The 57,671-nt window shown below is 46.4% G+C and carries 41 protein-coding genes and 1 pseudogene (1 of these 42 running past the window's edge); 24 read left to right on the top strand and 18 right to left on the bottom strand.

Features of this window, described 5'->3' with window-relative positions; all coding sequences use genetic code 11:
• Positions 1 to 3,504, bottom strand: the 5' portion of a protein-coding gene (locus tag ABIO93_RS01575; RefSeq protein WP_348063701.1) for a TonB-dependent receptor. The gene continues 15 nt to the left of window position 1, outside the view; the window shows 3,504 of its 3,519 coding nt (coding positions 1-3,504); it begins with the start codon at positions 3,502 to 3,504; the stop codon falls past the left edge of the window.
• Between the two features lie 181 nt (positions 3,505 to 3,685).
• Entirely contained in the window at positions 3,686 to 4,729 is a 1,044-nt protein-coding gene (locus ABIO93_RS01570) for a FecR domain-containing protein (RefSeq protein ID WP_348063699.1), read from the bottom strand.
• A gap of 247 nt (positions 4,730 to 4,976) precedes the next feature.
• On the opposite strand from ABIO93_RS01570, the gene ABIO93_RS01565 reads away from it, so the two are divergent.
• Positions 4,977 to 6,050, top strand: a complete 1,074-nt coding sequence (locus ABIO93_RS01565; RefSeq protein ID WP_348063697.1) for a two-component regulator propeller domain-containing protein — start codon at positions 4,977 to 4,979, stop codon at positions 6,048 to 6,050.
• Between the two features lie 21 nt (positions 6,051 to 6,071).
• Here ABIO93_RS01565 and ABIO93_RS01560 read toward each other — a convergent pair whose 3' ends face one another.
• Entirely contained in the window at positions 6,072 to 6,680 is a 609-nt protein-coding gene (locus ABIO93_RS01560) for a sigma-70 family RNA polymerase sigma factor (RefSeq protein ID WP_348063695.1), read from the bottom strand.
• Positions 6,681 to 6,903: 223 nt separating this feature from the next.
• Here ABIO93_RS01560 and ABIO93_RS01555 point away from each other — a divergent pair, with 223 nt between their 5' ends.
• From ABIO93_RS01555 to ubiG, 4 genes are all read left to right on the top strand, one after another.
• On the top strand, positions 6,904 to 11,046 hold the full coding sequence (locus ABIO93_RS01555; RefSeq protein ID WP_348063693.1) for a two-component regulator propeller domain-containing protein: 4,143 nt from the start codon (positions 6,904 to 6,906) through the stop codon (positions 11,044 to 11,046).
• A gap of 145 nt (positions 11,047 to 11,191) precedes the next feature.
• Entirely contained in the window at positions 11,192 to 12,229 is a 1,038-nt protein-coding gene (locus tag ABIO93_RS01550; RefSeq protein ID WP_348063691.1) for a methyltransferase, read from the top strand.
• 38 nt (positions 12,230 to 12,267) lie between these two features.
• Entirely contained in the window at positions 12,268 to 14,850 is a 2,583-nt protein-coding gene (locus ABIO93_RS01545) for a BspA family leucine-rich repeat surface protein (protein ID WP_348063689.1), read from the top strand.
• A gap of 97 nt (positions 14,851 to 14,947) precedes the next feature.
• Positions 14,948 to 15,748: a bifunctional 2-polyprenyl-6-hydroxyphenol methylase/3-demethylubiquinol 3-O-methyltransferase UbiG gene (ubiG, locus tag ABIO93_RS01540; RefSeq protein ID WP_348063687.1), complete on the top strand. Its 801-nt coding sequence runs from the start codon at positions 14,948 to 14,950 to the stop codon at positions 15,746 to 15,748.
• Positions 15,749 to 15,929: 181 nt separating this feature from the next.
• Here ubiG and ABIO93_RS01535 read toward each other — a convergent pair whose 3' ends face one another.
• The 6 genes from ABIO93_RS01535 to ABIO93_RS01510 all read right to left on the bottom strand — a co-directional run bounded on the left by ABIO93_RS01535 (position 15,930) and on the right by ABIO93_RS01510 (position 26,467).
• Complete coding sequence (locus tag ABIO93_RS01535) at positions 15,930 to 20,279, bottom strand: T9SS type A sorting domain-containing protein (protein WP_348063685.1); 4,350 nt, start codon at positions 20,277 to 20,279, stop codon at positions 15,930 to 15,932.
• 132 nt (positions 20,280 to 20,411) lie between these two features.
• Entirely contained in the window at positions 20,412 to 21,779 is a 1,368-nt protein-coding gene (locus tag ABIO93_RS01530; protein ID WP_348063683.1) for an alginate export family protein, read from the bottom strand.
• A 6-nt stretch (positions 21,780 to 21,785) separates the two neighbouring features.
• On the bottom strand, positions 21,786 to 22,814 hold the full coding sequence (locus tag ABIO93_RS01525; protein WP_348063681.1) for an MBL fold metallo-hydrolase: 1,029 nt from the start codon (positions 22,812 to 22,814) through the stop codon (positions 21,786 to 21,788).
• 14 nt (positions 22,815 to 22,828) lie between these two features.
• A complete protein-coding gene (locus tag ABIO93_RS01520; RefSeq protein WP_348063679.1) occupies positions 22,829 to 24,592 on the bottom strand; it encodes an amidohydrolase in 1,764 nt (587 codons plus the stop codon).
• An 18-nt stretch (positions 24,593 to 24,610) separates the two neighbouring features.
• The gene (locus tag ABIO93_RS01515) at positions 24,611 to 25,627 is read right to left on the bottom strand and encodes an alpha/beta hydrolase (protein ID WP_348063677.1); all 1,017 of its coding nucleotides are present in this window, start codon (positions 25,625 to 25,627) and stop codon (positions 24,611 to 24,613) included.
• 54 nt (positions 25,628 to 25,681) lie between these two features.
• A complete protein-coding gene (locus tag ABIO93_RS01510) occupies positions 25,682 to 26,467 on the bottom strand; it encodes an alpha/beta hydrolase (protein ID WP_348063675.1) in 786 nt (261 codons plus the stop codon).
• Positions 26,468 to 26,787: 320 nt separating this feature from the next.
• Between ABIO93_RS01510 and ABIO93_RS01505 the strand changes: the two genes are divergently transcribed.
• The 3 genes from ABIO93_RS01505 (at position 26,788) to katG (ending at position 33,425) form a co-directional block, all read left to right on the top strand.
• Positions 26,788 to 29,043 (top strand): histidine kinase dimerization/phosphoacceptor domain -containing protein, encoded by a 2,256-nt coding sequence (locus ABIO93_RS01505; protein ID WP_348063673.1) that lies wholly within the window; start codon positions 26,788 to 26,790, stop codon positions 29,041 to 29,043.
• An 8-nt stretch (positions 29,044 to 29,051) separates the two neighbouring features.
• A complete protein-coding gene (locus ABIO93_RS01500) occupies positions 29,052 to 31,004 on the top strand; it encodes a sigma 54-interacting response regulator (protein WP_348063672.1) in 1,953 nt (650 codons plus the stop codon).
• A 147-nt stretch (positions 31,005 to 31,151) separates the two neighbouring features.
• Positions 31,152 to 33,425, top strand: a complete 2,274-nt coding sequence (katG, locus tag ABIO93_RS01495; RefSeq protein WP_348063671.1) for a catalase/peroxidase HPI — start codon at positions 31,152 to 31,154, stop codon at positions 33,423 to 33,425.
• A 77-nt stretch (positions 33,426 to 33,502) separates the two neighbouring features.
• Here the strand turns inward: katG and ABIO93_RS01490 are convergent, their stop codons facing one another.
• A complete protein-coding gene (locus tag ABIO93_RS01490; RefSeq protein WP_348063670.1) occupies positions 33,503 to 34,936 on the bottom strand; it encodes an RNA polymerase sigma factor in 1,434 nt (477 codons plus the stop codon).
• Positions 34,937 to 35,093: 157 nt separating this feature from the next.
• Here ABIO93_RS01490 and ABIO93_RS01485 point away from each other — a divergent pair, with 157 nt between their 5' ends.
• Positions 35,094 to 35,690 (top strand): short chain dehydrogenase, encoded by a 597-nt coding sequence (locus ABIO93_RS01485; protein WP_348063669.1) that lies wholly within the window; start codon positions 35,094 to 35,096, stop codon positions 35,688 to 35,690.
• A 151-nt stretch (positions 35,691 to 35,841) separates the two neighbouring features.
• Here ABIO93_RS01485 and ABIO93_RS01480 read toward each other — a convergent pair whose 3' ends face one another.
• Positions 35,842 to 36,648 carry a hypothetical protein gene (locus ABIO93_RS01480; protein WP_348063668.1) on the bottom strand — a complete coding sequence of 269 codons (807 nt, stop codon included), beginning with the start codon at positions 36,646 to 36,648 and terminating at the stop codon, positions 35,842 to 35,844.
• A 531-nt stretch (positions 36,649 to 37,179) separates the two neighbouring features.
• On the opposite strand from ABIO93_RS01480, the gene ABIO93_RS01475 reads away from it, so the two are divergent.
• On the top strand, positions 37,180 to 37,923 hold the full coding sequence (locus ABIO93_RS01475) for a PIG-L deacetylase family protein (protein WP_348063667.1): 744 nt from the start codon (positions 37,180 to 37,182) through the stop codon (positions 37,921 to 37,923).
• Between the two features lie 14 nt (positions 37,924 to 37,937).
• On the opposite strand, the gene ABIO93_RS01470 is transcribed toward ABIO93_RS01475, so the two are convergent.
• Positions 37,938 to 39,341 carry a TlpA disulfide reductase family protein gene (locus ABIO93_RS01470; RefSeq protein ID WP_348063666.1) on the bottom strand — a complete coding sequence of 468 codons (1,404 nt, stop codon included), beginning with the start codon at positions 39,339 to 39,341 and terminating at the stop codon, positions 37,938 to 37,940.
• A 107-nt stretch (positions 39,342 to 39,448) separates the two neighbouring features.
• Here ABIO93_RS01470 and ABIO93_RS01465 point away from each other — a divergent pair, with 107 nt between their 5' ends.
• A complete protein-coding gene (locus ABIO93_RS01465) occupies positions 39,449 to 39,790 on the top strand; it encodes a hypothetical protein (RefSeq protein ID WP_348063665.1) in 342 nt (113 codons plus the stop codon).
• Between the two features lie 10 nt (positions 39,791 to 39,800).
• Positions 39,801 to 40,007, top strand: a complete 207-nt coding sequence (locus ABIO93_RS01460; RefSeq protein WP_348063664.1) for a helix-turn-helix transcriptional regulator — start codon at positions 39,801 to 39,803, stop codon at positions 40,005 to 40,007.
• A 29-nt stretch (positions 40,008 to 40,036) separates the two neighbouring features.
• On the opposite strand, the gene ABIO93_RS01455 is transcribed toward ABIO93_RS01460, so the two are convergent.
• Positions 40,037 to 42,109 carry a HAMP domain-containing sensor histidine kinase gene (locus ABIO93_RS01455; protein ID WP_348063663.1) on the bottom strand — a complete coding sequence of 691 codons (2,073 nt, stop codon included), beginning with the start codon at positions 42,107 to 42,109 and terminating at the stop codon, positions 40,037 to 40,039.
• Between the two features lie 212 nt (positions 42,110 to 42,321).
• On the opposite strand from ABIO93_RS01455, the gene ABIO93_RS01450 reads away from it, so the two are divergent.
• From ABIO93_RS01450 to ABIO93_RS01430, 5 genes and pseudogenes are all read left to right on the top strand, one after another.
• Positions 42,322 to 42,645 (top strand): metalloregulator ArsR/SmtB family transcription factor, encoded by a 324-nt coding sequence (locus ABIO93_RS01450; protein WP_348063662.1) that lies wholly within the window; start codon positions 42,322 to 42,324, stop codon positions 42,643 to 42,645.
• A 1-nt stretch (position 42,646) separates the two neighbouring features.
• On the top strand, positions 42,647 to 43,129 hold the full coding sequence (locus tag ABIO93_RS01445) for an SRPBCC domain-containing protein (protein WP_348063661.1): 483 nt from the start codon (positions 42,647 to 42,649) through the stop codon (positions 43,127 to 43,129).
• Between the two features lie 78 nt (positions 43,130 to 43,207).
• Positions 43,208 to 43,570: pseudogene (locus tag ABIO93_RS01440) on the top strand (DoxX family protein); the annotation flags it as partial.
• Between the two features lie 102 nt (positions 43,571 to 43,672).
• Positions 43,673 to 44,257 carry a DUF1801 domain-containing protein gene (locus ABIO93_RS01435; protein ID WP_348063660.1) on the top strand — a complete coding sequence of 195 codons (585 nt, stop codon included), beginning with the start codon at positions 43,673 to 43,675 and terminating at the stop codon, positions 44,255 to 44,257.
• Positions 44,258 to 44,394: 137 nt separating this feature from the next.
• Positions 44,395 to 44,958 (top strand): DUF4256 domain-containing protein, encoded by a 564-nt coding sequence (locus ABIO93_RS01430; protein ID WP_348063659.1) that lies wholly within the window; start codon positions 44,395 to 44,397, stop codon positions 44,956 to 44,958.
• A gap of 62 nt (positions 44,959 to 45,020) precedes the next feature.
• Here the strand turns inward: ABIO93_RS01430 and ABIO93_RS01425 are convergent, their stop codons facing one another.
• Positions 45,021 to 45,800 (bottom strand): phytanoyl-CoA dioxygenase, encoded by a 780-nt coding sequence (locus ABIO93_RS01425; RefSeq protein WP_348063658.1) that lies wholly within the window; start codon positions 45,798 to 45,800, stop codon positions 45,021 to 45,023.
• Positions 45,801 to 46,107: 307 nt separating this feature from the next.
• Between ABIO93_RS01425 and ABIO93_RS01420 the strand changes: the two genes are divergently transcribed.
• Positions 46,108 to 46,776 (top strand): DNA alkylation repair protein, encoded by a 669-nt coding sequence (locus ABIO93_RS01420; protein WP_348063657.1) that lies wholly within the window; start codon positions 46,108 to 46,110, stop codon positions 46,774 to 46,776.
• A gap of 38 nt (positions 46,777 to 46,814) precedes the next feature.
• Here the strand turns inward: ABIO93_RS01420 and ABIO93_RS01415 are convergent, their stop codons facing one another.
• Positions 46,815 to 47,246 (bottom strand): cupin domain-containing protein, encoded by a 432-nt coding sequence (locus ABIO93_RS01415; RefSeq protein ID WP_348063656.1) that lies wholly within the window; start codon positions 47,244 to 47,246, stop codon positions 46,815 to 46,817.
• 62 nt (positions 47,247 to 47,308) lie between these two features.
• Between ABIO93_RS01415 and ABIO93_RS01410 the strand changes: the two genes are divergently transcribed.
• Positions 47,309 to 47,473, top strand: a complete 165-nt coding sequence (locus ABIO93_RS01410; protein WP_348063655.1) for a hypothetical protein — start codon at positions 47,309 to 47,311, stop codon at positions 47,471 to 47,473.
• 127 nt (positions 47,474 to 47,600) lie between these two features.
• A complete protein-coding gene (locus ABIO93_RS01405) occupies positions 47,601 to 48,860 on the top strand; it encodes a T9SS type A sorting domain-containing protein (RefSeq protein ID WP_348063654.1) in 1,260 nt (419 codons plus the stop codon).
• A gap of 49 nt (positions 48,861 to 48,909) precedes the next feature.
• On the opposite strand, the gene ABIO93_RS01400 is transcribed toward ABIO93_RS01405, so the two are convergent.
• Together ABIO93_RS01400 and ABIO93_RS01395 are read right to left on the bottom strand one after the other, a co-directional pair.
• On the bottom strand, positions 48,910 to 49,110 hold the full coding sequence (locus ABIO93_RS01400) for a hypothetical protein (protein ID WP_348063653.1): 201 nt from the start codon (positions 49,108 to 49,110) through the stop codon (positions 48,910 to 48,912).
• A gap of 104 nt (positions 49,111 to 49,214) precedes the next feature.
• Positions 49,215 to 50,633 (bottom strand): sulfatase, encoded by a 1,419-nt coding sequence (locus tag ABIO93_RS01395; protein ID WP_348063652.1) that lies wholly within the window; start codon positions 50,631 to 50,633, stop codon positions 49,215 to 49,217.
• Positions 50,634 to 50,891: 258 nt separating this feature from the next.
• Here ABIO93_RS01395 and ABIO93_RS01390 point away from each other — a divergent pair, with 258 nt between their 5' ends.
• Genes ABIO93_RS01390 through ABIO93_RS01375 form a run of 4 tightly spaced genes read left to right on the top strand, consistent with a single transcriptional unit; the run spans position 50,892 to position 57,111 of the window.
• On the top strand, positions 50,892 to 51,308 hold the full coding sequence (locus ABIO93_RS01390) for a hypothetical protein (RefSeq protein WP_348063651.1): 417 nt from the start codon (positions 50,892 to 50,894) through the stop codon (positions 51,306 to 51,308).
• 56 nt (positions 51,309 to 51,364) lie between these two features.
• Positions 51,365 to 52,447 carry an efflux RND transporter periplasmic adaptor subunit gene (locus ABIO93_RS01385; protein WP_348063650.1) on the top strand — a complete coding sequence of 361 codons (1,083 nt, stop codon included), beginning with the start codon at positions 51,365 to 51,367 and terminating at the stop codon, positions 52,445 to 52,447.
• Between the two features lie 25 nt (positions 52,448 to 52,472).
• Positions 52,473 to 55,682 carry an efflux RND transporter permease subunit gene (locus tag ABIO93_RS01380; protein ID WP_348063649.1) on the top strand — a complete coding sequence of 1,070 codons (3,210 nt, stop codon included), beginning with the start codon at positions 52,473 to 52,475 and terminating at the stop codon, positions 55,680 to 55,682.
• Positions 55,672 to 57,111, top strand: coding sequence for a TolC family protein (locus tag ABIO93_RS01375; RefSeq protein WP_348063747.1), 1,440 nt, complete (start codon positions 55,672 to 55,674; stop codon positions 57,109 to 57,111). Before ABIO93_RS01380 ends, ABIO93_RS01375 begins: the two co-directional genes overlap by 11 nt.
• 143 nt (positions 57,112 to 57,254) lie before the next feature.
• Here the strand turns inward: ABIO93_RS01375 and ABIO93_RS01370 are convergent, their stop codons facing one another.
• Positions 57,255 to 57,611, bottom strand: a complete 357-nt coding sequence (locus ABIO93_RS01370) for a GxxExxY protein (protein WP_348063648.1) — start codon at positions 57,609 to 57,611, stop codon at positions 57,255 to 57,257.
• Between the last annotated feature and the right edge of the window lie 60 nt (positions 57,612 to 57,671).

Below are 57,671 nucleotides of genomic sequence, written 5' to 3'. Positions count from 1 at the left end.
GATCCCGAACATGAATGATTTCGCCGTTGGATAGTTGCTCAGATCAATCCCAAGCCCGCCAGCCCCACCTGCATTAAATGAGCTAACTTCCGGGTCATATCCTGTGTATTTGGTCATGGTAAACAGGTTGACAGCGGTCACATAAGTCGCCAGTCTGCTAACGCCTATCTTGCTGATCCATTTTACAGGGATCGTGTAGGACAGCGTTACGTTTTTCATACGCAGATAGGAGCCATCTTCAATCCACCTGCTCGACCGCTGATCTACGCCAATCCCGGCTGTCTGATTCGCGCCGAGATCCAGTGCGTTCCTGTCGCGTGAACTCAGAAATACAGGAACACTGGTATTTTGATGATCATTGGTCCACCGATTTTTCAGGTTGGAACTCAGGCCATTGGATGCATTTTCGGTTTTGATCCGTACGGCGTTGAAAATATCATTGCCGTAGCTACCCTGTATCAAAAACGTAAGGTCGAAATCCCCATAACTGATGCTGTTATTCCAGCCGTAGATGAATTTGGGGGAAGCATTACCGATTACCTCCTGGCCGTCACCGGCGCGGGTAATTTTACCGTCCGCATTTACATCCTTCCATTTGGCTTCTCCGGGCGCCTGTCCCATCGCTTTCGCCGCTTCTTTGTCGGCTTCACTCCATGTACCCAGGTTTACATAGCCGCGCATCTGGTCCACCGACTGGCCTACTTGCAGGTATTTCAAGGAAAAGCCGCTGCCCCAGATCTGGTAGCCTCCGCCTGTACCCGTACGAATGGCCAGGGGCGTATCATCCAGCAGCGCAAGCACTTTGCTCCTGTTGAAGGAAATGTTAAACGAAGTATTCCACCTCAGCTTGCCGGTTAACGGTTTGCCGCCAACGGATATTTCCAGGCCCTTGTTTTGTATCGAGCCCACGTTGGAAAGAATCGTGGTAAACCCGGTATATGCTTCTACTTGTTTGTTAAGTAACAAGTCCGTTGTCAACTTTTTGTAAATGTCCACGGTGGCAAACAATCGCTCATTAAACAACCCGAGATCAAGTCCAATGTTGGTTTGTTCGGTTGTTTCCCATTTCAAATTTGGATTTGCGGCCCGCCCCAGCGCAAAGCCGACATCGGTAGAACTGTTACCATTATACGGATAGTTAAATCCTGAGGCGACCGTTGCCAGTGTCTGGTAAGGCTGAATGGCCTGATTTCCCGTCTTTCCCCAGCTCGCACGCAGTTTAAGATTAGAGATCATCCTGACATTGTCCAGAAACTGCTCCTGCGAAACTCTCCATGCAGCAGCAGCCGAAGGAAAGTAGCCCCATTTGTTATTGGCTCCAAAAACCGACGAGCCATCTGCGCGATAACTGGCCGTGATCATGTATTTTTCATCAAATACATAATTTACCCGGCCAAGATACGAGTTCAAAACCTGCCTGGACTGCGCATTGTATCGCTGATTGATCTGCGACGCGCCACCGAGATCGTTGATGCCGGTGTTGTCACTAAAAAATCCCTGCGCCGATATGAAAGAAGATTTGGACTGTATCAGCTGCTGCTCTGCAACGCCGGTCACCGTCAAAGCATGTTTTTTGTTAAAAATATTACTGTACGTGAGAATGTTGGAATTCTGATAGTACTGGTATTTACTTTCAGCCAGATCTCCCAGACCGCTTACTCCACGGCCCGGTTGCGTTTTCGTACTGTAATAATGCTGCTCGTCGTTAGCATTGATACTGGCAGCTCCTGTAATCCGCAAAGAAAGTCCTTTCAGCAACTTAAAATCGAGGAACGTGCTGATCTCGTTTGTGATATTGTTCTTTTCAGCCTTTGTTTCCAGGGCTGTCGCTACGGGATTCCATACGTCATTGTCTGCGTAAATTTTGGACCCATCAGGCCCGCCCTTCAAGGCCTTGTTGTTATAGTTTCCCGATGCGTCACGAACTGGCGTGATGGGGTCAAATCTGGCAACGGTATTGATGACCTGACCTAAAATATCACCGAACCGGGTTCCTTCGCCCACAGGAGGTACATTTCCTTTGTCCTTGATCACGTGCAGGTTTATTCCTGCATTCATCCAGCTGGTCACTTTAAGATCCAGATTACTCCTCAGATTGTAGCGGTTATATTTTGTATTCACCACAATACCCTGCTGATTCATGTATCCTCCCGAGACGAAATAGCGGATCGTTTCACTGCCTCCACTGACCGACAACTGGTGATTTTGCAGCAAGCCATTGCGGTATATTTCGTTTTGCCAGTCCGTACCACCTTGTGCATCCAGCGTTGCGATCTGCTCGGTGGTGAAAGGGATAATGGGTTGAATGGGTGCACTGATCGTGCCGTTTTGCGTGGCAGCCCAGTCGTTGGATTTACAGGCATAGTCACCTGCATTCATCAGATCAAGCTTATGATTGAGCCTTTGGACACCAATGCTGAAACCGTAGTTAAAAACCGCCTTGCCCGATGCTCCTCTTTTTGTGGTGATCAGTATTACACCATTTGCGCCCCGTGCCCCGTAAATAGCCGTCGCCGAAGCATCCTTCAACACTTCAAGCGACTCAATGTCGTTGGGATTGATCGTACTGATGTTAACTCCCTGAATACCATCCACCACGACCAGCGCATTATTGCCCCCGGTGATCGAGTTACCTCCCCGCACCCGTATTGTTGCATTGCCGCCAGGCGCCCCGTCTGTATTTTGCACCATTACACCAGCCGCGCGCCCCTGTAATGCCTGATCTACGCGCTGAGTGGGCAGGCGGGTTAGTTCGGCGCCTTTTACAGAACTTACGGCCCCCGTCAGGTCTGATTTTTTCTGCGTGCCGTAACCCACTACCATCACTTCTTCCAACGCTTTGGTATCAGTAGCAAGCGAGATGCTGATTTTATTTCTATTGCCAACGACCACTTCCTGCGATAAATACCCCACAAAGGAAAACACCAAAACGTCGGTTTCAGAGGAAACGCTGATGTTATACGTTCCATTAACGCCGGTCGCCGTACCGCGCTGCGTACCTTTAATCAGTACGCTAACCCCTGGCAAGCCTTCGCCTTTTTCATCCGTGACCGAGCCGGTAATGTTAATTTCCGTACGAGTACTCTCAACGGGTGGTTCAATGGAATTAACCGGATCTTCCAAACTGGCCGGCGGCTCAGAAACTGCCCGGTGCAATAGAATGGAACCATCCACAAGCCGGTAGCCAATGTTCATCGGTTTCAGGGTTGTTTCGAGCACAACCGATAATTTTTGATTGATCTGATGCACCGAAAGTTTCCTGTTTGCTCCGATCGCCTTCGAGCTGTAAACGAACTCTACACCAGTTGCTTTTTCGAGCGTATTCACAAATTTGCTTACATCTGTCTGGTCCAGATGAATGGTCACGATCCTTTCCAGCAGGTTTTGGGCATGGGTATCCCGGGCCTGTATGGCGCTCATCAAAAAGATTGCCAGGATAAATTGACAGACGGAATGTTTCATAACAACCCAAAGCCAGGTTTGATAATGTAGACGGTCTTTCATACTTTTGAATGTTGTTAAGTTTTGTTTAGGATTTAGCAAAAAACAGCCCTTGAACACCCTGAAACAGGTGATCTGCGAGATACAGGAAGGGCGGAAAATCGGTACCGGGCCAACGGTACCGATTTCATTTCCGGAAGTCAGATAAAGATCAGCTCATATATTTTAAGGGTTTAGAAATGGGTTACTGGCAGCCTTTCCCCGTGATCAGGATCTTGGTCCCACGTACTTCATAAGTCCCGTTGATCGTACCACAAAGCAATTCCAATTTCGTATACAAGGCCTGACTCGTGAGATTTCCCGTAAAAGGGCAATGGCTCAGAGACTCCTGTTCAAGCTCAATTTCCGTCCCATAAATAATTTCCAGCTGCCGAATGACGTCTTCAATGGGGGTCTCGTTAAATATCAGAGATACCGGTACTTTCTCATCCGCCGAAACTTTGATCGGCTGCGGATCTTCGGCGATACTGGTAACAAACTGCTCATTATCAGGAAAATAAGTAGCTTTCTGATTGGGCGTTAAGATCACACCTGTGCTTGGGCTCACATTCGTAAGTACGCTCGCTGCCTGACGATAGACGGTTACTTTACCACTCTGAACCGTCACCTGAATGGGTTGGCCAGGGTCGGCTGCACGAATCTGAAAGGTCGTACCCAGCACCTTTGTGATGATATCACCGGAATAAACCAGAAAAGGCCGCGAAGGGTCCCGATGGACATTGAAACTGGCTTCGCCCAATAATCTTACATCCCTGTTTTTTTGATTAAATGCTTTATGAACCGCCAACTGCGCTTTCGGTTCCAATGTCACCACACTCCCATCGGAAAGCTTCACTTCCATGGGCTTGGAGGTTTCGTTGCGGTACGCTGTCCAGTCCGTCCGCTCCACCTGGGCGATCAGTGACTGTTGCCCTGACAGGCCCATCCGATTCCAGTTCAGCCCTACTGCGACCGCTATCATCGCCGCTATTCCGCAAGACACGAGCGCGACCTTCCGCCACAAAGGCGTTACCTGATAGGCCAAATCCCCATCCGTTTCTGGTGCCAGAGGCTGAACCTTACGCCACAGTTTCTGTTCCATAGCAAGCCACTGCTCCTCCGAAAGAGGAATTTCCACCGGCTCCCCCAGCAACTCATACCATTGTTCCACCAGCTGATTTTCTTCCGGTGTACTTTGACTGGCCTGGTAGCGGGTTAACAATTCAATGAGGGCAGATCGGTTCATCATGTGGCAGTGCAAGGCGTTCATCTATATAGTAGAAAAAAGCAGGCAATGCCGTAAAATAAATTTTCATTTATTTGATTAATCAAATAAATGCCCACAAATGGGACAAATATTCTTGAAATAATTAAATTAAATATCCCTCGATGGCTTAAAAAACTTTAACATTTCGTTAACCTTTTTTCACGAACCTTTAACAACAGCCGAATACAAAAATTAGTAGGTTTGTTGGAATACTTCAAACAAAAAGAAAATGGCGAAACGCGTATTCGGATGTGCAGTGTTGATGTTTGCTTTTTGCGCTTTGTGTCAGGGACAAAGTATAACTAACATTCCAACGGATGAAATCAGGTTCGACACCAAACAGGTAACCGCTCCCACCGTACCCAAAACGATCACACGTACGATTAAGCAGGACAGCAAGGGTAACATTTGGATTGCTGCATTTGATGGTATTTTCCGGTATGATGGAAAGTCCTTTGCCAATATCACTAGCAAGGTGAGTTCGGCCCCCTTCTTTTCCGTTTTAGAGGATAAAAAAGGGAATTTCTGGTTCTCTACCATCGGATCAGGTGTTTATTATTACGAACCCCCACGCTCAGTTGTTAATGGGGCAGTTGCGGAATCCTTTCGGAATTTCACAACGAAGGATGGGCTTTCCAATAATGAGGTTACTGGTATTTATGAAGATAAAGCGGGCGATATCTGGTTCGCCACTGAGGATGGGGTGAGCCGTTACGATCCCGGACAGGCAGATGGGAAGTCATTTCGGAATTTTAAGTTGAATGAAGGATTTCGAAATAATGATAACCGTATCAATTCGATCATTGAAGACAAAACTGGTCAGTTCTGGGTTGGCACAAAAGGTAATACCTTTAAATATGATGGACAAACATTTACCGTCTTAACCCATCATGGCGAGCCTTTTATGAATGTTCGTACGATCATGGAAGATAAAAAAGGCAATATCTGGCTAGGTGGCACTGATGGCCTCTGGCGCTATGACGGCAGCACATTTATGAATTTCACGACCAATTTCGTCGGACATATCATCGAAGATAAAAAAGGTAATATCTGGACTAGTTCAGAAACTGCCAATGATGCAGGCTGGGCCCAGGGATGGGCGCTCTCCCGTTACGATGGAAAGTCGCTTTCCAGTCCAAAGCCGACAGTAACTGAAATAAGGTGTGATTATGAATATATTAAAAAAATGATTTTCGGGGTGATGGAAGCCAGTGACGGAATGATCTGGTTTGGAGCTTTGGACGGGGTATACCGTTATAATGGAACTACCATGATTGACTATAAGGGCAAAGAGGTTAAGTAAATAGGAAGCCTGATTCAAAAACTAAGAGACTAGAACGGTGTAAACAACCGCATAGGAAAGGTAATCTTTCAACTCAAACCTCAGCAGGCGTAATGATTGCGTAATGTGGTATTCAACTGCACGGTCGGTAAGTCCCAGATGTTGGGCTATCTCCGAAGTAGAGCGTTGTTCGAAACGGCTCATCTGAAACACAAGCCGCGTTTTTTCTGGTAGCAGACTGAGCGCATTCTGCAGCGCAGCAGACAACTCTTCCAGGCCTACCTCCGTATCTGCACGAAGATCAGCAGCTTGCTCAGAAGCCTCGCCGAGCTCGGTTTGCGTGTTAAGCAATTTGGCTCGTATAAAACCGACCACACTATATCTCAGGGCAGTTTTAAGATACGCCTCAGGGTTTTCAATCAGGGTCTTTTGACGGTTTTCCCAAAGCTTCATGAACAATTCCTGCACCATCTCCTCTGCGACCACCTGACTATTCGTCTTCCAGGTAGCAATGGAAAAGAGCTGGCGCCAGTACCGCTGATAAATCGCTTCATAAGCCTTTTCGTCACCAGTAAAGAGCAGTCTGCCCAACATTTCGTCGGGTAGCGTCGAGTACAGCTCGTTCTTCATCTGGGATACTCCTGGTGTCATAAAACAATGTGACTGTCAAGCAAATTGATTGCTCATGTTACAAATTAATCAGCGAAAGCGCAAGTATTTGAAGATTCGTTTTCATGAGCGTACACTTCTACCATGCCTGGTTGGAGGACGATCAACCCTTTGCGCCATACCTTCTTCCCGCATAGGGTAAATCAGATCCAATTCGTACTTCTGAGTATTTGTAAGGAATTACTCTTTTTTTAACACACTAATCGTGAAACCAGAAGGTCTGGCCTTTGTCATTGCGCTTCTTTTTTGGTATGGGATTACAGCCCAAGCCCAGCCCTATACGGCCTCGGTGAAACATTATGGTCCGGAGCAAGGTTTGTCGCACAGGGAGGTGAATGCTATTTTTCAGGACCGGCAGGGTTTTCTTTGGTTCGGTACCAAGTTCGGCCTCAATCGCTTCGATGGCAAAACATTCACAGTCTTCACCAACGAAAGCCATGGACTTGGCTTTGACGACATTGAGTCTATTACCCAGGATGCCGAAGGAAATCTTTGGCTCAGGGGGCCCAATGGATCAAGGGGTAACGATGGGCAGTCGCCGCTCAACATTTTTAATCCACTTTCGGGTAAGGCGGTTTCTTTCGACAAAAAGTTCGCAAAAAAGCTTCCTTCTCCGGGCCTCAATGCATTGTCTGGTTTGCTGAGCAGCCCTGACGGCACTATATTTCTGACCAACTATCAGCCTGCTTCACTCATCTCCTGGCGGGCTTCGGGCCTTCAAGTGGTATCCTTACCGAAGTTTAAAACACTGGGCCTCTCGCGGCCTACGGATCGCAACACGGTCTGGGCGGTTGCAGACGAAAGTCAGATCGTTGAGTTAAATACCGACGGAAAGGTTTTGCATCAGTTTTCGCATCCAGGGACGGTTATGAGCTGGTGCTTTGGTCAGCGAAACGCCGGTATCGAATTTTTCTATTTTGTTTATGACGCTTCCCGTCGCGAACATCACCTGTACAGCGTGGACACATCGGGGCACCGGCAAGAGCACTCGCCGGCCCTACTCAGGGAGAAATCACTGGTTCAGTATCTAGCGCCTGTATGCTACCCTCTTGATCGCACCGGTTTGCGGTGGGACGGCTTCAACCTGCGCGATTCTACCAACCGTATCCTTTTGTCCGTTGCCGACAAGACCTCGGGTGAAACCATCGAAAACCGTAGTTTTTACCGTGACCCGCAGGGTCAGTTCTGGCTAGGGACCAGTTTTGGCGTATATCAGGTTCAATTGACCCGTAACCACTTTCGTCGGCTGGCTTACCGGAAAAAAAACCAGCAAGCGCAGACCCCTGTTCGGGGCATTACTGTCCGCAGCGATATAGTTTATGCTAACCTGGAAAAATCAGGGCTGTATGAGATTCCCTGGCAGGGAGGAGAGCCAAGGAAATTGATTTCAAAAGGCGCTTTCGCTTACGGACTTGCTCAGGACTCAACAGGAGAGCTATACACAGGCAATGCAGGCGGAGGCGAGTACCTGGCCCGGTATAATCCTTCTTCGGCCACGCATTCAGAGATACCATTACCCATCGATACCGAGATTTGGACACTCCATCCCGTTGGCGCGGGTCAGTGGTTGGCTGGTAGCCAAAAGGGATTGCTCTGGGTAGACCAAAAAAAAGGGTCGACAAAGCCTTTTACCGATTATCACCAATTTACTGAATTATCCCAAGCGCATTGCCTCTATATTGCCCCTGATCGTCAGGGGCTCTTCTGGATCTGTGCTAATACGGGCATATATGCTTTCAGCCGTGATCGGGGCGTCATAGCCCGCTACTGGAGCGGTGGAAAGGGGCAGTTTCGCTTGCCGGCCGACAGCTACCAGCATTTCTATCAGGACAAGGCAGGTATTTTCTGGCTGGCAACGGCCCATTCCGGCCTGATCCGGTGGGATCGCCAGCACAATACGTACCGCCAGTTCCGACGCTCGGAGGGGTTATCGAACGATAACATTTACGCCATCTATCCCGATCGGCGGGGAAATCTGTGGATGAGCAGTGACTACGGAGTAATGCAGTTTGATCCCGTAAAAAGTACCGCACGCACGTATTTCGTGCAGGACGGTATTACCCACAATGAGTTTAACCGTATCTCGCATCACCAAGATCGGGCTGGCCGGATTTATTTCGGAGGTTTGAATGGGATCACCGCCTTTGATCCGCGAAGTTTCGAAAACGAGCAGCCAAGCCCGCCCCAGCCAATCCGACTGGTATCGGCAAGGCGGTTCGACCCATCACTCAACCAGCTCGTGGATCAGACGAGGGTGGTGTCGGACGGTAATGAAATCATCATCCGGCCCGGTGAACAGCCCCCGGTGCTGGATTTTGCGCTTCTGAACTTTACCGACGCGGAAAAGAACGTATACGCTTATCAGTTTAAAGGCTTGGATAATGAATGGAGGCACCAGTCTGAGTCGACATTGAGGCTCGGAAACCTGCCTTATGGTAATTACGACTTACTGATCAAGGGCCAGGCCTCCAATGGACAATGGTCGGCCAATACGCTGACTGTCCGGGTCACAGTGCTACGGCCATTTTACCTGCAAACCTGGTTCGCGGTACTGTCCGTTCTACTGTTGATCGGGAGTATATGGTTATGGACAAGGTTGCGTACCTGGAACCACCGGCAGGAACAGCAGCGGATGCAAACAGAAATACGCCGCGCCACCACCTTATTGGAGCAAGATAAGGAACTGATCGGACAGCAGGCGCATCAGCTACTTCAACTCAATGAAACCAGGTCACGGTTTTTTGCTAATATTTCGCACGAATTCCGTAGCCCGCTTACAGTTATTCTTGGAATGGCTTCAGAACTTCAGCGGCAAAACCCGGAGGATAACGTTCCAAGGCGCATGGCGACAATGATCGAGCGCAGCGGCAGCCAGTTATTGCGGCTGATCAATCAGATCCTGGACTTGTCAAAGATTGAAGCAGGTGAAACGCAATGGCAACCGACGCGGTCCGATCTGGTCCGCTTCACCCGATACATAGCCGAAACTTTTTCCAGTCTGGCAACCCAAAAACAGATCCAGCTGCTGTATCCCGATTCGGAGGAGCCGCTGGTGGCTGACTTCGACCGGCACAAACTTCAAGACATCCTGACCAACCTGGTCTCTAATGCGCTCAAATTCACACCAGCAGGTGGCCAGGTATGGATTGAACTAACCACGCGCGAGACCTGGCCCCCGCTTGAAGATGAAGGGTACCATGAAGAGGTTATCCCGACAAAAAACCTGCACAATCCCTGGATTATGATCACGGTGAGGGATACAGGAACGGGCATCGAAACACAACTGCTGCCGCTGATCTTCAACCGTTTCTTTCAGGTTGGTACGCAGTCGGTTGCCGATACAGGCGGTACCGGGATAGGCTTGTCATTGGTAAGGGAATTAACACTGCTCATGAACGGCGCCCTGGCGGTCCGGAGCTGGCCCGGCCAGGGATCGGCGTTCGTCGTCGGTTTTGAAAGAACGTGTCAGGCTCCTCCGCCTACGACAGAAATGGCCATTCAGCCTTTCCTGGTGCTAGACCCGTTGGCATCAGAGCAGGTGACGGGAGGGGAACCGACCGCGGATGTCACACCCGGGAAACCCGTGTTGTTGCTGGTGGAAGACAACGAAGATGTGGCGGCCTATATCACCACCTGCGTGCAGGCAGATTATCAGATCATCCGGGCAAACAACGGTCAGGTTGGGATCGATCTCGCCCGGGAACACGTACCAGACCTCGTTCTGAGCGATGTGATGATGCCCTTAAAAGACGGTTTTCAGCTTTGTGATGAAGTAAAAAATGACCAGCGGACCAGTCACATCCCCGTGGTGTTGCTCACCGCCAGATCTGCAGGGAGTGATCGCATTCACGGACTTCAGCGCGGGGCCGACGCCTACCTGACCAAGCCGTTCCAGCGCGATGAGCTGCTGGTGGTGCTGGACAATCTACTACAATCCCGCCGCCGGTTGCAGGCACATTACAGCAGGCAAGTCACCCAATCTACGGATGCAGGTATTCCCCCGGTAGAAGAAAACGAGTCCCTCGAGAATCTGTTTCTTCAGCAATTACGATCCGCACTGCGGGCGCAGTGGGGAAACAATCCCATTCCGATGGAAACCATTTATCACGAAATGGGCATGAGCCGCTCATCGCTTCACCGGAAGTTGATCGCACTTACTGGTATGTCCGTCACACGGTATGACAGGTCACTTCGCCTGACCCAGTCCCGCCACCTCCTGGCTACCACCCAGATGCCCATTTCCGAGGTGGCTTATGCCGTTGGATTTGAAGATCCGAAGTATTTTACCCGCCTGTTTTCCGAAGAATATGCCAGTTCTCCGACCGAATTCCGGCGATTGAGCATATAGTCCACCTTTTTGGGCGCGTAGTCCACCTCTGCCTCCTCCCCCTTCAATAGATTTGCTGCATGGTTTTCAAGTCGCCGAGAAGCAATGCTACTCCTCGCTGGTGAACTGTCATTTCGCAACGTCTACCTCTTAATTTCAAAACATCATGACCGAATCTACGCAACCTTCTCCGGCCAGCATCATGCAAATTGGCACCGGCTTCTGGGCTTCCAAAGTACTATTATCCGCCGTCGATTTCGACCTGTTTACCATCCTGGCAGAAAAGAAGCAGCTGACTGCCGCCCAGTTGAAAAAAATGCTGAACCTCAATTGCAGCGACCGGAACGTATTTGATTTTTTAGATACGCTCGTCGGATTTGGCTTTCTAAACCGGGATGGTATCCTGGAAACTGCCACTTATTCAAATACGCCAGACACCGACCTGTTTCTGGACCTCAAAAAACCAACCTATGTCGGCGGGATGCTCAAAATGCTGAATAATCGTCTGTACGGCTTCTGGGGAACATTGGAAGAAGGGCTGAGAACTGGTAAGCCACAAAACGAGGCAAAGAATGGCGGAAATCTGTTTGGTGAGGTCTACAAATCACCCGAGCAGCTCGAAGGTTTTATCAATGCCATGAGCGGCATTCAGGTAGGGGCTTTTATGGCTTTTGCCCAAAAGTTCGATTTCTCAAAATACAAAACTTTGACCGATGCGGGTGGTTCAAGCGGCCTGCTTTCCATCGTGGTTGCCAATCATCAGCCACACCTATCCTGTGTGAGTGTGGACCTTCCCGCAGTGACCGCCATTGCTGAAAAAACGATTGCGAAAGCAGGTTTAGCTGAACGGGTCAAGGCGGAATCAGGCGATTTCTTCAACGATGATTTCCCAAAAGCGGACATAGTCGTAATGGGCAACATTCTTCATGATTGGGACGAGGAGCAAAAAATCGGTTTGATGAAAAAAGCTTATGCTGCTTTACCTGAGGGCGGCTCGTTTGTGGCTATTGAAGCCGTCATTGACGATAACAGAAAAGACAATGTATTTGGGCTGCTGATGAGCCTGAACATGCTCATTGAAACCGGCACCGGTTTCGACTACACCTTTGCTGACTTCAACCGTTGGGCCGCCCAGGTTGGGTTCAGTTCCACGTCGCTGTTGTCTTTAGCAGGGCCAACGAGTGCAGCCATTGCCATCAAGTAATGCCGCATTGATTTCAACAAACTCAACACGTTCATCCTATGAAAAAGCTATGCTCCTTTTTGTTGGCAGTATTCATAAGCTCAAACACTTTTGCCCAGACCGACTTCATTACCCGCTGGAACCTTGCCACACCGGGAAACTCAGCCACAAGTCTCCTTTTTACGGTAACTACAACCGGAACAGTGGATTATTCATGGCAGGAGGTATCACCGGGTACCGCTACAGGCTCGGGGACGTTTACCGGAAATACAGCCACTATTACCGATTTGCCAGCAGGATCGATTATTGACCTTAGTATTGATCCTGCGAATTTCAAAAGAGTAATCATAAATTTCGGTGTTGACAAAAATCGGCTGATAGATGTCAAACAGTGGGGAATTACTTCGTGGACGTCCATGGCATACGCCTTCAATGGTTGCTCCAACTTGCAGATCAGTGCCACCGACATGCCCGATCTGACCGGGGTAACCAGCATGGAATCTATGCTTGCCCAATGTACTGTCCTGAACGGACCGACTAATATTGGCAACTGGGACACTGGCAACGTAACAAATATGCGTAGCGTATTTGCCATTTCCCGTGCTTTCAACCAGCCCGTCGGTACATGGAACACCGCTAATGTCACCGATATAAGTCAAATTTTCGACGGTGCCTGGGCTTTTAACCAGCCCATTGGCGCCTGGAATACGGACAACATAACGAATATGCGATTCGCGCTTTCAAGTGCCATTGCCTTTAACCAATCAATCGAAAATTGGAATACGGCCAAAGTAACCGATATGAGCGCCATGCTTCAGGTCACCACCTCTTTTAATCAGCCTATCGGCACATGGAACACGGCCAACGTCACCAACATGAGTTACATGTTCAAAGGCAGTAACTTCAATCAACCCATCGGAAATTGGAATGTTGCAAAAGTGACCAGTATGGAGAACATGTTTGATGACGCCAGCGTCTTCAATCAGCCTATCGGTAACTGGAACACTGCAAGCGTGACCAATATGAAGAACATGTTTTCCAATGCTTCCGCTTTTAACCAGCCTATAGGCAGCTGGAACACGGCCAACGTCGCCAATATGTCTAGCATGTTTTTTAACAATCCCGTTTTTAATCAGCCCCTCAACAGCTGGAACACGGCCAACGTGACCAATATGTCCAGCATGTTTTCTTTTACCAAATTTAACCAGCCTATTGGCAACTGGAACACGGCTAAAGTGATTGACATGCACTACATGTTTTCCAGTGCCACTGTGTTTAACCAGCCTGTCGGTACCTGGAACACTGCCAACGTCACCGATATGAACTTCATGTTTTCCAATGCTTCCGTTTTTAACCAGTCTCTCGATAACTGGAACCCCGCAAGCGTGACCAATATGAAGAACATGTTTTACAATGCTTCCGCTTTTAACCAGCCTATAGGCACCTGGAACACGGCCAACGTCACCAATATGTCTAGCATGTTTGAGGGTGCCACTGTGTTTAATCAGCCAGTAGGCAGCTGGAACACGGCCAGCGTCACTGATATGAGCTACATGTTTTCCAATGCTTCCGCTTTCAACCAACCTATCGGCAACTGGAATACCATCAGCGTGACCAATATGACACACATGTTTTACAATGCTTCCGCTTTTAATCAGTCAATAGGGAACTGGAATACTGCCAATGTCACCGATATGACGTTCATGTTTGAGGCTGCCACCGCCTTTAACCAGCCAATCGGTAGCTGGAACATTGCCAGCGTGACCAATATGATATTCATGTTTGAGGGGGCCACCGCCTTTAACCAGCCGATCGGGACCTGGAATACAGCGAACGTCAACTATATGAGCTACATGTTTTTGGGGGCATCCGCTTTTAACCAATCTCTCGGTACCTGGAATTTGAGCGCATTGCAAGATTTATCGGATATGCTAAGTTATAGCGGTGTCGACTGCGTTAACTATAGCTCCACATTGATCGGTTGGAACAGCAATCCCTTGACACCAGATTATCTCTACCTGACTTCCGATGGCCTGTTGTTTGGCACCAATGCAGCGGCTGCCCGTACGAACCTGGAGACAACCAAAGGCTGGGTCATCACTGGTGATGCGGCCTCTGGATCGAATTGCGCTTTACCTGTGACACTGATCAGTTTTGTAGGCAAACAACAGGGAGACCTCGTGTTGCTGGATTGGAAGACAACGGATGAAAAAAACAACTCAGGCTTTGAAATTGAAAAAAGCGCTGACGCAAAAACGTTTAAGAAAATCGGCTTTGTAGACGGTAATGGAGATTCAAAGGAATTGAGGAAATATCATTTTACAGACTTAAATCCATTCCCAACCAATTACTACCGGCTTAAACAAATCGATTTCGACGGCACGTCTGAATATTCCCGAATTATCGGTGTAAGAATGGACAATCAGAAAGTGGTGACGGTATACCCTAATCCAACAACGGGAACCATTCATATAGCAGGCGGCGGACCTGATGTAAAAATCCGGGATACCTCGGGAAAGCTGGTAATGAACAGGGCATTATCCAATGGAAAAGTAGACATATCTGATTTGCCAGTAGGTCTTTACGTGATGTCGGTCATTTCTGGTCATCAGGAAAAATCAATTTCAATTGTAAAACAGTGAACACACTTTACACCCACTTTTTCCGATAAATGGGATCAGGTAACTTTGGGAAAGCTCGATGTTGTAAACCTCTTTTAAACCAATAAACCTAAATAAAATGGAAAAGATAGCACCTGAAATTTACAGTGAAATAGACAATGATCTTTACAATGCGGAGGGTGACCTGTGGTGGAACCCCGAGACTGTTTTGCACATCTTAAAAACGTCCGTAAACCCCTGGCGGGTGGGAGTTGCCAAAGACGCTTTAAAGAAGCTAAACTTTGACCCAAAAGGAAAAACAGCTCTTGAAGTGGGCAGCGGGGGCGGAATCCTGACCGAAGAAATTTGCAGGATGGGGTTCACCACGACCGGCATTGATCCAGCGGTAGAGTCGATCCGCACTGCGTCAAATCATGCAAAAGTCATGGGGCTCGACATTACCTATGATAAAGGCACCGGCGAACAGCTTCCTTATCCCGATGCATCGTTTGACTGCGTGTTTTGCTGTGATGTTCTGGAACACGTTTCCGATTTGCCTAAGGTAATTTCTGAAATTTCAAGAGTACTTAAACCCGATGGGGTTTTCCTGTATGACACACTCAACCGGACATTTATCAGCAAGGTTGTCGCCATCAAAATATGGCAGGAATGGAAGCGATGGGCATTTATGCCGCCAAATCTGCACGTATGGAAAATGTTTATCAAGCCGGACGAAATCAAAGGACTTTTGGCAAAAAATGGTTTTGAATGGAAAGAACACAGGGGCTCCGAACCCAACGTATCTATCCCCAAAATGCTGGGTTACCTCAGAAAGAGGACCAAAGGCGAATGGACTTTTGTGGAACTAGGACAAAATTTCCGGTTGGTCGAGAGCGACGATATGAACATACTATACGCTGGCTACGCGATAAAAAAATGATGTTCAGAGACCAATTTTTGGACTTTCCTCCCTGATATTGATCTCATTCACTGCTGTTGTAAAATAGACTTGCAAAATATGACCTTGCTGGCGCAGATTGCCGGTAATATTTCAAAGATTAAATTCAAAGATCCGCGCCGAACGACCGGCGCGGATCTTTCTCTTTGGGAAATTCACAAACCTAATTCTTGACGATTTTCCAGGAATTCTGTTGTTTGCCCTGGTCTATTTTCAAAACGTATAGGCCTGTCGGTAAGGTGCGGATATCAATTTCCAACGAATTGGTTGGCACTGGTGTAATGGTACCTTTGCGCATGAGCTTGCCATTGGTGCCGAAAACACCCCAGCTGACAGTGTCTGTCCATTGTTGTTTGTTTTTAAGTACCAATGTCTTTGAAACCGGATTGGGATAAGCAACAATGCCCTGGCCAGAAAGTGGATCCACACCTAACACCAGGCTTACGGTGACCGTGCGAGTTCCATCAACCGCCCCATAACCACAAACATTACGGACCGAATCGAGTGAAAACGCAGTGGTTTGCTGTAAGTTGAGTAGGCGTTCGATCATCGGCTCACTGGTACTTCCACGAAGCGTATCGGTTCCGTACCGCAAATAATAATAAACAGGCCGGGTGCCATTGAGTGCAAGGCTAAGCTTTATTTCCTCGCCCTGAAAGACAATAGCTTTACTAAGGGTAAATTCTGCTTTCGCTGTTTGCCTTGTCATGATTGGCTCCGAGGGAGAGAGCGTAAAGTCAACATCCGGGTTCACGGCTTTTATCCGTATCCGATACTGATCTCCTTCTCCGAGTGTCGTCGGCAGTCGCACAATCAGAGGATTTGCAGCCCCATTACCCAGGCTTAGTGCATTCGTAAAACTTCCCTGGGCATCCGAAATCTCGGCTCCGTATGTACGCTGCTTGTCAGGGCCAATGATCGAATAATTAACCAGGATAGAATCCCCGTTACAAAGTGCTGTTTTCAATGGGGCTGTACTTAGCCAGGATAAACTCCCGATCGAAATGAAGGGTTCTTTGGCTGTCACGGCCTTGCTGCCTGTTACCTTTCCCACGCCGCATACATTACGAACGGTGCTCAACGCATAAAGTCCGGAGCTGTCTGCCTTCATTTGGATAACCGTATCAGCAGTAGCTGAGCTGCCATTAGTACCATCCGACAAAACATATTGCCAGGGGGCCATGCCTGTAAACGACACCGGAAATGTGACTGCCTCGCCCTTCCAGACCGTTACCTGCTCGGTAGCAGGAATAGTGGCACCGGGCAGTTCATTGATCTCAATGTCGGGGCCATTGAAGTCGTCCATAAATGCATTTTTGGTGGCTAGCTTGATCATGTACTTGCCTTTTTTCAAATCAGCCGGAAGTTTTGCGAAAATAGGCGACGTGGTTCCCTCCCCCACCGGAATGTCACCCGAGCCCGTCACAAGCCGCGCTTCGTACACGATTGGAAAGCCCGATTCATTCCCTGCTGCTGTGAACTGCACAGGCAGGCTGTCTCCTGCGCAGGCTTGCGTGCCTGCTGTCACCGTTTTCAAAAGAAACCTTGTACCCGCCGGTGGCGGGGCAATTCCGGAAGGTATGCTGATGAGCTGACCGTCGAATGTGAATGGATCATTGGCTGCAACAATCGGGTACACCATTCCGCCAAGTGGCTGGATATAGTAGCTAACCAGGATATAATTGACCCCGTAAACAAACCCTTTGTTGCTCAATGTATACGTAACCTCTTCCCTCCCATTCGCGACGTCTTTGGTGGCGGTCGCAGTAATTTCTACCGCCTTACCGTTGATGAGTATGAACTGCAATATGGTGGAGTAAGATTTGCGGCTCGCCAGGTTTTTGTCCCTCAGCAGCGTGAGCTTGAAACTGGCATAGGTCTGCGTTGAGCCATTGAGTATGAAACTTCGCCTGAACCATAACTTTTCCACAGGAAGGAGGACTTTTTCAATCAACGCATTCGGAAGTCTGTATGTCTCGTCAGTATGCCCCAGGCCAATGATCGCCTGAGCAGGCATTTCAAAAGGAGGGGCTGTAAATGACCAGGGCGCCACACATTGTTTGTCAAGTTGGATCCCTCTGCTCAGGGCGCCCGGAGTAAGGGGAAACAGCCACTGAGAACGGAAGTAAATCACCGTATCTCCCGTGGGTATCGGTTTCGGATTGGTCACATTGACGATGAATGTATCGGCAAGGTAACCATTCTGATCCCTGACATAGAAAGTACTCGTGCTCCCCGGTCCAATGCTAAGGTCCCGGATGCCGGAAGCCAACACCGTACTGGGCTGTTGCGCCGAATACCAGTTGTAGGCGCCTATCCAGGACGCCGTCAGCTTGGCCACATCCCCGCCATTCACGATCGACACGGTTTTTTTCTTGCTTACATCCTTCATCACCACAAAGGAGTCGGCCACCGTGTAAAGCGGCGATACATCCGATTCTTTGATGAATTTGACGTCCAGCCGGTTTTCCTGAAAAACCAGTTCTACCGAGCCGCCTTTTATGTGGTAAAAATCAGTCGTGTTGTCCCCAGTCAGGTTATCGAGTGGCGGAACTGAAGTACTCGGATGCTTCACATTGGTAGCGCCTGGCGGGAAACCCGCATCATTTTCACTGGTATTGTTGACGTTATACCAACCGCGTCCTGCTGATCCGGAAAGTACATAAGCGTAGGCTGTTTCACTATTGGTTTTGACGTAGGGTTTGCTTGCCGGGTAGCGTCCCAGGTTGCCAACGCTGGAAAAGTCGGTCGTGCGCGGCTGTGTACCCTTTTTGCGGATCATGCCTGCGCGCTCGTATGCGTGTGAATGCGATACGATCAGCGCATCGACATGGTATTCCGGTTTTTCAAGAATCGGCAGCAATTTTTCCTGAACCCGCTTCATATCGTACTCGGTAGGGAAATGCCCAATCGTGGAAAATGGTGGCAAATGGAAAGTTACCACGGTCCATTTTTTTTTGTTATTGGTCAAATCCTTTATCATCCACTTGACCTGCGGCAGGTCGTCAATGGGAGAATTGGTAGAATCATCCAGAGCAATCGAATTTTTGCTGTAAAGATCATAGTAGCCTGTGGATTGAAACTTCCTTTCCCAGTTTTCATTGACATTCGTCGATTCAAGCACTGGAGGGTTCAGTACCACAAAGTGCACATTGCCCTGATCGAAAGAATAGTAGCCTTTTTTGTTATTAGTAGGTTCGCCGCCAATCTGACCGTTTTCGGGAAAAGCAAAGGCCGAAAAACTCGCCGAAGTTTGTTTGTGATAAGCTTTTCTGATCATGAGCGTCGTTCCTGCTTTGTTGACGTAGTTCACATCGGGCCCATAGTCGTGGTTACCGATCACCGTCCAGGAAGGAATGTATGAGAGTAATTGCTTGTCTTTAGGATTGTTGTAAAACTTGAATAAGGTCGTATCCAATGCCATCTGCAGGCCCTCATAAGGGGACGTATTTGAATTGTCACCCAGGAAAATGATCCCGTCGACCTTCGGATTGTTTTTAGCGTTGAGGTAGGCCAGGTAAGCATCCCGGACTTTATAGGGACGCGGATTCTTGTACGTACCCGCCCCGGAATCGCCCAGCAGCCAGAAACGCACCGCACGCGTCGTATCAACCTTTGGATCGTGTAATGTTCGGAAATAGTTGACCGCAGGATTGTATTGCAATTGCCGATATTCAGATCCAGTATAATAACCCACACTGTAATAGTATCGGGTGTCGGGCGTGAGATTCAAAAGTGATACATCATGTAGCGTATCGTTCAATGCTGACGTCACTTCCTTGTAAATTTCAAGGTCCGGATTGGTGCTATACCGGACTACGGCGTTAGTGGCAATATTGGTATACCAAAACACCGTCATACGGTTATGGGACGGGAGTTGAAGATACGGATACCGAAACAGGGATGCCGACTGGCCTTCCAGTTGTACATCGAAGTAAACGTCCGAACTTGTCTCCCCAGTTTGATGCAGCTCCACCGCAATGACATTGTTCCCATTCTGGATTTTACTGGCAGAAAGCACTGTATCAATCGTCAGCAAGGGATTACCCACCGGATTACCCGCATACCCACTATGAGTTGGCGTCATATTCTTCCGCGCTACTTCCACTCCTCCGATGTAAATCACCATGCCGTCGTCCAAAGTCGCTCGAAGCCGTATCCCAGCATAGGAAACCGCATTACTGACCTGGAAAGTTTTCCGGAAGTAATACACCGGATGGTTGTTACCTGTGCTACTGTTGATTTTCTGAAGGGTTGTGTTGTAACTGTAACCGGAATTGCTGCCAAATCCAAAGGGCGCATTGCCGGATGACCAGCTGGCATCGGAAAATCCGGGTTGCGCCCATCCCGTATTACTTTGAACTACTCCATTTTGCAGATACTTCCAATCCGACTGATATGCCACGATCGTCTGTGCTTTTACGTGGATTGTTACGAACAATAGCAGCCAAACCAGGAGCCTGACCGAGGCAATATACGTCGGCGCTCCCTGATGAACGGGTTCTGTTTCCATAACAAACTGAATTTGAGGATTATCATCTCCTAATTTACAGATTTATTTATAGAAAAACTATAACAAAACCTAGTTATTATTTGAAGAAAACTTCGGTACCAGCGGTCTCTTTTTTATGCAAATACGCAGTCATCAGAATTTCAATTCGGCCGTCAAACACAGAAACAGCAGGTTTTTTCCAGGCCCGGCCTGTTTAAGGAAATCTCCGGTTTTGAAATAGGTCAGCTCGCATCCAAACCGCAGAAACGGATTAGTCACATAATCGGCAGCCATGGAATATTGCTGGCCAATAAATTGATCCGAAATCCCTTCTCCTGAATAAATCAATGCCGCATTGGGACCGTAAACGCCATCATTGCTGCTGTACCGCCAGAAAACGTCATAGTCAACATCCAGAGAGAATTTTTCGGTAAATGAAAAATTCACCGAAGGGTGCACGTCTACCAGGTTCGCTGGCCCGATCAATGCCGCAAGACCAAAATAACCACCTCTGGGAAACAGCGGATTAAGGGTATTGAGCTTGTTATCGCCCAAATTTCTGTCGCCGCTGATCAATTCCGTCTTTAAACCCAACTCAGGTTGGAATTTGAGATGATCCAGCATATAGTCAACGTGTGCGGATGCAGTCCAGGCGGTTATCTTCTTTTTTGCAAAATCACCAAATTGGTAAATTCCTTCCAAATCATAGCGCCAATGGCCACTTTTTCCCCAAATCCGGGTCCCTACCGAGTGCCTGAGTTCTTTTCCGGTGCCGTCATCATAGGTATTGGATTTTTTATCGAAACCGAAATAGTACAGATCCACATTCCGCAGCAATGGTACCTGGTTCATCACCATGTATGCTCCCCAGAGTTTGATATTCTTGTTGTAGCCGTCGTCAAAAACACCTTTTTTCGAAGCGACATAATGGGTGTAAAGCAAATCTGTTTTGTAGTTCACGCCCGAAAACATTGCTTTAACACCGTCAAAAGCATGGCGGTTATTTGGTCCTTCACGAACCGAAATCAGCCTTTGTGAACCGTAAAGCAATTCCTGCCTGCCTACCCGCAGCACCAGGTTGTTCTTTTTCTTGGAAAATAGGTTCAGGTCAAAAAACGCCTGATGAAGATCCAGCGGATTCTCATCCGCCGGACTCGTACTCGCCTTTGCATTGGCCATACCACTCTGCAATTCCAGAAAAGCCCTGAAATGTTGGCCAGCATGGAAATCCGCATGGCCTAAGTAACGGGAGAACACATACGCATAGTTTTTGTCCGGTTGTTCGCCCCATTCGTCATTGATCACGTGATAATATTGAAACCTCACATCCCCGCCAAAACTGATGTAAGTCCGGCCATCTTTCGACAATGGTGTGAACTTCAACTCGTGATAAAAGTTCTCTGTCGAATCCGACCTTAGGGCTGCATAATTTTCATCGTAGCGAAGCATTTTGATCGGTACATATTGCCCGTAAGTTTGCAGGGCACCGAGCACAAAAAGCAAAAGGAGAAGTCGCTTCATAGCTGGCTATTGTTTAGTCTTGCTGTTGCTAATGTCCTTGAACGCATTTGGAATATTGAAATGATGGTGAAGCCAGTCAAAGAGCACATATCCCTTGTCAAACTCCTTCATTGTCACATTCTTCTGCACTTCTTCTAATGTTAGGTTATCTTTCACAGCCAGCTCAATGTGTGATTTGAGCGCCGTGACATAGTCAATGGTGTATTTGATCCCGGCTTTATTGGTAATGCGTCCGTGCCCCGGCACCACCACATCATTGTCACCGATCATCGCGTATATCTTTTTGAGATTATCGACCGGTTCAAGAAAATAACCATCGAATAGCCAGGGAATGGTGGGACTTTCGGCAATAAAAGGATTTCCCAGCCACCAGATATGTTTACCACTTGCATTCACCTTAACAAAAAGGTCCGCAGGTGATTGGGCCGTACCCGTATTGATCAGCTCGACCACATTACCAGCACCCATATCGATTTTCATGCTCTGATATTTTGGAATAACCATATCCGCGACACGCAAAGTTGTGGCTTCAATGCCGCGTCCTGTACCAAAAAGCGTTACCATAAACTGCTTGATACCGTCGTAGTTTTTAGTCAGATTTTCATTGCAGAATTCATTTTGAATGATCAGCGTTTGCGACGGCAGGAGGTAATTTCCAAAACAATGGTCACCATGATCGCTGGTATTGACTGCATATAAAATCGGCTTGGGCGTCACAGAGCGCACCAATGCATAAAGCTGGTCATACAGCCTCTTGGTCATCATGGTTTCAATGAGCAGAACTCCCTTTTCTCCTACAATAAAACCAGCGGTGGTCGCCTGGGGAATTCCTTTGGCTGTTTCTTTTTCGGCTGTCTCAGGAATTACTGCAAACACGTTATTTGCAATTTTATGCAGCTTTAACGTTACCAGATTAGCATCCCATATCGGGACGTGCGGCGGCATGGGCATCTGGGAAAATGCGCCCTGAATGGCAATTAGAAGCACAATCGCTTGCAGGGTGAGCCATTGCACCCCGTTTTTTATCACTATCATAGGTTTCTGATTTTTTACTTTTGATAACCTCCATAAAACTTCACCGGCGACCATGCCGGGATCACTTCCGGCGCGGGTATATCCAGCGATTTATAGTCACCTGCCGCATACACTACCCTGCCATTCACAATCGTCACCAGCGATTCGATTTTGCGGACATCGTCAATGGGTGTAGCAAAATAATCTTCTGAAAGAATCGCCATATCCGCATACATTCCTTTCACAATTTTGCCTTTCAGCTTTTCCTCGCCTGTGAACCAAGCGCTACCGGAAGTGTATATATGCAGCGCAGTAAATTTATCCAATACCTGATCCTTTGGCCAGAACTGCATACCACCAATGGTTTTGCCCGTCAATAACCAATGAAGTGCCATCCACGGATTATAGGTAGAAATTCGGGTAGCATCGGTCCCCATCCCGACCGGAATGCCCATTGAAAGCATTTTCTTGATCGGCGGCAGCTGGCGATCGGTTTTACCATACAATTTGTCATACAGTTCTCCCTGGTAGTACATCCTGAACTGGACGGCCACTCCCCCACCCAACTTTTTCACACGTTCCAATTGACTATCAGTAATGGTTTCCGCATGATCAAAAAACCACCTTAATCCATTGAACGGAATCTCTTTATTCACCTTTTCAAAAACCGCCAGCATTCGCTCAATCGACTCGCCATAAGTGGCATGCAACCGAAACGGCCAGCGATTTTTGACCAATAACCGAATCACAGGTTCCAGGTCCGCTTCCATTTCGTCGGAAAGGATGGTGCGGGGTTCGAGGAAGTTTTCAAAATCTGCGGCTGTGGCGATCAGGTTTTCCCCCGCTCCTTCGGTGGCGTAACCATTGGCCATGAGCATGTGGTCATTTTTGTTGGGGATTGCGGCTTTTACCCATTTTTCATAATCTTCCAACTCTCTTCCTTTTTGCTGGGCGAATAGAAAATAAGAGGTCCGGATGTTTAGTTTTCCCTCCTTGGCCAGTTCCAATGCTACCACGTAATCGTTTGGGTAATTCTGGCTACCACCTGCCGCGTCGCCTGCGCTGGTAATCCCAAACCGGTTCAACTCCCTGTAATACTGCAAAGTACTGTTCAATCTCTCCTCGTGCGAAAGCTTGGTAGTAAGCCCGAGCGTCATGTAAATCGCCTTGGGTGTTTCTTTGGCAAACAACATTCCAGTCGGATTTCCTTCGCCATCCAACTCCACCAGACTACCCTCATAACTCGTTTTGCTGTCATAGCCCAGCACTGCAATTCCTTTTTTATTGACGAATGCTTTACCATACAAATAGGTAATAAAAACCGGTTTATCCGGAACGGCAGCATTGATCTCAGCCAATGTAGGCTGCCTTTTTTCCTCAAACTGAAATTCATTCCAACCGCCAATTACCTTGATCCAAACACCCGGCGGCGTTCTGGCTGCCTGCTCTCTGAGCATTTCCATCGCTCTCGCCAATGTTTTCACGCCATCCCAGCGTAGCTCGCTATTGAAATGCAAACCTTCGCGGATAATATGGATATGACTGTCGTTAATGCCCGGAACCACTGTTTTACCTTTCGCGTCGATCACTTTGGTATGATCGGATTTAAAGTCAGCCATGATTTTAGCTGAAGTACCTGTCGCCAGTACCATACCGTCTTTCATAGCTACCGCCTGGACAAACTCTCCGGCTTTGGCCATCGTGGCGATTTTAGCATTGGTAACGATCAGGTCTGCGGCTTGCTGGGCGATACTTGCCTGATAACCAAGCAGCAGTATCGCAAGAAATAATGCTTTCATAGAAACAGTAAGTGAGTTTTATTTGGCGAGAAAAAAGTCTAACAGTGCCTTTTGTACCTGCTCCGTCTGCTCCTGGACTACCCAATGGCCCGATCCCATGATTTTAGCTTCACTTACATTGGTAGCCACCAGTTTGGAATGATCTTTCAAAAATGCTGCTCCAAAATATTCGCCTCCCAGTGCCAGCAATGGCATTGTCAGTTTTGTTTTGGCAAATACAAGATTATCCTTACCATCCTGCGGAAAATTCCCAAACCAGTGAAATGCGCCGGTAGTACCACCTTTCACCGCATACGCACGTATAAACTCGTCCGTTTCTTCTTTGGTAAATGGTTCTTTTACATGTCCTACCATCGGCCAGAAATTGGTTAAAAATTCCCTTTCTCTGCCAGCTACAATGTTTCCGGATGCAGGCCAGCCGAAAAAGCCAAACCACCATGCGCTAGCAGATACCTGGCTCCAAACTGGTTCGATACCCGGCAATAACGCGTCCATCAGTGCCAGTTTCTTCACGTCCGTCGGGAACTGTGCAGCGTAGGCGTAGGCGACCATTAGCCCGATATCATGGCCGGCGAGGTTGATGTTGCTGTAACCCAGCTTTTTCATAAGCTCGTGCAGGTCGGTAGCCATTGTTTTTTTGTCATACCCTCCGTCCGGTTTATCCGACTCACCTACCCCGCGGAGATCTGGCGCGATGACGGTAAAGTGTTTGGACAACTCGGGCAAAAGGCGGTTCCACATGTACCAGTTTTGCCCGAAACCGTGCACCAGCAGCAATGGTTCACCTTTCCCACCGATTACATAGTGAATGTTCACGCCGTTGACCATTGCGGTTTCATGCTTGAAATTCGATGGCGGATCGGCGGGTTTGACGTCGGTTGCCGCAGAGGTACTGTCTGTTTTTGATTCTTCTTTTGCGCCTGCTTTTTCCGTATTGCAAGCCAATATGGAAAAGCAAAGGCTCAGGGACAATAGGCCTAATAGTAATTTAGCAACGATGGACGAGCTGCCTTTTGAGTAATGTACGGTATTCATAAAACTTTGGTTTTGGGATGTAAAAAATTAAGTAAGAACTTCAAAATCAAATCATTAACAAATCGTTTGCAACCAATCTTGAATGTATTCGGCCACTTCCTGCCAGCCTTCCTGACCAAGCACATAATGCGTCCGGCCATTGAAATTTTTGTAGTCTGTGACCGATCCGGTGGATTTGTACTTGCGGTAATTGTCGTAGTTGAGCGAGTCGGGAATGGTATGGTCTGCGGTGCCGGAAATGAGTAACAGTGGGGCGTGCGGTTTGGCAAAATCAACTTTCGCAACGCTGGTAATCGTGTCCCGGACAATCAGTTTCGACTCCGGAATTGCAAGCTTATAGTATCCCTCCTTTTGCACTTCAATAGGCAACCCGTTCGTAAATCCGTACTGCCACTGCTTGAAAGACATCATGAAAGTCTTGCTTGTCGGCGTAAAAAAACCAAGCGGCCCCCAGCCAGCGATCAGAAATGATAACCTGAACGTCATGATACCCTGAGGTGGCACGGAATGGATGGCGATACCAGCCTTGGCCAGTCCCCTTTGAAGCAACAATTGCGTGATGAGCCCGCCGATAGAATGCCCGATCAGAATGGGTTTCTCTGGCAGATTTGCAACAATTTCCGCGTAATATTCGACCAGGTCGGCCAGCCTGTTTGAAGCAATAGCGGAATCGGGATGCCGGTTGCGAAGCTCTTCCGCCGACGCGTCCTTATTGGGCCAGGAAGGTGCCAGCGTTTTGTATCCCAGCTTTTCAAAATAGGGTTTCCATTCGTCCCAGCACGCATTGCTGACAAATGCACCTGTGACAAATAAAATAGTTTTTGCCTGATCGTTCATCATTTTGTCCTTTGGTTTCCGTGACTAAATCCAAAAGGATGCCGAAGCATAACTAATTGTAAAACAGCTCGTTATAATTTAAAAATTGAGAACATCCGACTGTATTTCGTTTGTAAACGTTTCGCCCGACGAAATGTCGTTGGGTAAAAAAGTTTAATTTGTGTTTTTACAATGAGTTGGTGTTTTTATTTTAATACAAAAACCTCATTTAAACCCTTTTCTGAGCGATATTTGAGCTATTATGCAATTTGTCTGTCTGCAAGATATTGTTGCATAAATGCTGGTACGCTTTGTTAGACGCTCCTATAAACTTGCGCTTGTGTATGCTGAAAGTCCTGATGTTGCTCTTTGCGTCGTTGATGGTCTGTTCGTCTTCCTACGGCCAGTACCTCGGACCTTTTACATCAAAGGATACAGCGCCACTTTTGGCAAAGCTCAGAAACTGCCCGCCCGACACAAGCCGGGTCATGCTGACAATCCAATTAAGCGATCAATATTTTTACCGGGCCGGCAGAACTGCCAATGAACTGGATAGTGCTGTGTTTTACAATAATGCTGCGAAAAAATTGGCAACATCGCTGGCCTTTGAAAGAGGTCTCGCGTTAGTTTACTTTCAGCAGGCTGACATTTTTCCATTGATCAATCTCCGGGAGAAAGGAAAAGAGGCGGGAGCAAAATCAATTGCCCTGTTTTCCAGGCAGAAAAACTATATGATGCTGGGAGAAAGCTACTACCGCCAGGCAAGCTTTTATAATTTTTCAGAAATTGAACTCAGTGAGCGGATCCGATTCTTTCAGAAATCTCTGAATGCATTTGGTCTGGCGGGAAGTACTTTAAAGAAAGGGATGGTCGCCACCACTCTTGGTGAACACTACTTTTTTCAGGGGAATCACCAACAGGCACTCTCTGCATTAAAACAAGCTTTGCAATATTTTCAACAGGTCAGATATAAACGTCTGATGGGAGTCTACGATCTTTTAGGGTTGGTATATGCTGATCTCGGTGCACCAAATGAGGGTATCAAATTTGGATTGCTTGCGCTGCGCAATGCTAAAGAATTGGGCGACAGTACCCTGCAGGTGTGCACGTTTCACAACCGTCTCGGGCTTACTTATAACTCAATCGGCGAGTATAAAAAAGCTTATGATCACTATCAGGAAGGGTTACGGATCGCGAGGAAGTACGAACATCCGGAATCCGTTCACCTAATTGCCTCCAATGCAGCGACAGCATTGAGCAGGCTCGACAGACGCCCCGAAGCAATCGCTTTGTTGAATGATGTTGTAAAAAAATACCCTTTGCAGACCACGTTTGAGAAATTGATGATGGATAGGAATTTCGTATCGCTATTCACCCAGCAAAAACAATTTAAAGCAGCTGAAAAATATGTGAACGAGTTACGGCAAATTGAAACTACCCAGTCTCCAAAAGACAATGAAACAAACGAAATACACAAAAGCCTGATCCCGTATTACCTGGCAAGCGGCAATTATCCCGCAGCAAAAAAATATCTGGCCTTGCATAAAATCTTCGCTTACAGCACCGGGACATTGAAAAACATCTGCGGAAATCTCCTTTGGCAATCTCAACTGGATTCTATTTCTGGAAACTATTTATCTGCCATCGCCAATTATCAAAAATACAGCTCCCTCAAAGATTCCATTTTCAATGAAACGAAAAGCAGGCAGATCAGACAGCTTGAAATCATTTATGACATGGAAAAAAAGGACGAAAATATTCAGCTGCTCACCAAGCAGTCACATTTGCAGCTGGATATGCTCAAACAGGCCTCGGTTGTTCAGAACATCACTTTTATCAGCATGGCTTTGCTGCTGATCATTATCGGCCTTCTGGTAGCAGGTTACAGGCTTATTAAGAAGAATAACAAAAATATGGCGGCACGCCAGGAGGAGATTCACAGCAAAAATATTACGCTGGGTCATTTGCTCACTGAAAAGGAATGGTTGATCAAAGAAATCCACCATCGGGTAAAAAACAACCTGCACATGATCGTTGGTCTGCTGGAAAGTCAATCCGAATTTCTGAAAGGAGATGAAGCGCGGATGGCCGTCGCGGAAAGCCAGCACCGGATACAGTCGATGTCGATGATCCATCAAAAACTTTATCAAAGCGAAAACCTCTCTTCTATCGACATTTCCTCCTATATACACGAACTGGTCCAGTTTCTGAAAGACAGTCTCAATCCGGCTGCAACCATCGTTTTTGAGCTGGATATAGCACGTTTGGAAATGAATATCAGTCACTCGATTCCCCTGGGCCTGATCCTGAACGAGGCGATCACCAATTCCATCAAGTACGCATTCCCGAAATATCGCAACGGAAAAATAACGGTTAGTCTCAAACAATTTGCTCCTCAGCATTTTACCTTAACTATTGCCGATAATGGCATTGGGCTTGCTCCTGACTTTAGCATTAGTAAATCGGGTTCTCTTGGCCTGACCCTCATCCAGGGACTTTGTGACGACATTGGCGGCCGGTTAAGTATTGGCAGCAATAATGGCACCGTAATATCAATTGATTTTCAATATGATAGCGTAATTGAATTAGCAATAACCTAACAGGCAAGATGGCCAGTCAAAAAATACTCATCGTTGAAGACCAGTTTATTGAAGCAAATCACCTCCGCATCATGTTGCAGCGGGCCGAATACACGGTTTGTAGTGTGGCGCGATCGGTAGAGCAGGCAGAGGAGATTCTGGAAAAAGAAAAACCGGACCTTGTGCTGCTGGACATATTTTTAATGGGGAAAAGAACCGGTATCGATCTGGCCGTGCAGTTACGTGAGGCCAATATTCCATTCATCTATCTGTCGGCCAATTCCAATGAAGAAGTCCTGAATGCTGCAAAAGCAACACATCCGAATGGCTTTCTGGTTAAACCATTTCGTGAAAAAGACTTGTTAGTAGCCTTACAGATTGCGCAGTACCATCATGAAAACGGATTGGAATCACAGCTCCGCAAAGAAACATTGCTACAAACGCAATTGGCAACCATCACGACCGGTCAGGCCAACTGGGAGCAAAAGTTGCTGATGATCGCGCAGGTTTTGCAGCCATTTATCTCGTTTGATTTTTTGGTGGCTGGTTTTTCAGGCGAAACCAATGCTGGGTTAACCAATACCCTGCATTTTTTGAGGATAGGCTTCAATGAATATCAGATCATGACGCTGGCTGGCCTCCAGGTGATTTCCAATCTTAAAATGAGTGAAATTGAGTCGCTGCAATCCAAGACCACGGCAGGTGCCGACATTGAATTTTACAATGACGCAAAGTTCAGATCAGTAGTTTCTGAACCTTCCATGCGGAAGATTATCGCGACTATTTTTGGCATGAATGCAATGCTAAGCCTGCCGCTGCCGCAGGCTTCCGAAAATGATAAACCATTCACTTTCACCTTTTATAACCGTCGCGAAGATGCCTTTACGCAGGATCAGGTCGCGCTTGGGCACCGCATACGACCATTTTTGACGCTTGCTACCCAAAATATGCTTGCCCGAGGAGGCAACACAAACAGTGCAAATTCTGCTCACGTGACCCCTCCCCTGCCCTCAGTCTCACCTAATGCGGTTTTCGACGATATCATTGGGCAAAGTCCGCAGCTAACGGCGGTGTTTGACCTGATCAGCCAGGTCGCGCCGGTGGATACTTCCGTACTGATCACGGGGGAAAGCGGGACTGGGAAAGAGCGCGTTGCGGATAGTATCCACGCACTTTCGCCCAGAAAGGACAGCGCGCTCATCAAGGTCAATTGCGCCGCATTACCGATAAACCTCATTGAATCGGAGCTTTTTGGTCATGAGAAAGGTGCTTTTACGGGCGCATCTGAAAAGCGTACCGGGCGGTTTGAGCAAGCCAATAATGGCACGATTTTCCTGGACGAGATCGGTGATATGCCGCTGGAAATGCAGGTTAAACTGCTTCGCGTTTTGCAGCAAAAGGAAATTGAGCGTATTGGGGGCAAAGCGCCGATCAAAGTAAATATCAGGATTATTGCAGCCACAAACCGGAATCTGGAAAAAGAAGTCGCCGAGGGGCGTTTCCGGCTCGATCTGTATTACCGGCTCAATGTATTTCCGATCCAGCTTCCGTCTCTGGCCGACAGAAAAGAGGACATTCCACTGCTTGTCAACCACTTCGTTCAGGTATATTCCAGAAAAACCGGACGGAAAATTTCGGGGGTTTCAGACAAAGTTTTGAAGAGCTTGCTTACCTACGGCTGGCCCGGCAACATTCGCGAATTGGAAAATGTAGTGGAAAGAAGTGTGCTTCTCGCCAAAAATAACCTGATCGACCACGTTCACCTTCCCGAACAACAACCGAAAAAGATTTCTGAAAGAGCCGAAGAAGTGCGGCTTAAAACCATTTTCGAAAATGAAAGGGACTATATCATGGAAGTCCTGAAAAAGTGTAACGGTCGCATCAGAGGCGTAGACGGCGCAGCCGAAATTTTGAATATCCCCCCTACTACCCTGGGTTCGAAAATGAAGAAGCTGGGTATCAGGAGGGATTTTAGTGTGTAATTGGTGAGCACGACTGGTGCCGAAATAGATTTTAACTATTAAAATATAGAATTAATCGATTGTGATTATTATATCCAAAACTATAACTTGCCACCCTGCACAGTTACCCGAGGCAGTATCAATCAGATTAATCATGAACTTGTAACAATGGAAAACGACTCAAATGACATCGGTAAATGCCCGTTTCATAATGGCACTATGCAGCACAATGTGGGCGGCGGCGGCACCAGGAACCGTGACTGGTGGCCTAATCAGTTAAAGCTCAACATTCTGCGTCAGCATTCATCCCTATCCAACCCCATGGGCGATGATTTTGACTATGCCAAAGCTTTCAAAAGCCTTGATCTGGAAGCAGTGAAGCAAGATCTTCATGCCCTGATGACCGACTCACAGGACTGGTGGCCTGCCGATTTCGGCCATTACGGACCATTGTTTATCCGCATGGCCTGGCACAGCGCGGGTACATATCGGGTAGGCGATGGCCGCGGAGGTGCAGGCGCAGGACAGCAACGTTTTGCTCCATTGAACAGCTGGCCGGATAATGTGAGCCTTGATAAAGCGCGCAGACTGCTTTGGCCGATCAAACAAAAATATGGCCGTAGCATTTCCTGGGCGGATTTGATGATCCTTACCGGTAATATCGCCCTGGAATCAATGGGCTTTAAAACATTTGGCTTTGCAGGCGGACGCCCAGATGTGTGGGAGCCCGAAGAAGATGTTTACTGGGGTTCGGAGAATACCTGGCTGGGTAATGACCATCGCTATGGACATGGCTCGCCGGGTGTTAGCGGGCATGGTGTGGTGTCATCAGATGAAGATCCGGGACGTAACATTCATACACGCGACCTGGAAACACCGCTTGGTGCCGCGCACATGGGCCTCATATACGTGAACCCCGAAGGCCCCGACGGTAATCCTGATCCGATTGCTGCTGCAAGAGATATCCGCGAAACATTTGGCCGCATGGCCATGAATGATGAAGAAACGGTTGCTTTGATCGCAGGGGGACACAGCTTTGGCAAAACCCACGGCGCTGCCCCTTCCGATCATGTTGGCGTTGAGCCCGAGGCTGCTGACGTAGAGCTGCAAGGCTTGGGATGGAGAAACAGCTATGGTTCAGGCAGCGGTGCGCACGCCATTACCAGTGGATTGGAAGTGATCTGGACCACAACGCCTACGCAATGGAGCAACAACTTTTTCGAAAACCTTTTTGCCTTCGACTGGGAATTGACCAAAAGCCCGGCTGGTGCACACCAATGGGTTGCCAAAAATGCAGGCGACATTATCCCTGACGCATACGACAGCTCGAAAAAGCATGCACCAACCATGCTTACTACCGATCTTTCTTTGAAGTTTGACCCGGCATACGAAAAAATATCCAGGCACTTTCTGGAAAACCCGGATGCATTCGCAGACGCATTTGCCCGGGCGTGGTTCAAACTCACTCACCGCGACATGGGCCCGCGCGAACGCTACCTGGGGCCTGATGTACCGGCAGAAGTGCTCATCTGGCAGGATCCTATCCCGGCAATTGACCATGCATTAGTGGATGAAAATGACATTGCTGCATTGAAATCTAACATACTGGCTTCCGGATTGAGCGTATCTGAACTGGTTTCCACAGCCTGGGCTTCGGCCAGTACATTCCGTGGCTCCGATAAGCGCGGTGGCGCCAATGGTGCACGCATTCGCCTGGCCCCTCAAAAGGATTGGAAAGTGAACAACCCTGCACAGCTGCAAAAAGTACTGGGCATACTCGCAAGCATTCAGAGCGAGTTCAATGGTACGCAATCAACCGGTAAGAAAGTTTCACTGGCGGATTTGATCGTACTCGCTGGCAGCGCTGGTGTTGAAAAAGCAGCCGCCGATGCAGGTCATCCGATCACGGTTGGCTTCACGCCTGGCCGTATGGATGCTTCGCAGGATCAAACTGACGTAGAATCAGTGGGTTACCTGGAACCTGCGGCTGACGGTTTCCGCAATTACAGCAGAACCCGTTTCTCTATATCCACCGAAGAATTGCTGATCGATAAAGCTCAGTTACTAACCCTGAGCGCGCCCGAACTGACCGTGTTAGTGGGTGGTTTGCGCGCATTGAGTACGAACTTCGATGGTTCCAAAAACGGCGTGTTTACGCAGCGTCCTGGCCATCTAACCAACGATTTCTTTGCAAATCTGCTTGATATGAACACATCTTGGAAAGCTATCGGTGACGATAGGGAGCTATATTTAGGAAGTGACCGAAGTACTGGTCAACCCAAATGGACCGCCACCCGTGCCGACCTTGTGTTTGGATCCAACTCAGAGCTGAGAGCTATCGCAGAAGTGTACGGAAGCGCTGATGCGCAGGAAAAATTTGTGAAGGATTTCGTAGCAGCTTGGACAAAAGTGATGAATCTGGACCGGTTTGATCTGGCTTGATTTTGAGTTTTTGGGTTTATGAATTCGTGAGTTTAGAAGAGAGGGCGTCCCGGGTTGATCTGGGGGCGCCCTTTTTTTCATTCGGCGAAAGTAATTTCTACGACACCATTTTCCCCATCTTTCCCATATTTTTTCAGCCCTTCCGCTGCATTGAGCTGGTTAAGATTGTATTTCTTGTTCGAAAGGTTAATCGCTTCGTTCATTTTCAATGGGGTGCCATTAATCACAAGATGGTTGACATCTCCGAGGAATGAAAAACGCCCGCTTCCTATAAATCTGTTCGTATTGAAATCCACTTTTACATTGTCACCCAGGAAATAAAGTTTTCCGGTTTCTGACCAAAGTAATTTCTGCGCGTAAAACGTACCCCGCGACAATTTCACTTCCAGTTTTTCGGCTGCGGGGCCATTTTCTGCAATTACATTTGAATTGGAAACTGCTTGTACTTCGATATTCCGGTTTTTTAACTGAACAGGTAGTTCTTTTGCCGGATTTGTGGAGTTGAAACTCAGACTTGCCATCAGTAATCCTCCCAAAGTGTTTAAATTTTTCATTGGTTCCGAATTTTTAGTTTTTTCAACTATGATGGGATTATCCGAAATGGTGGCAGCCATGGAGTCAGAAAATATACTTTGATCAATCCCACCAGTATTTGAATCTAATTCGACGAAACTGTCCGGTGTTGGAATAGCGACTTCGGATATGACCGAACTATCCTTTTTTGTTTTTGAATTGAAATAGAAATTGGAAGATCCTGTTAAAATCACCGCGGTTGCAATTCCCCAAATACCCGTTTTCAGATAGATTTTATTTGAGATAACAGCAGGTTTATATTTCGGAATGGTTGCTTCGTTAAGATCAGGTCTATTAAGCGAAAATTTCCTTTCGGGTAGCACCGAAAAACCTCTTAACGTATCTGCAAACAGGTGGTCAATATTCCAAAGTTTATAGGGAAATAGCAAAAACAGAATGCCTCTTTTCCGCTCTCTATTTTCACGAAGTTGATCATGAAGAAGTTCGCGGATCTTTTTCCGGGCTCTTGCCAAATGTGATTTTGAAGTCCCCTCGCTAATGCCCAGCTCGACTGCGATTTGAGCGTGCGTAAAGTTATCGACAACGTAAAGATTGAATACAAGTCGTTGATGTTCAGGTAGATTGTTTATAACCGCTAAGAGTTCTGTCTCTGAAAAAGTAAGATTTTCGCTTACCGGATTCTCCTCTGGAATATCATCGTAAATGGAAAAATATGAGGCGGTAGGGATAAACTTTTCATGCTTCTTTTGCTCGCGAAGGTATTGCAATGCGACATTGACAACGATGCGTCGTAGCCACGCCTCGAATGGCCCCTTGTTTTCAAAAGTGGAAACCTTACCAATGGCAACAACAAAAGCATCATGCGCCAGATCCTCAGCAGTCTGCCGGTTTTGCGTATACCGGCAGCATACACCGATCATTTTGGCGATATTTTGTCTGTAAATAGCTTCCCAAAAATTGTCTGACCTTTTATCCATATTGAAATTTTACGTTTCAATGATGCAATTTCTTTAAATGGTTGCAGTCACATTCTGCGAATTATTAACTTTTTTATCATTATCTGACAAAAAGGTAAGTAATTGCCAAAAGTATAAGTATTCAATAATTCCTCTCTCAAAAAAACAATCGTACTCAATGAAAATCATTATTGTAGGTGCCACAGGCACTATCGGCAAACATGTCGTGAAGGCGCTGGAAGCAAACAACGAAATTATTAAGGTCGGATCAAAAAGCGGCGATTACCAGATAGACATGGCTGACCTGGCTTCTATTGAAGCTTTATTCGAAAAAATAGGTCACTTCGACGCGCTGGTCAGTACGGCTGGAGACGCCCATTTCGGCCCGCTTCCGCAAATGACCGAAACAGAATTCAGAAAAGGTGTTGATAGCAAACTGATGGGGCAGGTTAATCTCGTGTTGGTAGGTCAAAAATACATTAATCCAAAAGGCTCATTTACATTGACTTCCGGAACCCTGAGCGACGACCCGATCATATACGGGGCAGCAGTTGCAGCGATCAATGGCGCATTGAATGGCTTCGTCAAATCAGCATCTTTGGAGCTCGAAAACGGTGTCCGCATTAACGCAGTAGGGCCCGGTGTGGTGGAAGAATCACCGTCATACTTTCCCTTTTTCCCGGGCGACATTCCAGTAGCCATGCACCGGGTCGCACAGGGTTATGTGAAAAGTGTGCTGGGAGGACAAACCGGACAGGTGTTTAAAGTTATTTAGGTTGAAAACCAATGCTAAGTCTGCTAGTCTAATATAACTGTAAGCGTCCCTGAACAACCAACAGGGACGCTCCTACTTGAAGCACCGCGTTAGATAGGACGCTCAATATTAAACAAGCACATGATTCACCTTTTCATAATACCAACGTTATTTATGGAGTTTGTGAACCTGTCATAGGAGGTTTTATCCAATCATATGTAAACTTCAATTTCATGTATTTATTAGGCTCAATGGGAGACATATTCCTCGTATATTTTACTTCCTGATGGGAGAATATACCATTGTTATTAATTCGTAGTCCCGCATCAACATTATAGAAATTAGAGTTATAGATAACATCGAAAGTAAGGTAAAATTGATCAATTGGTGTACGAATCTCAGCACTGGCTACCACAATCTGGTAGATTTTCTTACGGTAGCCTGGTGGTAGTGTGGCAAAGCTAACAGGATTACTTTCCTTAAAAGGTAAGTATGCGTCAGTGGTTGAATTTTCGTTTACAAAGTTTCCTTTAGATAGGCTACTAGCTGAAAAGTCCAACCTCACATCCCTCAATGGTATATGTCCATTATTTTCTAAAAACACCATTACTGTGTATCCCCCAGCGGGAGAAAGAATCCTCCGGCGTACAAAAACTCCGATCGTAGGTGTAACGTCTCCACCAGTGACAAACTCACTCAAACTGTTCTGTAAATCGATTACATTCCGTTGCATAGAAATTATGTTTTCATTTCTCCTGCCAAGCTCAGCCTGTAATTCAATTATAGCATCTGATTTAATTTCAATCGAGCTAGATTTGGCCTCAATTGTATCCGATTTGTTTTGAAGTTTTTGATAAATCTTATTCACTTCTCTTTCTCTCTCCCCTTCTTCGGCTTTCTCTACAAGCTCCTTTTGCACTTGCAAAAATGGAATTGTGCCAGCAAGAAGTGCTGTTATAACGGTTAGTATCGTGATCATTTTACCTAATTGACGAGATGATTTGAACATTTGTTTACTGGAAATCTTTAATCAAACGCCTGCATTAAGGATAAATGGTGTAAAAGGGCTACCACTTCAAGGTTATGTCAAACACAAGAAATAAACTTTTCCTTGGAATGGCAATTTGATAGACAATTCAGAATAGAACTTAATTAACCACTTTCAATATGCTCAGACCTAGCCAAAGAAACTACTAGCAGTGATTTGACGCTATATCTTTAAAAGCAAATATAAGTTTTGTCTATCGCGATTCAAATAGTCCTTATAAATTCCTCCATTCTTAGCATTACTCTATGTCAATTACAATCATTGAGCATTGTTATTTGTAATAATGATATTCATTCTAAAAGTGACAACTGTTATCGATCTTCACAACGATTTCCACTTATATTTACACAATTAATAACTTTATCATAGGCTGCGATTGTTAAGCATATTACCTGTCGCACCCAATATACCAATCGACCTCACCTCTTTTAATTTTTAGCCTACACTATAGAACCAAGCAAAATGGATCGTCGCACCTTCTTCACAAGCTCGGCTACCGGCCTTGGTTCCCTACCATTGGCTGCTATTTTTAACGGAAACATACATTTCTCAAAGCCACTTAAAGTAGTTTGCATAGGTGGCCATCCCGACGATCCAGAGACGGGTTGCGGCGGGACTCTTGCCAAATTTGCCAATGCGGGCCATGAAGTGACAATTATTTATCTCACCAATGGAGACGCCGGAATTAAAGGAAAAAGTCATCAGGAAGCCGCTGCCATTCGAACAGAAGAGGCTAAGAACGCTTGTAAAGTACTGAAAGCCAAACCCGTTTTCGCCGGACAAGTTGATGGCGATTCGATCGTGAACAATGAATGGTATTCCAAAATCCAGAAGTTATTGGAAGCCGAAAAGCCCGACATTGTCTTTACGCATTGGCCTGTGGACTCTCACAAAGACCATATGGCGGCCAGTTTGCTGACACAGAAAGCACATTTACAAATGGGACAAAAATGTCCGTTGTATTTCTTTGAGGTTTGCACGGGCGCGCAGACGCAAAACTTCCATCCCACGGATTATGTGGACATCACTGACACGCAGGCGCAGAAACGAAAGTCGGTTTTCTGCCACGCAAGTCAGGGATTCGTTTCCGATGCTTATTACCATGAATTTCACGGCATTATGGAAGATTTTCGCGGGATTTCTATCTCCGTGAAAGGTGCAGAAGGTTTTATCAAGCTCACCAATACCAACAGCGCGATCATCTGAGATAGCATCTGACCTTAGTCTGCTTCCACGTATTTATTCACGAAAGCAACCCAGTCTACCCCAAAAGGGACCGTGATATACCTGCCTGTTGGTGTAATCAAAACCTTGGTCGGATACCCCTGAACTTTAAATGACTTTTCAATCTTGCTGTCGGACATGGCAACCGGGAAATTATAGTTGTTTTTACTCATATATGCCGTAACCTTCGATTCGGTATCCCGACAGGCGACAGTCAAAACGGATAGTTTTTTCGACTTTTCTACAATCGTCGATTCGTAAAATTTCTGCAAAGCCGGATGTTCTTCCCGGCAGGGCCCACACCATGTTCCCCAAAAATCGACCAGGATCCATTGCCCGGAAAGAGACTTGCTCGAAAACGAAGTCTTATCTAATGCATGAAGTGAAATTGGAGGCGCATTGACCGATCCGTCATCTATCCCTTTTTTCCAATAAGCATTGAAGCTATCACCGGGCATTACTTCCTTATGCATGACCCGGAGATTTTCCTTATAAGTTGGTTCCACCAGAGCCATTTTCAAAAGTGTTGCCATAACCTGCTGCCTGTCGCTATTTGCAGTCACAAACGTCAGGTAGTCATCCTGAAATCCGTCCTTTGCCTCGCCCAATAGCATATGCATATCGTAGAAGTAGCCGGATTTGTGATTTTTATCGACGAGATCGGGGCTATAATCAAATGCCGCTTTCAACAGATTCTCCTTTTGCTTTCGGTCAGCTGTTTCCTCCGATTTTTTAAAATTGACATAGGCATTTAAAAACCTGTACCATGCACGCATGTCCAGATCTGACCTGCTGGAAGAGTCAGTGACTGTTACCTGCCCCGCTTTTAGTTTTGCCAACAGCTTGTCACTCAGCTGGGCTGACTGCGCTTTGAGCTCCGGGTATTTAGAAGTTATGCTGAGGATCATCAACCCATACCTGCCGGCCCTGTTCTGGTAAATGTCCCGGCCATCAATTTCAGAGGTGATGAACTGAGTTGTGAGCTTACCTAACAGGCCTTTGTTGGTTCCAGCTTTTTGAATTTTGGTGAATATATATAATGATTGGACGTGTCGCTTCATGGTCGCGGAAGTGTCAGCAATCATTTTATTCAAAATTTCGGTGGCCAGGAGTCTTCGTTTGACCCGCATGGCCAGCCTCGATGGATCATCCTCGTTCGCCTCCATAAAATCCTGCGCAAAGCTGTTGTGAATCAAGTCGGTAGCCTGATTTGCATACGCCGCATTGGAAGCCAGCTTTCGAATGTTATAGAACGCTGAGTCTACATCAGGTTTTTCATTCGTGAATTTTTGAAAGTTATTGTAATAGTTACTCGGCGATTCCTTTGGCAAGCCAGGTTTCTGTGCGAGCGTGCAGCAAGTAGCAAAACAGGCAAGCGATGACAATATTATTCTTTTCATGAGCTAAGAGATTGGTTGTTAACAATATTTTTAATTTCAAAAATGTAAAGTTTATTTGTCTTATTGAACAGTATGACATACTTTTAGACAACTAAACTTAGTAAGATATGTACGGAACGTTTAAGTATTTCGGTTTGGTTTTGGTTATTGTTGGCATTGCGACGTTTATACTTGACAAGACTGTGGGCGCAGAAATCCCCCTACTGGTCGGCTTGTTTATACTTTTTGTTAGCAAAGCCAAAGTCGAAGATGAGCGTGCGGTTGTTTTAAAGTCTTCCTCCGCCTACATTGCCCTTATTTTGAGCTATGGGTTTAAGTTGATCAGTACAAACCTTTATGCGCATGAGGCGATTTCGTTTCAGCTTACTGATATCAATCACTTCTTAATACTGATTTTTGCCTTGGCTAACTGTATCTATTATTCACGCCTATATCTTCACTGGGATTGAGCCTCTGAACATGAAAAATTATCTGAAAGTTGAGCGGGCAAAACAGAATATCACCCAGGCAGAACTAGCCGAAAAGGTCAATGTTTCAAGACAAACGATCAATTCCATTGAAATAGGAAAGTTTGTTCCATCAACCGTGCTTGCATTAAAAATCGCATTTGTGTTTCAAACAACCGCCAATGAAATCTTCTTTCTGGAGGAAACGGATTGGCATTAACATTTGATACTCACGAACTATACCATTAATCAATACGGCAATTCAACGAAAAATGTGGAGCCGGAACCTCTTTCTGACTCAAACCAGATCCTCCCGTCGTGGGCTTCAACGATTTGCTTGCAAATAGAAAGACCGATACCAAACGACTGTTCTCCTGACGTACCCGGACGCCTGGCTTGATTCGAGGCCAGAAAAATCTGGCTTTTCAGGTTTTCAGGTATACCGATTCCCTCATCCTTGACGGACAACCGCACCGTACCCGGCTGGACTTCTAAATAGATGGCGATCGTACCACCCAAAGGCGAAAATTTAATAGCATTACTCAGCAGGTTGCAAAATACCCGCCATATTTTTTCTCTGTCGACCGGCACGTTAACCTCCTCATAATGGTAGTCCAGCGTTTGCTTTTTCTCACTGGCTTTATGGCTCAGCATATCAATGCATGATTGCACGATTTCTTCCAGCGCCACGTCACTTTTGGAGACCCTGTCGCGGTCCGCACTTGACTGTAATATCTGTCCGATCAGCGTGTTGGCCTTTTCTCCCGAATGCTGAATGGCCGCCACGATTTCAAGTTGCTCGTCGGACGGTACCTGCTCCCAGAAAACCAGGTGTGATGCCGAAATCATCGCGGCAATAGGGTTTCGTAAATCATGCGCCACGATTTTTAACACGGTTTCATTTTCAATTTCTGATTGCTCCAATGCATTGACCGTGTCCTGCAACACGATATTGCTTTGGGTAATGGCCTTGTTTAGTTCTGTAACGGCGCGGAGGTTAGAAATATTCTTCTGGGCGCTACGCCAGATCAGGTACACAATGACGCTCAATGTGATCGAGATCAATATGGCAAATTTCAGTATCAGGTCCTCGCGTGCGTCCTTCTCAGCAGCCAGCTCTATTTCATGTTCACGTTGAATCTGTTGCAGGAGCTGCCCTACATCACTTTTGTTTTCTGCATTTTTCTTTATGGCATTCACCCGGTCGGTTTCCAGGCTGGTAGTCCATAGTTTGCCCGCATCTTCAAATTTCCCCTGCCCAAATAAAATAGCAGCCTGCATTTTCTGATACAAGACAACATGTGCTGCATTACCCGATGCACCCGGCAGGCTTTTTAAAATGGTGAGTTGTTCTTCGGCTTTGCCATATTGTTTTGAGTCAATGTATAATTTCGTCAATACCACGCGGGCTTCCTGCTCCACTTCAAAAGACCAGTCAATGTCCTCGTCATGCTGCAGACACCTTCTGATGAGCCTTTCGGCAATCCGCGTTTCACCTTTTATTGCATATGCTTCCGCCTGATACCGCGCAATAACGATCCGGGCAAATTTGATGAAATTCTTTTCACGGGGAAATTCGTGCGCGTGTTTGTTAATGAAATCCTTCGCCTGCTGATAGTAACGCAAAGCAATGTCCGGCTCTCCGCGCAAAACATGGGCCATCCCTATATTCCTGAGACTCCCCTGCACTTCAATAAACTCTAATTGAAAATTGCCCGATTGCTTACATTGGGCCAATTCTTTCAACTCCTGTTTCCAATACTGAATGGCCTGATAGTAATTTTCTTCTTTGTAAGAAATGTTCGCGATCCTGCTGCTATATCGGGCGCATTCACAAATTTCGCCTAATCCGGTCAGGAATGACTTGCCATTATAGTAATTACGGTATGCCTGATAAAATTCTTTTTGCTTCAACAAATCATCTCCCTTTAAAAGCAAAGCTTTGGAATACTCGGTCGGGTATTGTTCGCGGACACCCGGCGGCGAAAACAGAGCCAAGAGGCTATCCGTATAGATCAGCGCATTCTGGTGCAAAGTTGAGTCGCGGTGGCTGAGCACTTTCATGAACTTATAATAGCTGATGCGGTCTTTAAGACTGTGGTTGGCCAGCGTAGCCATGAGCGAATCCAGTATACCGATAGACTTTTTAATGCCAATTTTTCTTGAATCACGATCAAGGCTGTCTATCCAAACTTTTAACTGATCGTCATGATTTTTTTCCAGAGACTTTTTACATCCGGTAAATCCCAGAAGCCAGGAAAACGATAGCAGAATAATTATATATCGAGCTCTATGCTGTAACAGGCAAAATCGCTTCTTCATTACTCTTTTAAGTCAATTACTCTTTGATGACTGCGTCAAAGGAAGTGGGTGATACCTAATTCGTACAATTACTATCATTATTTTACGATCGTCGGCAATTACCTGGTATCGCAAAGCAGCAGAAAGCTACGCACATTTCATTTAGAAAAATTGTAGAAAAAATTTGTGTAGTTAAATGACTTCATATATATTCGTAGCCAAATAACTACGCAATGAATTTAAGACGAGACGTATTTCAAGCCATCGCAGATCCGACAAGAAGAGCCATACTTCTGCTGGTAGCTACACAAACCATGACTGCGGGAGCAATCGCTTCCAATTTCGACACTGCGAGACCAACGGTTTCGAAACATTTGTCGATACTCACCGAATGCGAATTGCTACAACAGCAGCAAAATGGTCGGGAGGTTTACTACCACATCAATGCAAAGAAAATGAAAGAAGTAGCCGACTTTATCGAGCCATTCCGTGACATGTGGGATGACCGGTTTAACAAACTGGAAGCCATTATGAAAAACTACAAACCCAAAGAATAGTATGGAACGTAAAACGAAACTCAATGCCGAGGAAGGCAAACAGGAAATAGTGATCACAAGGGAATTTGATTTGCCTCTTGAACTGCTTTTCAAGGCCTATGAAGAACCCGACATCGTAGCGCAATGGATGGGAACGAACGTACTGAAACTGGAAAATAAAAAGCATGGCGCATACCAGTTTGAAACATGCGATCCGCAGGGCAACGTAGTATTCCGGGCCAATGGTGTTTTTCCTGAATTCATTCCCAATGAGCGGATTACGCGGACATTTGAAATGGAAAATACGCGCGGTTCGGCGGCCCGATTTGCTATTCAGCTCGAATATCTGGAATTTGAAAAACTGACTGATGAGACGAGCAAATTGACGATGCAGATCGTCTATAAATCTGTTGAACTGAGGGACCAAATGTTGAAAATGCCTTTCGCATATGGCCTTAATATGGCTCACGACAGGTTACAGGAAGTTGTGAATAGGCTTAAATAAGTTTTTAGTTGTCGCCCTTCGGCTCCGCTCAGGGCGACAAAATGAAATAATAACATCATTCTTTAAATCAAAAAAATCATGGAAAAGAGAAACAAGATCATCTATTGGATTGCTACCATTTGGCTGGCATTGGGAATGACGTCAACCGGAATTGTGCAATTAATCAAAATGAAAGAGGAAGCCGATATGTTCAGCCGTTTAGGGTATCCGGTCTATTTGCTGACTATTCTGGGTGTTTGGAAATTACTGGGCGTAATAGCAGTACTTATTCCTAAATTTCCATTGGTTAAAGAATGGGCGTATGCAGGCTTTTTCTTTGCAATGTCGGGAGCTATCTTTTCTCACATTGCAGTTGGCGACGAAGCCAAAGAGCTTTTTGGACCATCGTTATTAATAGTGCTTACCGTGGTATCCTGGTATTTTAGGCCCGAGCCGCGTAGGCCCGAGCCGCGTAGGCCCGAGCCGCGTAGGACAGCCGGGCGCAGACTAATGGATCACAAACCCGCAGATCAAAATATCGTTTCAATTCATGCATAGGTGAATATGACAAATCCAAAGGTTGATTGGTACTTCGATAAGGCCGAAAAGTGGCAGGAAGAAATCGGGCAATTGCGAACGATCATTCTGGATTGCGGGCTGACTGAGGAATTGAAATGGGGCTGTCCGTCCTATACCTTTCAGAAAAGCAACGTCGTACTGATCCATACGTTCAAGGAATATTGCGCAGTGCTATTTTTCAAAGGTGCACTGTTGAACGACGCGGAGCACATGCTGATCCAGCAAACAGAGAATGTGCAGGCTGCACGTCAGGCGAGGTTTACGAGTGCTCAGCAAATTACAGAAATGGAAGCCACATTGAAAGCCAATATTTATGAGGCGATTGAGGTGGAAAAGGCCGGCTTGGAGGTGGTTCTAAAAAAAACCACGGAATTCAAAATGGTTGAAGAATTTCAGACAAAACTGGATGCCAGTTCTTCCTTGAAAACGGCCTTTGAAGCGTTAACGCCCGGAAGGCAGCGAGGTTACCTGCTACATTTCTCTCAGCCCAAGCAAGCCAAAACACGGGAGGCGAGGGTTGAGAAGAGTATCGCGCGGATCATGGATGGTAAGGGCTTGGAAGATCAATGATCCGAAATGAAGTCAACGAAATTAGAATGCAAACGAATCATGCTTTCATGTATTCGTGTCCATTCGTGCATTCGTGGCTGATTTTGAACGCCACGAATGCACGAATGGACACGAATATTATAAATGAACCATAAACCATGAAAACAAAAAAACAACTATCCCAAGACCAAACTCAGGAACTACTCGAAACCCTGAAAACGCGTTTTGAAAAAAATAAAACCCGTCATAAAGGCCTTGAATGGGATAAAGTCCAGGCGAAACTGGAAGCTAACCCCGAAAAATTGTGGGTGCTCGATGAAATGGAAGTAACTGGCGGTGAGCCGGATGTGGTTGCTTTCGATCAGAAGACTGGTGAGTACATATTTTTCGATTGCGCGATGGAAACACCCAAAGACCGCAGAAGCCTCTGCTATGATCGCGCCGCGTGGGAGTCCAGAAAAGCGAATAAGCCGGAAAATACGGCTATGGATGTGGCGGCCGAAATGGGCGTTGAGCTTTTGACCGAAGAGCAATATCAGGAGTTGCAGGGACTTGGTAATTTTGATCTGAAAACGTCTAGCTGGCTAAAAACGCCTGCTGATGTCCGAAAAGCCGGTGGCGCTATCTTTGGTGACCGCCGCTTTGGCCGGGTGTTCATATACCACAATGGCGCTGATTCGTATTATGCTGCCCGGGGCTTCCGTGGATCGCTGAGAGTTTGAATTTTGGGATTAACAAACGCGACTACCAATCGGTAGCCGCGTTTGTTATCTGATCCGTTATACTAATGCAACGCCAGACGAATCGCTTGTTCTACTGGCGCATAACCTGTCTCCGAATCGGAAATAGTGAGTTCATTTCGAAGCAGCAACGGAGGCTGGGCCATAAATTTCGGCGTCTCTCCCTGATGAGCCTGCGCGGAATGCACCAAAAAAGGATGACACAAGTAAATCGTACCTGCGTCACCGGTCGCACGAGCAACCTCACGCTCGGGCAGCTCGTCCAACCTGCCTGCGAGCTCCATAAATGAAAGTCCCGCGTCACCCTCGGGATATAAAAGCTTGGCCACATCGATATGCGACCTTTTGTAAATGACCGTCGGGGCATCTTTTTCGCTCACATCCGAATACAAAACCAGCATAAGCAGCGCCCTTCCCCTGGATTTGATATTGATCCGCCATTTAAGATAATTGTCTGCCTCGTCACCCGGAAAACTCGCATCCACATGCTTGCCCGCGTCGTTTGGTAACTTATCAGAAGGAAACCTGACAGGAAATGTGCCGACACTACCGCGTTGGAGCCACTTCCCTTTGCCAACAAGTTGATCAAATGCGGCTTCTAATTTTGGAGAGCTTACAGAATCTAAAAAAGGCTGCTGAGCATACATTCCCAAACGGACTACCGGTTCGGACCAGCTCCCAGGATTGGCCCGGTCGAAAGGGATGTCATTCCACAAAATATCGACGGCTGCATGGGCCACTTCTTTCGAAAATGCATTGTCGATACGAATGAAGCCGTCGGTTATAAACTGCTCGATTTCTTTTTGACTTAATATACCAGACATCAATTTCTCAGTTAAAAGTCCTTTGCAGAACATTACGCACTGTCAAATGACAAGTAAATAGTATTTTGAAAAATATATAATGAAACTGTTACACCATTGAAAACGGTGCGGCGCTTATGAACTAAGCCGGGAAAGATATTATAACATAATGGTCATCCTCATTCCGTAAAAATAGAAATTATCCCAAAGTTACAAAAGCATTTTACGACCAATTGAAAAGCGACTTGACCGGACAGTTGGTTTACATTAAATTGCAATTGTCTTTTCCACTTCGGATCTCAAAGGATAAATTCACCAAACGTACATCATGATGACACTTCACGAAGCCCTCGCTAAACTCGAATCACTTGGCACTGAAAGGATGCGGGAATTTAATACCAAACATGGTGTGGGGCCAAATCAATTTGGCGTCAAAATGGGCGATATCCGCGGGGTGGCGAGCAAAATTAAGACCGACCACGCATTGGCATTGGAACTTTGGGATACGGAGAACATTGACGCCCGATTTTTAGCAATTCTGGTGATTGACTCTAAAAAACTTTCAAAGGAAGAGATCACTGAAATGGTGAAATCTGAAAAATTCACACACGTAGCGGATTGGCTATCTTCTTATGTCATAAAGGATTATCCCGATAACGAGCCGTTACGAAAAGAATGGATGGAGTCAAGCGATGTGATGTGCGCCCGTGCGGGATGGAGTCTCGCAAGCGGTTGCGTGGCCCGGAACCCGGATGTGCTCGACCTGCCCGCCATTCTCGACCGCATTGAAGCCGAAATGCCCGCAGCGGCGCCCGAAGTACAATGGACGATGAATTCAACCCTCGCCAATATTGGAATAAAGTTTCCCGAATACCGCGCCCGGGCGCTTTCCATCGGAGAGCGATTGGGAATTTACAGGGATTTCCCTACTTCCAAAGGCTGCACCTCCCCTTTTGCCCCGATATGGATTAATGAAATGGTCCGCAGGCAAGTATAATCAGTAACCGTCCACCTCGATGACCGCGTCCGCAACCCCTATTTTACAAAATCCTCGCGCATGGGCGTAAACATGTCGATCAACACGCCCGCTTCCTTGCATACGGCCCCATGCATGACATTGGAAGGGATGTAGTAGCCATCTCCCTTCTTCAGAATTTGCTTTTTATCGCCGATCGTCACTTCAAAAACACCACTTTCGACGTAGCTCATCTGTGTGTGAACATGCTTGTGAGGTGTACCAATGCCCCCCTTTTCGAACACGATCTTCACCATCATCATCGTCTCGTCGTACGACATGATCTTACGTTTCAGTCCGCCGCCGAGATCTTGCCATGGAATGTCGGAATCAATAATAAATTGCTTGCCCTTCGCCTCTTCTGCTGGGGATTTTGTTTGTGCAAATAACTGATTGGATGCCAGTAAGAATAAAAATAATATCGTCGTTTTGGAAAAAATAGATCTCATCATTGATTTGAAAAAACGTTAATGTTCAAAGCCTTTGTTGCTTATATACTACACATTGGCAATATATGAGCAAGAAAGAGCGCATCCTAGTTCTTGATGATTTTATAATAACTCACTTTCCCTTTATGCTGATTGGACATAATGAAAGTACCAGCCGGCAGGCCCGACAGATCCAGGCCGATATTTTTGTCGAATCATTGGATTACATTCAGGGAAAGCCTACTTTTTGAAAGTGACTAAAAATTCACCTGAATAGTTTTCAAAAGTGGCGTTACCGCTTACTAAATTATTGGTTACTTGTCAGGTATATAGCTACTGGCTTATACTTCTGACAAGAAACACATAACGACCGTACTTATGAAATACGCTCTCTCATTTTTTACGCTTATTCTGCTGTCTCTTAATGCAATAGGCCAATGTCCTGTTGTGGATCAAACGTTCACAACACAAGCCCAGGTTAATAACTTTAAAGTCAACTTCCCAAGTTGTCAGGAGTTTGATCATTATATCAATTTAAGCGGTGCGGCCATTACAAATGTGAACGGCCTGAGTAACCTGACCAAAGTGAGCGGGCTAACTATGCAATTCACGTCGGTTACGGATCTTTCACCATTGGCAAACCTAACCGAAGCTTCTGTTTCTTTATCGCTATTTTACAATGGAGACTTGACAAGTTTGAATGGTCTTAATGCGCTTACAACAGCAGGAGATTTAGTAATCAACGAGACTCCGATTGCCAGTCTGAGTGCACTCCAAAATGTTACCGCCCTCAGAACGTTGGGCCTGAGATTGACACAAGTTTCCAACCTGGATGGCCTGGAAAATTTAGTTGATCTGGGAAACCTCAATCTTCAAAGTAATGATCTTTTATCAGATATCAGCGCGATCAACAATGCCGTCTATAAAACAACCGTGGGGCCGGAAGTTAGAATTAATGGCAACCCATTGTTAACGGAATGCGCAGTAAAATTCGTTTGCAATGCATTAAGTTCCCCTCCCGGCACTATTACCACAGAAGTAACGTCAAATGGACTTGGATGCGCTTCCATTGCCCAGGTGAATGCGCGCTGTGAGGAAATTGCATTACCTGTTGCACTCATCAGTTTTGATGCGAGGAAATTCGAAGAACATTCAGTATCGTTATCCTGGGCGACCGCTTCCGAATCAAACAGCAGGAACTTTGAGCTCCAAAGAAGCCAAAACGGTGCCAAATGGGTGATTATCGCTTCGTTAAACGCACAGGGTGAAAGCGGGAAAACCATTCAATATTCATTCGTTGATAGTTCGCCGACCGAGGGTAACAATCTGTATCGCTTGAAAATGATTGACACAGACGGCACATTCGCATATTCAAAAATTGTCAATGTGAATATGGGTTCAGATCCGACGGTTGGAATTTATCCTAACCCCGCTACGGATAAAATTAGTCTGGACGTTCAGGACCTATTGAATGCGAAGTCAATTCTAATTTCTGATCTTTCCGGAAAGAAAGTATATGCTTCTGAAAATGTCTCGGGCAGCGAAATCAGCGTAAAACACTTGTCCGCCGGTTTATTTTTAGTTAAGATTATAAAAAAGGACGGAAGTATGGTCAGCCGAAAGCTGGTTAAAAATTAAGTGTGTTTCCCAAAAATCCAGTCTCCGCCATTTAAAGCTCGTCAAAAAATCAAACTGCGTACTTCCTGATCAGTTCTGTATTCAGCTCGTGGCCGTGGCCTGGCGTGCTGGGGACATGAATGTAGCCGTCTACGAATTTCTCCGATGGCGTCAGCAGATCGGAATCGGGGCCAATGGTTTTCCGTACCGCTTCAATGCAATTGACGGCATAGTCAATCTCTGAATTGATCTGCGCTTCATCCCTGATCATCGGTCATGATCAGCAAAATATTCGGACGTTCTTTTTTCTGACCGGATGTAATCTCAGTGCTTATTGCTTAAATGGAGATCAGGAGGAAGAGTCGCTTTTTCAAATTATTTAGGGTCCTGTTTTTTGGCGTAAACTTTATCAATGGCAGCGCCTTCATCGCCCTGTTGCTTCATCCAGGCATCCAGTTCCTTCCTGAATTGCGCAATCTTTTGCTTGTAGGCAGGATCATTCGCCAGGTTTTTGAATTCATACGGATCTTGTTTTGTGTCATAAAACTCAACCGGCGAACGGTTTACGAAACGGTCAGTCAATTTCTTCGACTTTGGATCCGTCGAGGCCTTTTCCGTCCACGAAAACCAGATGGAATTTCTATCCGCACGTTCGCGGTTCATCATGAAACGATTATAGTATGGCGTTCCTGCTGTTAGATTCAAGATTAGCTTGTAACGATTGTCACGTATACTGCGGATCGGGTAAGGGTCGCCTTCGGGGATATTGTTATGTATGCCATAGGCGTAATTCCGTGCTATTTTGCTTTTACCTGCTAACACATTCAGGAAGCTTTTTCCATCCAATCCCGCCACTGGATTACCACCTGCGATGTCGATGAGCGTCGGCGTAATGTCTTCATACTGGACAATGGCATTGGTTTCGGTCGTCGGTTTTACTTTACCCGGCCATTTGACGATCATCGAACTTTTCTGTCCAGCATCCCACAAATTCCACTTGGCTCCCGGGAATTGTGCTCCCTGTTCTCCGAGAAAAATGACGATTGTGTTCTTGTCCTGGCCCGTTTCATGAAGCAGGTTGGTAATATCTCCCACCTGATCATCCAACCGCCTCACCTCAGCCAGGTACTTGACATATTGCCTTCTGGTAACTGGCGTATCGACGTATTCCGCAGGCAATTTCAGTTTGTCTTTGTCAAATTCGGTCGTATCGCCGACTGTCCACGGCATATGCGGATTAATGCTCATCACAAAGAGAACATACGGCTTTTCACTCGCGATCATGTACTTTTTCACATCGTCCAGCCGGTAATCGTCCGTCGGAGCAACACAATTGGGTTCAAAGCCATTGATGATGTCAAATGGAAAAACGCTTTTAGGTTTCGTCACATGATCTTTGCCCGTCAGCCCTACCCGGTAGCCCAGATCAGCAAGGTAATGGCCCACACTTTTAAGATTATCGTAAACCGGTTTATGATTTTGGAAAGAGCCGTGTCGGACAGGATAAAGGCCTGTAAAAAGGGAAGCCCGTGTAGGCACACACATGGCTTCCGAAGCATATATGTGATTGAATTTCAAGCCTTTTGAAGCAAGATCGTCGATATGAGTCGTTTTTAAATTTTGTCCACCATAGCAGCTCAGTTGCCTGCTATCCAGGTCGTCGGCCATGATGATAACAATGTTGGGCTTTGTATTAACAGCCTGGGCTTGACAGACATTGGTTGTCAGCAAAGCCCCGACAATTATAATCATTCCGCGGCCCCTACCCCAATTAAGTACTGTTTCTAAAATCATTTGAATGTAAAAAACTGAATGTAAAACTTAATCTACTAAGGTTATCGACAAGTAAATTAAAACAAGCCACAATTGCAAGGAATAAAATCAACCGCCTTACCGAAAGATTTTAATGGCTTTTTAACATGCTTTTAACTCGCTATTAAGGATAATGTGCGGTTTTTGTATCTAAAATCAAAAAGGCTGGTTCTATGAAAAATCTAATTTTGATATTTTGACCAGCCAGCGCATCTAACTGTTGCGAATCACCCCTTCCAGATGACAAAGGCATTAAAGACATATCTTCTAACACTGTGTACTCTGCTGCTGAGTGGATATGGATTTCTGTATGCCAATGTCCTGCTCAACTCCACACCAGATTCTTCAATAAAATTTCTTGAAAAATCAACATATTTATTTTTCAGTCCCAACCCTGAATGCGAAGCACCTGCCATCAGGCTTGCTTCATCCGATCAGGACAGAGGCGTTAAAATTTGCTTCGAAAAAAATGAGGAGGAGAACGATAACACGGTTTCCGCCAAGACCTCTACTGATGTAAACAATTTCTTTGCCGCATTTTACAACCGGGTATCCGGATATTTTTATTCCAATAAAACAACGCATCTGCTCTTGTGTAAGCATTGGTTTTATGCTTCATCCGACAGGTGCATAGTGCTCCGCGTGATCCGGATATGATCACAACCAACGAACAGAACTTACCAAAATCATAATATACTAACTCAAAAATAATAATGAAGAGAATTCTCATGGCCATGAGCTTGTGTGCACTGTTGTTCCACACAAGCTGTGAATCCAAAAAAGAAGAAAAGGAAGAAGAGACCGACTTCTTGGTGACCAGCCCCTTACAAAAAGACACGCTAATTACGAAGGACTACGTAAGCCAGATCCATGCGGTCAGCCACATTGAGTTGCGGGCACTGGAAAAAGGGTACCTACAAAAGATCTATGTGGACGAAGGTCAGTTTATCAAAAAAGGTCAGCTGATGTTCAAGATCATGCCAATGCTCTATGAAGCTGAGCAGCAAAAATCGCAGGCAGAAGTCAATTTCGCCGAAATCGAATACAGAAATACGAAGTCACTGGCGGATAGCAATGTCGTTTCCAAAAACGAGCTGGCACTGGCCAAAGCGAAACTGGACAAGGCAAAAGCGGAATTGGGATTAGCCACAACGCACCTTGGATTTACCGAGATCCGGGCACCATTTGACGGTATGATGGACCATTTCCAGGTGCGGTTGGGAAGCTTACTGGACGAGGGCGATTTGCTCACGACCATGTCTGACAACAGCGAAATGTGGGTTTATTTCAATGTACCGGAAGCTGAATACCTTGATTATAAAGCCAATGAGTCCAAAGGCGGTATGCTGAATGTGAATCTGCGGATGGCCAACAACAAGTTGTTTCCATATCCCGGTGTAGTGGAGACGATAGAGGCGGATTTTAATAATGAAACTGGTAACATCGCTTTCAGAGCTACATTCCCTAATCCGAAAAAGCTGTTGAGACATGGTGAAACAGGCAACATTCTGGTAACCTCCCCGCTCAAAAATGCCCTGATTATCCCGCAAAAAGCCACATTCGAAGTCCTTGAAAAGAAGTATGTGTATGTAGTGGATAAAAACGGTGTGATCCGGTCAAGGGAGATTACCGTAGAAGCAGAGCTTCCTCACATTTTTGTGGTTAAATCTGGTTTGGAAAAGACCGACAAAATCCTGCTGGAAGGCTTACGCCAGGTGCATGAGAACGAGAAAATACATTCAAAATTCGTGCAGCCTGATTCTGTTATCTCTCATTTAAGCCTGTATGCCGAGTAATCCGGTATTTTAAACTGCAAAAGACATGTTCAATCAATTCATACGAAGACCTGTATTCGCAATCGTGATTTCGATCATGATCGTGTTTATAGGCATCCTGGCGATTGAGAAATTACCGATTTCCCAGTTCCCGGACATTGCCCCAACAACAGTCAATATATTCATAGCCTACCCTGGTGCCAGTGCTGATGTACTGGTCAAATCCACGCTGATTACGCTTGAACAGGCCATTAATGGTGTTCAGGACATGCGGTATATCGCTACTGATGCCACCAGCGCCGGTGAGGCCACGCTCAGGATTATCTTCGAGCCCGGGACGGACCCCAATGTCGCCGTAATCCGGGTGAAGACAAGGGTCGATCAGGTGATGCCGCTTTTGCCAGAACTGGTTCAGCGGGAAGGGGTTATCATTTCGCCGGTTCAGCCCAGTATGCTGATGTACGTCAACCTTTATTCCAAAGAAAAGAGCATTGACGAAAAATTCCTTTTCAACTACGCAACGGTGAAAATGATCCCTGAAATTCAGCGGACCAAAGGGATAGCGAGAGCGCAAATATTAGGTAGCCGGAGATATGCCATGCGTCTTTGGTTAAACCCCGAGCGTATGCGTGCCTATAATATCTCCACAGAAGAGGTAATGAAGGCAGTCGGTGAGCAAAGTATAGTAGGCCGGCCGGGCCGGATCGGACAAAGCTCCGGTATCGCTGCCCAATCGCTGGAATATGTGCTTACTTACAAAGGACGATATGACAAGCCGGAAGAGTATGAAAATATCATCGTCCGTGCGAATTCCAAAGGGGAGAGCGTCCATCTTAGGGATATTGCCAAGGTTGAATTGGGAAGTGAATTCTTTGATATCTATTCCAACCTGGATGGTAAGCCGTCGGCGGCGATCGTACTGCGGCAAAACTATGGTAGTAATGCCAGCGATGTGATCGAAGAAGTGAAAAAGAAGCTGGACGTGATGAAAGAATCCTTTCCTCCGGGTGTGGATTACAAAATTAGTTATGACGTTTCTCAGTTTCTGGATGCGTCTATCGAGCAGGTTATTGACACCTTGCGGGACGCCTTTATATTGGTTGCCCTGGTTGTTTTCATATTCTTAGGCGACTGGCGTTCCACATTGATCCCGATCCTTGCGGTACCGGTATCGTTGATTGGGGCATTCTTTGTCATTCAGGCTTTTGGGCTTTCTATTAACCTGATTACGCTTTTTGCCCTTGTACTTGCCATCGGTATTGTGGTCGATGATGCGATTGTCGTCGTCGAGGCCGTCCATGCGAAGTTTGAAGAAGAGCCGGGAATATCGCCTTTCAATGCCGTTAAAAAAGTACTTGGTGAGATCAGTGGAGCGATTATCGCCATTACAGCGGTAATGGTGTCGGTATTCCTTCCGATTTCATTTATGTCAGGTCCGGTCGGAACATTCTACCGTCAGTTCTCTATTACAATGGCTAGTTCTATCGTGATCTCGGCCCTTATCGCCTTGACACTTACGCCGGTACTGTGCGCCATGTTGCTTCAAAATCATCATGGTCATGAAAGGAAGAAAAACATCCTTACCAAAGTGCTGGACAGCTTCAACCGGGTTTTTGATAAACTGACCGGAAGATATGTAAGCTTGCTGAAACGGATCGTAAGCCGCAGAGTGGTTACCTGGGCAGTATTGCTGGCATTCTGTGCCGGAATCGTATTCGTGAATAAACTTTTGCCTGCCGGATTTATCCCAAATGAGGATCAGAGCACGATTTATGCGATTATCCAGACACCTCCGGGCTCTACATTGGAAAAAACCAACGAAGTTTCCAGACGCTTGCAAAAGATTTGCGAGGAAGTAGAAGGAATAGAATCGGTATCTTCTCTGGCAGGTTATGAGATTATGACGGAAGGTCGTGGTTCCAATGCGGGTACCTGTTTGATCAACTTGAAACCCTGGTCGCAACGCGATCATAATGTAAAGGAGATCATGGAAGAACTCGAAAAGGAAACAAGAGGTCTCGGTGCGGTAGTCGAATTCTTTGAACCACCTGCAATTCCTGGTTTTGGTACTTCCGGTGGTTTTTCAATGCGTTTGCTAGATAAAACAACCGATACCGATTACGCCGAGTTTGACAAGATCAATAAAAAATTCATGGAGGATCTGGGCAAGCGTCCAGAGCTAACGGGCTTGTTTACCTTCTTTGCCGCGAATTATCCGCAATACGAATTGCAGATCGATAACCAGCTGGCGATGCAAAAAGGGGTGTCTATCGGAAAAGCGATGGATAACCTGAACATCATGATCGGTAGTACCTACGAACAAGGTTTTACCCGATTCAACCAGTTCTTCAAAGTGTATGTGCAGTCTGACCCAAGTTTCAGAAGGCTTCCAACCGATCTTTTAAAACTTTTTGTTAAAAATGATTCAGGTGAAATGGTCCCTTACTCGTCGTTCATGACATTGAAAAAAGGCCAGGGCCCTAACGAGATCACCCGTTTCAACTTATACAATTCGGCGGCGATCCAGGGACTTCCGGCTAAGGGATATACCACTGCAGATGCCATTCAGGCGATTCGGGAGGTTTCTGCCAAGACGTTGCCACAAGGTTACGACATCGCATTCGAAGGTCTTTCTTATGACGAATCGATCCGCGGCAATGAGTCTCTGGTCGTATTCATGATCGTATTGGCCTTCGTTTACTTTGTGTTGGCGGCGCAGTACGAAAGTTTCATCATACCACTGGCGGTAGTATTCTCGCTGCCGGTTGGGGTATTTGGTTCGTTCTTATTATTAAAATTGATGGGGCTGGAAAACAACATCTATGCCCAGATCGGCTTGATCATGCTCGTCGGTCTGTTAGGTAAAAATGCCGTACTGATCGTGGAATTTGCCGTCCAGAAGCGACACCAGGGAGAAACGATCCTGAATGCAGCCATTGAAGGAGCTAAGGTGCGTTTCCGTCCTATTCTGATGACCTCATTCGCTTTTGTGGCCGGTTTGATACCGTTGATCAGTGCGACGGGTGCAGGTGCGATCGGGAACCGAACCATTGGTGCTTCGGCAATGGGTGGTATGTTGTTCGGGACTATTTTCGGGGTAATCATCATTCCTGGCCTGTACTTCATATTCGGCACTTTGGCTGATGGCAGAAAAATGATCAAAGATGAAGAGGATGGCTCGCTGTCTGAACAGTTTGTTCACGCGATCGACATTTTCCCCCCAACTAACGATACTCACAATGATGATGCGAAATAAAAGAATATTAAACTGGGTCGGGGTAACATTTGTTGCCCTGGCTTACAGTGGCTGTAATGCACCGTCGCTGGTCCAGAGATCACCGAACAAGAACGTGTCTTCGACCTACAATAACGGGGAGACCGCCGACACGACCAATACTGGCAAGCTAAAATGGAAGGATTACTTCACTGATCCCCAATTGAATGCGCTGATCGACACTGCATTTAAAAATAACCAGGAGCTGAATATCACCATGCAGGAGATTGAAATATCCCGCAACGAGATCAAGGCAAGGAAAGGGGAATATCTGCCATTCGTAGGGTTAAGAGGTGGCGCCGGGCTCGAAAAGGCGGGACGCTACACCCAGATAGGTTCCAGCGAGGCAACGACCGAGATCAAGCCGGGAAGAGAAACGCCCGAGCCTCTGCCGGATTTTGTAGTAGCTGCCTATGCGCGTTGGGAAGTGGATATCTGGCATAAGCTGCGCAATGCAAAAAAAGCAGCTGTATACCGGTACCTGTCTTCTGTTGAGGGTAAAAACTTCATGATGACCAATTTGGTTTCCGAAATCGCCAACTCTTATTACGAGCTACTGGCACTCGATACCCAGCTGAACATTGTGAATCAAAACATTGATATTCAAAACAATGCATTAAAAATCGTGAAGCTTCAGAAAGAAGCTACACGGGTAACCGAGCTGGCTGTCCGCCGGTTTGAAGCACAGGTACTTAACACGCAGAACCGTCAATACGGGATCCGTCAGCGAATTGTTGAAATAGAGAACAGGATCAACTTTTTACTCGGACGTTACCCGCAGCCGGTTCTCCGTAACAGCCAGAACTTCGAAAATATGGTCCCTAGTGTGATTCAGGCTGGTATTCCGTCGCAATTGCTGCAAAACCGTCCGGATATTCGTCAGGCAGAACAGGACCTTGAAGCTGCCAAGCTTGACGTACAGGTAGCAAGGGCTAATTTCTATCCCTCGCTTGGTTTAAATGCATCGGTGGGTTTGAATGCTTTCAATCCGATATACCTGGGTAATATTCCTAAGTCGCTGTTGTCTACGCTTGTGGCAGATCTTGCTGGTCCGCTGATCAACAAAAACGCGATCCAGGCAACCTATTACAGCGCTAACGCAAAACAAGTACAGGCGATCTATAATTATGAACGCACTGTCCTGAATGCTTACATCGAGGTAGTAAATCAGCTCTCGAACATTAACAATCTGCAACAGAGCTATCTGACAAAAACGGCAGAAGTGCAGGCCTTGAACGAGTCAACCAACATTGCCAACCGTCTCTTTGCCTCAGCAAGAGCCGATTATATGGAAGTGTTGCTAACGCAGCGAGAGGCACTGGAATCCAGATTTGACCTAATCGAAACCAAAGTTCAGCAAATGAACGCCACGGTCAATATCTACCGGGCATTAGGTGGAGGATGGAATTGATGGAGTATTGAATATTAAGGAAGTTAAGAAGGCCGCCTCATTGTGGGGTGGCCTTTTTTCATTGTCCTCCGGTATCAGGATTTATAGGATTTTTTGATTTTCAGGATTATTGGTACTGATATCAACAACAATTAAAATCCTGCCTAATCCTGAAAATCCCGCAAATCCCGGTACTTTTTATTGTACACCTTCTTAAACTGCAAACTCGTAGCGCCAAAGTTAATCAGTAATCCAATTGGGAAATCGTAAGCTACAACGTAATTTTTTGCCTGAGCTAAGTGGGCATCTTGCAGATCAATAACTGCTTTTAGCTCAACGATTATTTTATTTTCAACTACAAAATCAGCGCGCCTTGTTCCGACGTGGATGTGATCATAGTAGATAGCCTGTGAAATCTCCCGACCAAAAATCAACCCCGCACGCTGCAACTCAATAGCCAAACAACGCTGATATATCACCTCGGCACCGGCCGCCCGGCTGAAAACCATTTCCCAACGCATTGTGCACCTTCATAGCGCACCCATTAATCTTATAAGTAATTTCTTCGATAGCCATAAATA

This window comes from Dyadobacter sp. (genome assembly GCF_039919315.1).
In the GTDB taxonomy this organism is placed as follows: Bacteria; Bacteroidota; Bacteroidia; order Cytophagales; family Spirosomataceae; genus Dyadobacter.
The sequence above is the reverse complement of the archived record's forward strand: the minus strand, read 5'-3'. Positions and strand labels throughout refer to the sequence as shown.

Bases quoted from the DNA above. Each gene is read 5' to 3' on its own strand.
- ABIO93_RS01570 (WP_348063699.1), bottom strand. From the start codon at position 4,729: ATGATGAACCGATCTGCCCTCATTGAATTGTTAACCCGCTACCAGGCC.
- ABIO93_RS01565 (WP_348063697.1), top strand. From the start codon at position 4,977: ATGGCGAAACGCGTATTCGGATGTGCAGTGTTGATGTTTGCTTTTTGC.
- ABIO93_RS01560 (WP_348063695.1), bottom strand. From the start codon at position 6,680: ATGACACCAGGAGTATCCCAGATGAAGAACGAGCTGTACTCGACGCTA.
- ABIO93_RS01550 (WP_348063691.1), top strand. From the start codon at position 11,192: ATGACCGAATCTACGCAACCTTCTCCGGCCAGCATCATGCAAATTGGC.
- ABIO93_RS01545 (WP_348063689.1), top strand. From the start codon at position 12,268: ATGAAAAAGCTATGCTCCTTTTTGTTGGCAGTATTCATAAGCTCAAAC.
- ubiG (WP_348063687.1), top strand. From the start codon at position 14,948: ATGGAAAAGATAGCACCTGAAATTTACAGTGAAATAGACAATGATCTT.
- ABIO93_RS01535 (WP_348063685.1), bottom strand. From the start codon at position 20,279: ATGGAAACAGAACCCGTTCATCAGGGAGCGCCGACGTATATTGCCTCG.
- ABIO93_RS01530 (WP_348063683.1), bottom strand. From the start codon at position 21,779: ATGAAGCGACTTCTCCTTTTGCTTTTTGTGCTCGGTGCCCTGCAAACT.
- ABIO93_RS01525 (WP_348063681.1), bottom strand. From the start codon at position 22,814: ATGATAGTGATAAAAAACGGGGTGCAATGGCTCACCCTGCAAGCGATT.
- ABIO93_RS01520 (WP_348063679.1), bottom strand. From the start codon at position 24,592: ATGAAAGCATTATTTCTTGCGATACTGCTGCTTGGTTATCAGGCAAGT.
- ABIO93_RS01515 (WP_348063677.1), bottom strand. From the start codon at position 25,627: ATGAATACCGTACATTACTCAAAAGGCAGCTCGTCCATCGTTGCTAAA.
- ABIO93_RS01510 (WP_348063675.1), bottom strand. From the start codon at position 26,467: ATGATGAACGATCAGGCAAAAACTATTTTATTTGTCACAGGTGCATTT.
- ABIO93_RS01505 (WP_348063673.1), top strand. From the start codon at position 26,788: ATGCTGAAAGTCCTGATGTTGCTCTTTGCGTCGTTGATGGTCTGTTCG.
- ABIO93_RS01500 (WP_348063672.1), top strand. From the start codon at position 29,052: ATGGCCAGTCAAAAAATACTCATCGTTGAAGACCAGTTTATTGAAGCA.
- katG (WP_348063671.1), top strand. From the start codon at position 31,152: ATGGAAAACGACTCAAATGACATCGGTAAATGCCCGTTTCATAATGGC.
- ABIO93_RS01490 (WP_348063670.1), bottom strand. From the start codon at position 34,936: ATGGATAAAAGGTCAGACAATTTTTGGGAAGCTATTTACAGACAAAAT.
- ABIO93_RS01485 (WP_348063669.1), top strand. From the start codon at position 35,094: ATGAAAATCATTATTGTAGGTGCCACAGGCACTATCGGCAAACATGTC.
- ABIO93_RS01480 (WP_348063668.1), bottom strand. From the start codon at position 36,648: ATGATCACGATACTAACCGTTATAACAGCACTTCTTGCTGGCACAATT.
- ABIO93_RS01475 (WP_348063667.1), top strand. From the start codon at position 37,180: ATGGATCGTCGCACCTTCTTCACAAGCTCGGCTACCGGCCTTGGTTCC.
- ABIO93_RS01470 (WP_348063666.1), bottom strand. From the start codon at position 39,341: ATGAAAAGAATAATATTGTCATCGCTTGCCTGTTTTGCTACTTGCTGC.
- ABIO93_RS01465 (WP_348063665.1), top strand. From the start codon at position 39,449: ATGTACGGAACGTTTAAGTATTTCGGTTTGGTTTTGGTTATTGTTGGC.
- ABIO93_RS01460 (WP_348063664.1), top strand. From the start codon at position 39,801: ATGAAAAATTATCTGAAAGTTGAGCGGGCAAAACAGAATATCACCCAG.
- ABIO93_RS01455 (WP_348063663.1), bottom strand. From the start codon at position 42,109: ATGAAGAAGCGATTTTGCCTGTTACAGCATAGAGCTCGATATATAATT.
- ABIO93_RS01450 (WP_348063662.1), top strand. From the start codon at position 42,322: ATGAATTTAAGACGAGACGTATTTCAAGCCATCGCAGATCCGACAAGA.
- ABIO93_RS01445 (WP_348063661.1), top strand. From the start codon at position 42,647: ATGGAACGTAAAACGAAACTCAATGCCGAGGAAGGCAAACAGGAAATA.
- ABIO93_RS01435 (WP_348063660.1), top strand. From the start codon at position 43,673: ATGACAAATCCAAAGGTTGATTGGTACTTCGATAAGGCCGAAAAGTGG.
- ABIO93_RS01430 (WP_348063659.1), top strand. From the start codon at position 44,395: ATGAAAACAAAAAAACAACTATCCCAAGACCAAACTCAGGAACTACTC.
- ABIO93_RS01425 (WP_348063658.1), bottom strand. From the start codon at position 45,800: ATGTCTGGTATATTAAGTCAAAAAGAAATCGAGCAGTTTATAACCGAC.
- ABIO93_RS01420 (WP_348063657.1), top strand. From the start codon at position 46,108: ATGATGACACTTCACGAAGCCCTCGCTAAACTCGAATCACTTGGCACT.
- ABIO93_RS01415 (WP_348063656.1), bottom strand. From the start codon at position 47,246: ATGATGAGATCTATTTTTTCCAAAACGACGATATTATTTTTATTCTTA.
- ABIO93_RS01410 (WP_348063655.1), top strand. From the start codon at position 47,309: ATGAGCAAGAAAGAGCGCATCCTAGTTCTTGATGATTTTATAATAACT.
- ABIO93_RS01405 (WP_348063654.1), top strand. From the start codon at position 47,601: ATGAAATACGCTCTCTCATTTTTTACGCTTATTCTGCTGTCTCTTAAT.
- ABIO93_RS01400 (WP_348063653.1), bottom strand. From the start codon at position 49,110: ATGATCAGGGATGAAGCGCAGATCAATTCAGAGATTGACTATGCCGTC.
- ABIO93_RS01395 (WP_348063652.1), bottom strand. From the start codon at position 50,633: ATGATTTTAGAAACAGTACTTAATTGGGGTAGGGGCCGCGGAATGATT.
- ABIO93_RS01390 (WP_348063651.1), top strand. From the start codon at position 50,892: ATGACAAAGGCATTAAAGACATATCTTCTAACACTGTGTACTCTGCTG.
- ABIO93_RS01385 (WP_348063650.1), top strand. From the start codon at position 51,365: ATGAAGAGAATTCTCATGGCCATGAGCTTGTGTGCACTGTTGTTCCAC.
- ABIO93_RS01380 (WP_348063649.1), top strand. From the start codon at position 52,473: ATGTTCAATCAATTCATACGAAGACCTGTATTCGCAATCGTGATTTCG.
- ABIO93_RS01375 (WP_348063747.1), top strand. From the start codon at position 55,672: ATGCGAAATAAAAGAATATTAAACTGGGTCGGGGTAACATTTGTTGCC.
- ABIO93_RS01370 (WP_348063648.1), bottom strand. From the start codon at position 57,611: ATGCGTTGGGAAATGGTTTTCAGCCGGGCGGCCGGTGCCGAGGTGATA.